The organism is Flavobacterium frigidum, from assembly GCF_048286795.2.
Genome location: NZ_JBLVPT020000009.1, coordinates 1 through 57,671 on the forward strand (window position 1 = coordinate 1; position 57,671 = coordinate 57,671).

The window sequence follows — 57,671 nt, forward strand, 5'->3', positions numbered from 1 at the left end:
AAATTTGCAGCCTAAAAAAGGCGACTTCTTAAAAGACCTTATTTGAATTGTAGAGTCGTGAAATTTGAAGATTATATTAGAAAAAAGAGGTTTTTTCACAGCCTGACGTTCTCGCGCTACAAGCAGTTTGGGATTAAGGAAGCCAAATCTTCGGATAAACACAAATTTATCTGATACAAGACCAACTTTAAATTAGGCCAAATACCCAAATTGCTTGTAGCGTGTGTTAGCCGTTCGGTTTTATTATCCTCTTAATATATGTTTTTTTTCAGCTTCAAACTCCTCTTTTGTTAATGTTCCATCATCGTGTAATTCCTTTAATTCTTTTAGTTTATCAGAAACACTTTTTTTATCGTTATTTACAATAATAGTTTCCTTCTTATCGTTAGAAACTGCCCAAATTATTGCTACAATCCAACCGATAACTGTCCAGCCTAAAAGTAAATTTAAAAGAAATATTGAACCAAAATTTCTATGGCTATAACCAATAATACTTGGTAAAAAATATAATGCTAATATTAAAATAATTCCTATAAATTCCATAATTTAATTTTTGTTTAAAATTTTACTGATTTATTACTAATCTCCTTTTTTATATTCTTGAATATCTTGGGAAGCATCACTAAAAGTTGTAATTATTTTTAGATTTTCGTTATTTTCTTCAAAACTTATTTTTTCATCATATTTTGAATTTCTCCATCTTCTGTCAATACTAGCCCAAAGAATTACATTACCGTCAAATTTAACTTTATATTCAAACTTTTGCTTATCAGATTTTCTAATATAAGAAACGAAATACAAATCTTTATTTTTGGTTGCTTTGACTATTTTTGTTGGTTGTCCCATTACAGAAGCCATTGTATATCTTGCAACATCTTCATAAGTGAAATTTTTTAAAATGTTTTCTTCAACTTTAACAGTTTCCACTTCATTTTTTGTTTCTTGAATTTGTTCTTGTACAATTTCATTATTTTGTTCACTTTGTTTACAATTTGTAAACATAAGTACAATTAAAAAAGTAATAATTACTTTCATTTTTATTTAGTTTTAGTTGTTTTTTTTACGTTCTGCCGTAAACTGACGGCTAACTTGTATATACGTCTGACAAAATCAGACCTATCACCCCAATATTGGGTGGCTTTGTCTGACAAGAGTCAGTTTTATTTATTTTCAAATGTAGTATATTTATTTTATAAATCATCAAACGGACTTTTTATTTGTTGCAAACTTTTCGTACTTACGTGGGTATAAATTTCGGTAGTTTTACTACTATTATGACCTAATAATTCTTTTTATGTAGCTCAAATTAGTTCTGCTTTTTAAGTATGTGCTTTATATTGATGTCCAAACAGCGTTATAGTTTTAATACGTGTTATCTCGAAAAAAATATCCGTCTCAAATAGCCCCGATAGCAGCGGAAATCCTTTGCGCTGGCGGCAGCCAAAAGCAAAGATTGCAGCACATAGCGGGAGTGCATGCCTGCTGAAAAATGGCTGATCTGCTCCAAAAAAAACCTGCAAGTCCCGATACTTCGGGGTCGCTTGCAGGTTTACTCTAATAATCTAACGATCTAAAAATATAATATTTATTTAATCAGCTCGAAACTTCTTTTTACAAATGCGGTTAAAGCTTCGCCTTTTAGCAAGTTTTGAGAAAGTTTAGCCAAGTCAAGTGCTTGTTTTACCAAACTTTCCTGAGCATCTTTATCTTTGTTATTCAGGATGCTTGTTGCCAATTCAGAGTTGGTATTCACCACTAAATTGTACATTTCGGGCATGTTGCCCATTCCGAACATTCCGCCACCGCCGGACTGGCTCATTTCTTTCATACGGCGCATGAATTCTGGTTGCGTGATGATGAATGGCGCCGAGTTGCTGTCTAGTGCTTCTAGTTGTACACTGTAGGTTTGTTTTGGTACAATGGTTTCAAGAACCGTTTTTAAGTTGGTTTGTTCCTCCTCAGATAATTTAGAAATCGTTGTTTCCTCTTTCTTGATCAAATTATCGATATGATCTGAATCGACACGTACAAAAGTCAGGTTGCTGTTATCGCCTTCTATTTTTTGAATTAAGTGCGAAATAATAGGAGAGTCTAGCAATAATACTTCGTACCCTTTTTCTTTTGCGATTTCGATATACGAGTGCTGTGATTCTTTATTTCCAGCGTATAACACGACTAACTTGCCATCTTTATCAGTTTGATTGGCAGCAAGATTTTCTTTTAATTCTTCTAAAGTAAAATATTTATCGTCTACTGTTGGGTATAAAACAAAAGCACCTGCTTTCTCGTAGAATTTATCCTCAGATAGCATTCCGTACTCTAAAACGATTTTGATATCGTTCCATTTTTGCTCAAAATCTTCACGACTTTCAGTGAATAATGATTTTAATTTATCGGCAACTTTACGGGTGATGTAGTTCGATATTTTTTTAACGGCAGCATCTGCTTGCAAGCCTGAACGCGATACGTTTAATGGAATATCTGGAGAATCGACCACGCCTTTCAGCATCATCAAGAACTCAGGAACAATTCCTTCTACGTTATCCGTTACGTACACTTGGTTTTGGTACAACTGAATTTTATCTTTCTGAATTTGTAAATCAGATCCTAATTTTGGGAAGTACAAAATACCAGTTAAGTTGAACGGATAATCTACATTTAGGTGTATGTGAAACAACGGCTCCTCAAATTGCATAGGGTACAACTCATGGTAGAATTTTTTGTAATCTTCTGGAGTTAAATCCGTTGGTTGCTTGGTCCAAGCTGGATTTGGGTTGTTGATGATGTTGTCCACTTCTACTTCTGTAAAGGTTTTTTCTACATCTTCAGCAGCAACTTCTTCGCCCTTTTTTTGTTCAATTTTTTCAGTTTTGGTTCCAAATTTAATTGGAATAGGCATGAACTTGTTGTACTTATTCAGTAAGCCTTTGATTTTTGAATCTTCTAAAAACTCAAGCGAATCTTCGGCAATGTGCAAAATGATCTCCGTACCACGAGTGGTTTTATCGGCTGGTTCTAGCGTGAATTCTGGGCTTCCATCACAAGTCCAGTGTGCTGCTGGTTCGTCTTTATATGATTTAGTAAAGATTTCAACTTTTTCAGCTACCATAAAAGCAGAATAGAAACCAAGACCGAAATGACCAATAATTCCAGAATCTTTAGCAGAATCTTTGTATTTGTCTAAAAATTCCTCAGCTCCAGAAAAAGCCACTTGGTTGATGTATTTTTCAACTTCATCTGCTGTCATACCGAGACCTTGGTCAATGATATGAATTTTTTTACCTTCTTTATCGACTTTAATTTCGATAATTGGATTTCCGTACTCTACTTTGGCTTCGCCAATGCTGGTAAGGTGCTTTAACTTTAAAGTGGCATCAGTACCATTCGAAATCAATTCTCTCAAGAAAATTTCGTGATCACTGTATAAAAATTTCTTGATTAAGGGAAAGATGTTTTCAACCGAAACATTAATTTTACCTGTTGTCATATTTTGTGTTTTAAGTTTATTTTAATGCTATTAAGTCTTCAAATAGAATACCAATTGTAATGGAAGTGACAAATTGTCGTAAGTGTAAATTATGATACAATTTGATAAAATTCTGATACAATTAGATTGGGTTCCTTCGTACATTTGTGTAAGTATTAATTCATTAAAATTTAAGAAAATGAGAAAAATAATTTTACTTTGCACATTAGCAGTATTGGTTTTTGCATGTAAGTCAAAATCAGTTACGGGTACAAATACAAATAATAAAGTTCAAGTAGCAATGAAAGGGAACTGGACGATTAGCTCTGTAACCTATCCGGGATCTCAATACATTAAAGTAAATTCTTTTGACCTTGCAGATTCGCAGTGTTTTGTAGGTAGTAACTGGAAATTAGTTTCAAATAACAACAAAGGGAATATGTCATTGTCAAGCGCAGACTGTACTTCATTTAGTTCACCAATTACGTGGTTTGTAAATAAGCAAGGTCAGTTTGTTTTAAAAGTACTTAATGCTGGTGAAAAAGCAAGAAAAGTTAGAGACGGATATGTCTTAAATGTAGCTAATCAAACAGAGACTTCATTCCAATTACTTGACAAAGGGATAGTGGAAGGAAAAACAATCGATGTGGTATACCAATTTCAAAAAGCAAACTAATTAAATAATATTTAGATATGAAAAAGATTTCAATAGTTGCAATGGCAACAATAATGGTTATAGGATCAATATTCACAAGTTGTGAAGCAGTAAAAAATACAAATAAAACGCAAAGAGGAGCAGGAATAGGTGCTGTTGCAGGAGCTGTATTAGGAGGAGTTCTTGGGAACAATCTTGGTAAAGGTGGTAAAGGGGCAGTTGGTGCTGTTTTAGGTGGTGTTATTGGTGGCGTTGCCGGTGGAGTTATTGGTAATAAAATGGACAAGCAAGCTAGAGAAATTGATGCCGTACTTCCAGGAGCTGAGGTGGTGCGTGTAGGAGAAGGAATTAAATTAGTATTAAATGAAAATGCAGTACGTTTTAATACCAATAAATCTTCTTTGACTGCTGCTGCAAAAGCAAATTTAGATAAATTAGTTCCTGTTTTTAAGGAATATCCAGATACAGATATCACTATTTATGGGTATACAGATAGTACTGGTCCAGCAGATTATAACTTGAAACTTTCAGGAGAAAGAGCGGCTTCAGTAAAAAACTATTTGAACAGTAAAGGAGTTGCTTCTAGCAGATTTCAAGTAACTGGTTTAGGAATTGCTGACCCAATTGCTTCTAATGAAACAGTTGAAGGTAGAACAATGAACCGTCGTGTGGAATTTGCAATTACTGCAAACGAAAAAATGAAAAAAGATGCTGAAGCTGAAGTGAAAAACTAAGCAAAAAGTACTTTAAAAACAAGGGCTGTTTCGTTAAGAAGCAGCCTTTTTTTGTGCCTAAATTTGAATAAACATTGTAAATTTGCAGCTTTAAACACAGATGATGCTAGAGATTAAAGACATAACGTTTGCTTATACTGATAAGCCTGTTATTGAAAATATAAGTTGTACAATAGAGAGCGGTCAAAACATTGCACTAATAGGGGAGAGTGGCTGCGGAAAAAGCACCTTGCTCAAGCTTATTTATGGATTATATGATTTGGATAGTGGTGCCATAACGTACAATGAAAAACCCATTTTAGGACCAAAATACAACCTAATCCCTGGGGTAGATTACATCAAGTACTTAGCTCAAGATTTTGATTTAATGCCGTACACAACTGTAGAGGAAAATGTGGGGAAGTTTTTATCGAATTCATTTTTACCCATCAAGAAACTGAGAATTCAAGAGCTGTTAGAAATGGTTGAAATGACAGAGTATGCTAAGGTTAAAGCAAAAGACCTGAGCGGCGGACAACAGCAAAGAGTAGCTTTGGCTAAAGTTCTTGCGTTGGAGCCAGAAATTTTGTTGTTGGATGAGCCCTTTAGTCACATTGATAATTTTAGAAAAAATGCGTTACGACGCAATTTGTTTGCCTACTTGAAGAAAAAAGGAATTACTTGTATTATCGCCACCCATGACAGTACCGATGCCTTGTCTTTTTCGGATGAAACCATTGTGATTCAAAACGGAAAAATTGTTGCCAAAGGTGATTCGAAAACCATTTATGAAAATCCTTTCAATAAATATGTTGCCTCTCTATTTGGAGAGGTCAATGAGTTGAAATTGTCGCAATTAATAGATTTAGAAGACGATGAAGATGAAGCGCTTTTGTTGCGTCCGCATCAATTGCGAGTGGTAGATAACGCCATTATGAAAGCAGTAGTAAAGCAATGTTATTTTAAAGGAAGTCATTATTTAGTCAAAGCCGCTTTTGAAAGAAGAGCCATTTTCTTTGACCATGACACGGAATTAGAACTCAACCAAGAAGTGTTTTTGATGTTATCCTGAGAAGAAGTGTTCAGTTAATAGTATTTAGTCATTACTAGTTCTATTAGCTTTAAAAGAAAAAATCTTTTTTCTTTACAGCAGTTTTAAATAATAGAAAAACCCCAAAATCAGTATGATTTTGGGGTTTTGTGCTACGTTATCCACTGAACACTGAACACTTATTCCTAAGTTAATTCTTCAAATATTTTTCTAAGAACTGATCTTGTTCCCAAAGCAAGTGTAAAATATTTTCTTTGGTTACATAACCGTGCGCTTCTTTTGGCAGAATTACCATTCGTGCAGGAGCACCTAAACCTTTTAGTGCTTGAAAATAACGTTCTGTTTGCAAGGTAAAAGTGCCAGGATTATTATCAGCTTCACCGTGCACTAAAAGCATTGGCGTTTTCATTTTGTCCGCATTCATAAATGGCGACATGGTATTGTACACTTCAGGAGTTTCCCAGTAATTACGTTGTTCGCTTTGAAAACCAAAAGGAGTCAACGTTCTATTGTAGGCACCACTTCGAGCGATTCCGCATGCAAAAAGGTTAGAATGTGTCAATAAATTAGCCGTCATAAACGCACCATACGAGTGACCACCAACCGCTACTTTATTTCTGTTGATGTATCCCAGAGCATCTACTGCATTTATTGCCGCTTCTGCATTATCAACTAATTGCGTTATAAAATTATCGTTTGGTTCTGTTGTTCCTTCGCCAATAATAGGAAAAGCAGCGTCATCCAGTACAACATAGCCTTTGGTTACCCAATACACAAAAGAACCATAATTAGGAAACGTGAATTCATTTGGGTTTTGCGTACTCTGTCCTGCAGAATTCTTGTCTTTGTATTCTGCTGGGTAAGCCCATATCAACAAAGGCATTTTTTCTTTTTTGGCCTTATCGTATCCAACAGGTAAATATAAAGTTCCAGATAATTCTACACCATCTTTACGTTTGTATTTAATGACTTCTTTGTTCACATTTTTGATGCTTTCAAACGGATTTTTGAATGTGGTTATCGGAGTTAATTTGTTTTTTTGGAAAATGTTTCTCAAGTAATAATTCGGATATTCGTTCTTAGATTGAATTTGTACCAAAACAGTTCCTTTCTTGAAGTCCTCAATCTCTATTACATCTTCTTTTTTATCAGTATATGTCGAAGTGTATAAGCGTTTTGCTTGTGCTGTTTTTAAATTGAATTCGCTTATAAAGGGGAATTGTCCATTTTTTGTAAATCCTTGTCCAATTAAATAGGCGTTGTTATTTTCGATCGCTAAAACATAGCGGTTGTATTGGTTTTTTCTAGTTTCAAAATTTCCAGGATCGGAATACACATCTTGGGAGTTTCTGTCGAAAATAACTTTTGGAGCTTGACTCGGATTTGATGGGTTTATCAAATACGTTTTTGTATTTCGAGTGTCATACCATTCATCTGATACGATAGCAGTATTGTCATTTCCCCAAATGATGCCCGAGTAGCGTTGTGGTGTTTTTACCAATGTAGTTGCTGCGGCATCAAACGGTGCGTTCCAAAGAAAAACTTCGTCTCTAAAATTTACTTTAGTTGCAGGATCTCCGCCGTCTAAAGCTTCGGCATAGACTAAAGTCGCTGGTTTATCTGCTCTCCAGCTCATGTTTCTTTTGCCTTTTCGAACTGCCATAAAACCTTTTGGGATAATTTCAGTTAGTGGTACTTCATTGACTACTTTGATTTCCTGTCCGTTTTTATCACAAATCACCGATTTTGAAGGAAATCGACTCAAAGGAACGATATAGGAGAATGGTTTTTTAATGGTGGTCAACATAATGTAATTGCCATCAGGCGAGAAGCTTTCTCCTGCATACATATCTGCTTTTTTGAATAAAGTTGCAGAACCATCTAGCGTTACTTTATACAATTCAGAGCTCATGATATTCTCAAAGTTAACCTCGTCGTTCTTGTTTTTCAACATGTCAGGGTAGGTTCTGTTTTGAGATTTGGCACCATCAGCATTCGAGATAATCGGTCCAGTTGGTAAATCTTTTTTTGCATCCAATAAAGCCGCTCTGTTTTTAGGAAGCATTTTTACTAAAATAGTGGCATTGTCGTTCAACCAACTAAACGGATTTCCGATATTGGCATTGACCATAGCTTCTGTCAATTTTTTGGCTTTCGCCGAAGCCACTTCAATCACCCAAAGTTCAACACCAGTTGCAGTCGTGTGCGAAAAGGATATTTTAGTATCATCTGGCGACCAAGCAATGTTGCTGATGCGAGGGTTTTCTGGCAATCCAGCTACTTGCATCTCGTTACTATCTTTTATTTTGCGGAGCTTTAAGTTGTTCACGTAGGTTACAGCGCTAGAAATATTGGTGATTGGGTTGATACGCAATCCACCCAAACGCAATTCATCTTGATTCAAATCGTCGAGTGACTTATAGGTATTTCTGTAGGTCAACAACATATATTCTTTTTTGGTATCCATCGATACCGAAGGCGCTCTTTCATAATCTGCCAGTTCTAGTATAGACGCAGAAGGTTTTTGGTAAGAAAGGTTTTCTTGCGCAAAACTGGTTAGGCTCAGTCCAAGAAGGAAAAACAATGAGATCTTCAATTTCATAATTTGAATGATTTTAAATTAGCATTAAGGTTTGGTATAAGGTTACTAAAATAGAGCAACTTAGTTACATTTGAAAACATTTACTTCTTTTTAACTTTTAAGTGGTTTTCTAGTTGTTAGAACAGAATTGTTTTTTAACGGACAAGTAGTTTATTCTTTCATTTCTAACAAGTTTAAAATATTGCAAAACCTTAAAAAATTGTAAATTGCTAAAAAAGTGGTAATTTAGCGCCTCTTATTTTGGAGTATGTTTTAAATTTGCAATCTGATTTTAATAAAATAACAATAGTATGTACCATTCAAAAATAGCGGGATTGGGTTATTATGTTCCCGAAAACGTAGTGACAAATGAGGATTTGTCAAAAATTATAGATACCAATGATGAATGGATTCAAGAGCGTACCGGGATTCAAGAACGACGTCACATTATAAAAGGGGAAGATACCACTACCTCCATGGGAGTGAAAGCTGCTGAAATTGCTATTGAGCGCGCTGGAATTGCAAAAGACGATATTGATTTTGTTGTTTTTGCTACCCTTAGCCCTGATTATTATTTTCCAGGTCCAGGAGTTTTAGTACAACGCGATTTAGGATTAAAAACAGTTGGTGCGTTAGATGTAAGAAATCAATGTTCTGGATTTATCTACGCAATCTCGGTGGCTGATCAATATATTAAAACGGGTATGTATAAAAACATATTGGTTATTGGATCTGAAGTACACTCCACAGGATTAGACATGACTACCCGCGGACGTGGTGTTTCAGTGATTTTTGGTGATGGTGCAGGAGCTGCTATTTTGAGTAGAGAAGAAGATCTGACCAAAGGAATTTTATCGACACATTTACATTCTGAAGGACAACATGCCGAGGAATTAATTGTAAAAGCACCGGGAATGGGAGGCCGTTGGATTACAGATATTTTGGCAGACAATGATCCAGATGATGAAAGTTATTTCCCGTACATGAACGGACAGTTCGTATTCAAAAACGCAGTCGTTCGTTTTAGTGAAGTAATCAATGAAGGTTTGCAAGCTAATAATTTACAGGTATCTGATATTGATATGTTGATTCCGCATCAAGCGAACTTACGTATTTCACAGTTTATCCAAAAGAAATTCAATTTGACAGACGATCAAGTATACAATAACATTCAAAAATACGGAAATACTACTGCAGCTTCTATTCCAATTGCATTGACAGAAGCATGGGAGCAAGGAAAAATAAAATCAGGAGATACGGTTGTTTTGGCTGCATTTGGTAGTGGTTTTACTTGGGGAAGTGCCATAATAAAATGGTAAGTACTCTATATTAAAAAAATAGTTTAAAATCGAAAAACCCCGAAGTTGGCAAACTCCGGGGTTTTCTTTTGGTAATTAACTACTATAACAAATTCAATAATTTATTTTTAAAACAATCCGCCACCACCTTTATTGGTGTCGTTATCTCTTTGTTTGCGTTGCAGACTTTTGCTTTTCCCCGCTCCAAACATATAATTAAAACCTAAGTAAACAGATTGACTTTCCCATGTAAATTGTCCTCGAAGCGGATACGGATTTGCACCATCAAAACCAGCTTTCATGGTGTTAAATACATCGTTGAAACGAAGACTTACTGTAGCTTTATCATTTAAAAATGAATAACGTCCTCCAGCATCTATTTTATACATTTCTTTTCCGTTAAATTGTATGCCGTCAACACCAGATCTGTAAAAACCAAATAATAAGAAACGCAGGTTTTTTGTTGCTTTAAAATTACTATTTAAACGGGCGTTGAAGGCTTCTGCATTTACCTCTTTACGCACTAAATCAAAAGAGTTGGTACTAGTATTTTGTACAGAAATTAATCCTTTTTGTTTGATACTAGAAAAATCTATTGCAGGTTGAATGTCCCACCATTTTGTAATTTTATAATTAGAAGATATTTCAAAACCAAATGAAGTATTGGTATCAAAATTGTCAAAACTCAAAATTTGGTTTTCTGTATTTTGAGGATCAGGATAAATGATTCTGTTGATTTCATTGTTTATTGATCGTACAAAAACGCCTGTGGTAATGGTACCTTTTTTGATGGTTTTAGTATAATTTAATTCTAATGAATTCGTAAATTGAGGCTCCAATTCGGGATTTCCAACAGAAGTTACCCTTGGAGTACTAAACTCACGTATCGGTTTAGTTTGTTCCAGTCCTGGCCTGTCAACACGACGACTGTAGCTCATTTGAAATTGATTTTTTTCATTTGGAGAAAAAGTCATAGAGGCAGATGGATATACAGTAATGTAATCATCCTTGAAAGCAGTTGCACCATTCAGTTTGGCGCGTACATTGTAGCTTTCAAAACGACCGCCAAGCTGATATCCTATTTTTTCAAATTTTTGTCCAAAAGTAACATAAGCAGAATGAATGTCTAAGTCATACGTATAAAGAGAGTTGGATAAAGAGCTATTGTCACTTTTGTAATCGTTATCCGTACGAATGATTCTGCTTTCTGCGCCAAGCTCTAATTTTGATTTTTCATTCAATGGATTTACATAATCTAAATTAATGGTTGAGTTTTGTCTTTTGTCAATAAGATCATCTGTATAGCTACTGTTTGTCAAGTTAGAATCATTAAAGAGTGTTTGGAAGTAACCCTTTTGTTTTTCAGAATAAATACTGTGATTCAATTCTAAATCTAGCGTTTCGCCTTCTTTTTAGTCAAATGTTTGAATGCTAAATTGTACGTTCCGTCATTGTTGTCGGATATGTAATTAGATTTTTGAACGATATTGTCATTAGCATCTGGATTCATAATGTTCACATCTACATGGTTATCACCGTTCACTTTGTTTTGATTGGTATAAACAGAGAGCGTATTTTTATCATTGATATAATAATCTATTCCAAATTTTAACAAGTGTGATTTGTCGTTATTTCGGATGTCAAATAGTTGTTTAGAATCGTCATCTAATCTTGTAATAAGGCCTTCATTGAACTTTTTTCCAAAATTATTACCATAGGTAGAAAAAAAGTTGACTTTCCCAGTACGGTAGTTCATATTGGTTGAATTACTAATTTTAGGAGTTCTTGCAAATGTTAAACCAGTATTGATACTTGCATTAAATCCATCGGTAGCGTTTTTATGTAAGACAATATTAATAATTCCTGACATTCCTTCTGGATTGTATTTGGCACTTGGATTGGTAATTAATTCTATTTTTTTGATAGATGCCGATGGAATTTGCTTTAACAATTGCGAAGCCTCAATGTTGCTAGGACGGCCATCAATTAGAACTCGTACATTCTCATTACCACGCAACGATAATTTTCCGTCTTGATCGACGTTTACAGAGGGGATATTGTTCATGATTTCTGAGGCAGTTGCGCCAGCAGAAATTAGATCTTTTCCAACATTGATCACTTTACGATCAATTTTTTGTTCGATGGAAGATTTTTCGCTTACAATTTCAACTCCTTTAAGTTGAATGGCATCCTCTTCGAGTGCAATAGTATTCAAGTTGAGGTTGCTGTTTTCGGTTAGTTTAGCGTTCTGTAAAATTGTTTTGTATCCAATAAATTGAATTTCAATAGTATAATCTTTTACGGCTAAATTTTTTATTTGAAAAGTACCTTTGTCAGATGTGATGCCACCAGTTACCACTTTGCTGTTTTCCTTTATTACAATATTGACATATGGTAAGGGCTCATTTGTTTTTTTGTCGATTATTTTTCCAGATATCATTCCAGAATTCTCGAGGATTACCGGTTTGACCGAAGTTTGTGCCTGCATCGAAAACAACGTTCCGATAAAGCAGATTAAAATTAATTTTAATTTCATGATTGATTTGATTTAAATGATTGATGGTGCAAATATATTGTTTTATATGATACTATGCTAAACATAATACCTTTTTTAATACTGTTTAACATATTTTAACAAATACCCAGTGATGAATTGGTACGTAATAGACTGTTGAGGCAGGAAATTGTTACAGCAATTATTAAATAATTTGTAAAAACCTTTCTTGGTGTGGTATAATTACTTCATTTACAGGTGTAAATTATCTCAATTTCCAATTTTCCAAATTCCTGCAATATGACTATCTTTGCAATCTTAAAATAAAAACACAAAATGACATTACAACAAATGCTGAAACCCGCAATTGAAAAAGCAATACACGTTTTATTTGACGTAACTATTGATAAAATAGAGTTTCAAACTACGCGTAAAGAATTTGAAGGCGATATCACAATGGTTATTTTTCCGTTGTTGAAAGTTGTAAAAAGCAACCCAGTAGAATTAGGAACTAAAATAGGGAACTATCTAGTTGAAAACGTTGCGACGGTAAGTCGTTTTAATGTAGTTTCTGGCTTTTTGAATATTGTTATTTCTGATGTATATTATTTGGATTACTTTAAAACGATAAAAGACGATACTGCTTTTGGTTTTGTGACGCCTTCGGTAAATGACAAAGCAGTTATGGTCGAATATTCTTCTCCAAATACTAATAAACCGTTGCATCTTGGGCACGTTCGTAATAATCTTTTAGGATATTCTGTGGCTGAAATCATCAAAGCTTCAGGAAAAAAGGTATATAAAACGCAAATCATTAACGATCGAGGAATTCATATTTGCAAATCGATGTTGGCTTGGCAGAAGTTTGGAAAAGAGCAAACTCCCGAATCTTCAGGATTAAAAGGAGATAAACTGGTTGGGAATTATTACGTAGTTTTTGATAAAGCTTATAAAGAAGAAATAGCGCAATTAATGAGCGCGGGTAAAACCGAAGAAGAAGCTAAAAAACAAGCTCCGATTATTCTGGAAGCCCAAGATATGCTACTAAAATGGGAATCTGGTGATGAATCGGTACTATCGCTTTGGAAAACCATGAATCAATGGGTGTATGATGGTTTTGCTACCACGTATAAAAATTTAGGTGTCGATTTTGATGCATTCTATTATGAAAGTAATACGTATTTGCTCGGAAAAGATGTGGTGAAAATAGGTTTGGATAAAGGCGTTTTCGAGAAAGACCCAGACGGATCGGTTTGGATTGATTTGACTGATGAAGGTTTGGATCGTAAAATTGTATTGCGCTCCGATGGTACTGCAGTGTATATGACGCAGGATATTGGAACGGCCATACAACGTGTAAAGGATTATCCGGATGTGGGCGGAATGGTGTATACGGTTGGGAATGAACAGGATTACCATTTTAAAGTCTTGTTTTTAATCTTGAAAAAATTAGGGTTTGATTGGTCTAAAAACTTATTTCACTTATCCTACGGTATGGTAGATTTGCCATCAGGTAAAATGAAAAGTCGTGAGGGAACCGTTGTTGATGCCGACGATTTGATGCAAGAAATGACAGATACTGCACAAAAAATTTCCGAAGATTTAGGAAAATTAGACTCTTATTCTCCAGAGGAAAAATCAAAATTATACAGTACAATTGGTCTAGGAGCTTTAAAATACTACATTCTGAAAGTAGACCCAAAAAAACGAATCCTATTTAATCCCGAAGAGTCAGTTGATTTTGCCGGAAATACGGGACCGTTTATACAATATACATACGCCAGAATTCAATCTATTATCCGTAAAGCAAATTTTGATTATTCAAATGCAGTAGATGTAAAAGTGCTTCATGAAAAGGAAAAAGAATTGGTCAAGCAATTGGAATTATTTCCTGAGGTAATTCAGAATGCAGCGCAACATTACAGTCCGGCTTTATTGGCTAATTTCACCTATGAATTAGTTCGAGAATACAATTCTTTCTACCAAGCAGTTCCAATTTTAGGCGAAGAGGATTTAGAGAAAAAGATTTTCAGAGTTCAATTGTCTAAAAAAGTGGCAGATACGATTGCGGCATCATTTAAGTTACTAGGTATTGAAGTACCAGAAAGAATGTAAAAAGAGATATAAAACGACTTCAAAATGAGGTCGTTTTTTTGTTAAAATAAAACTGAAAATGCACTTTCAATATTCGAATTATCTAATTGCCTAATTTCTTAATTAGTTTATCTTTGCATTTCAAAATAAATCAATACTATGTTCGATAATTTAAGCGATAAACTAGATAAAGCCTTTCATATACTTAAAGGTCACGGAAAAATTACTGAGGTAAATGTAGCAGAAACCTTGAAGGAAGTACGTCGTGCTTTGCTTGACGCCGATGTTAATTTTAAAATTGCCAAAGATTTTACCACCAAAGTAAAAGAAAAAGCGATCGGTCAGGATGTATTGACTACGCTTCAACCAGGACAATTATTGGTAAAGTTAGTAAAAGATGAATTGACAGAATTGATGGGTGGTGATGTAGCCGGAATTAATCTTTCTGGAAATCCATCGGTTATCTTAATGTCTGGTTTGCAAGGTTCAGGAAAAACGACTTTTTCTGGAAAATTGGCTAATTATCTTTTGACAAAAAAGAACAAAAAACCACTATTAGTAGCGTGTGATATATACCGTCCTGCTGCTATTCAGCAATTATATGTAGTAGGAGATTCTATAGGTGTTGAGGTGTATTCAGAGCCAGAAAATAAAAACCCAGTTGAAATTGCTCAAAACGCAATCAAACATGCCAAGGCAAATGGATTTAATGTTGTCATCGTGGATACTGCAGGTCGTTTGGCCGTAGATGAGGAAATGATGAACGAGATTGAACGCGTTCATAAAGCGATTCAGCCAAATGAAACCTTGTTTGTTGTAGATGCAATGACAGGTCAAGATGCGGTAAATACAGCAAAAGCTTTTAATGATAGACTAAATTTTGATGGGGTAATCTTAACAAAATTAGATGGTGATACTCGTGGTGGAGCTGCACTTTCGATAAAAACCATTGTCAATAAGCCGATCAAGTTTGTAGGTACTGGCGAAAAAATGGATGCAATTGATGTGTTCTATCCTATTCGTATGGCCGAAAGAATACTAGGAATGGGAGATGTTGTGTCTTTAGTAGAAAGGGCACAAGAACAATTTGATGAAGAAGAAGCCAGAAAAATCCAAAAGAAAATTGCTAAAAATGAGTTTGGCTTTGATGATTTTCTTTCTCAAATTCAGCAAGTAAAGAAAATGGGTAACATGAAAGACTTGGTAGGAATGATACCTGGTGCTTCAAAGGCAATGAAAGATGTCGAGATTGAAGACGATGCCTTCAAACACATTGAAGCTATTATCCATTCCATGACGCCAATAGAAAGAAGTAAGCCCGCTTTGATTGATGTCAAAAGAAAGGCAAGAATTGCAAAAGGTTCTGGAACCAAAATTGAGCAAGTAAATCAGTTGATGAAACAGTTTGATCAGATGAGCAAGATGATGAAAATGATGCAAGGGCCAGGAGGAAAAAACCTCATGAAAATGATGGGCGGAATGAAAGGCGGAATGCCAAACGGAATGCCAGGAATGAAATAAATAAGAGTCAAAAACCGAAAGTCTTAAAGTCGTAATGATTTTAAGACTTTCGGCTTTAATATATTAAACAAACAACAATGCAACTACTAGACGGAAAAAAAACAGCAGAAGACATCAAGAGCGAAATTGCTGTTGAGGTCCAAAAAATGAAAGACAAAGGCGAGAAAGTTCCCCATTTAGCAGCGCTTATAGTAGGGAATGATGGTGCCAGTTTAACTTATGTGGGAAGTAAAGTGAAAGCCTGCGAAAGAGTAGGTTTTGAATCTACACTAGTCAAAATGCCAAGTACTACGACTGAAATCGAATTGCTAAAAAAGATTAAGGAACTGAATGAAAATGATGAAATTGACGGTTTTATTGTACAATTGCCACTTCCAGAACAAATTGATGAGCAAAAAGTATTGATGGCCGTTGATCCTAGTAAAGATGTCGATGGATTTCACCCGGAGAACTTCGGAAAAATGGCATTAGACATGACTACCTTTATTCCTGCGACACCTTTCGGAATTTTAGAATTACTAGAGCGTTATGGCGTGGAAACCAAAGGAAAGCATACCGTAGTTATTGGACGCAGCCATATTGTGGGTCGTCCAATGAGCATTTTGATGGGTAGAAAAGGCTTTCCAGGGAATTCGACTGTTACCCTTACACACAGCTACACTAAAAATATTGAAGAAATTACGGTTCAGGCAGATATTATTATTACCGCTTTGGGTGTTCCTAACTATTTAAAGGCAAATATGGTAAAAGAGGGCGTTGTAGTGATTGACGTTGGTATTACACGGGTTCCCGATGAAACGAATGCAAAAGGGTATGTGATTACGGGTGATGTCGATTTTGATCAGGTTAGTGAAAAAGCATCCTTTATAACGCCAGTTCCAGGTGGAGTAGGGCCTATGACGATTGCGATGTTGTTGAAAAATACCTTACTAGCAAGAGAGATGAAAAGAAATAAATAAAATAAATTGTTTGAAAAGTAAGCCTTAAATTATATTTGAGGCTTTTTTTTGTCTTAAGAAGAACTTAAATAAAAGAATTAATGCTTTGTATCTTATTTTAAAGAATACTTTTGCAACACTTAAAGAAATTGATAATGGACGATTATTATTCGGAAATGTTAAACTAATATAGCACTTGAACAGTTTTCAAGAGGCTATACCTAAACCTATAGAATTTTGAAATGAGGGCTTTTTACAAAAACAATAACGGATTATTTGCCATTCCTGAATGGACTGCAAACTGCTGGATTAATATAGAATGTCCTACCGAAGCAGAAAAAAAATATTTACTAGAAGAATTACAAATTCCAGAAGCATTTTATAACGATATCGAAGACATTGACGAAAGACCAAGGATAGAAATTGAAAATGGTTGGACGTTGATTATTATGCGAATTCCGGTGAAAAGCAACGATGTAAAATTGCCCTTTCATACCATTCCTGTTGGGGTTGTGTTTAAAGGTGAAGTTTGCATTACCATCAGTTTTCATCAAACAGAAATGCTTACAGATTTTGTGATTTATACCAATCGGAAAAACATAAATATCAAAGATAATTTTGATTTAGTATTAAAACTACTATTGTCATCGAGTGTTTGGTTTTTGAAATACCTAAAGCAAGTCAATCAAAAAATAAAATTGGCCGAGGATAATCTTGAAAAATCGATCAAGAACGAGGAACTACAAGCGTTGCTTCAAATTGAGAAATGCTTGGTATTTTTTATGACTTCATTGAAAGGGAATGATATTTTATTGCACCGAATCAAGAATATAAAATCCCAAAAAGAACATTTTGATTTGGATTTGCTGGAAGATGTAGAAATTGAATTGCGTCAAGCGCAGGAAACAACTAATATCTACAGCGACATACTAACGGGAACAATGGATGCGTATGCTTCTGTGATTTCGAATAATATGAATACGATTATGAAGCAAATGACTTCGATTTCGATTATTCTGATGATTCCAACCTTGATTGCTAGTTTATACGGAATGAATGTACCTAATGCTTTAGAGAACAATAGATACGGGATCTGGATTGTAATTGCCGTTTCTATTATGCTCTCGTGCTTTGGAGTATTTTTGTTCAAAAAGAAAAAATGGTTTTGAGAAATATTGTTTAAATAATTTTATTTTTCTTCTTCCTTTTCTTGGATTATTCATTTAAATTATTAGCTTTGTAATTCAAAGTACTTTTATTATGATCCAAAATAGTCACGAAGATTTAGTTCACATTCGTTCCATGATGGAGCGTTCATCAAGGTTTATTTCCCTTAGCGGATTGTCAGGTGTTTTCGCAGGAATCTTTGCACTACTTGGTGCGGGTTATGCTGCTTTTTTGTTTGAGTCAAATGAGATGTCGTATTTTGATGGATTGGAGAAAGTGTACAGTGATGATTTGATTGACAAACTAATTGTAGTTGGGATTGTAATTTTAGTTCTTGCGCTTCTTTCTGGATTTCTATTCACTTTTAAAAAGAGTAAAAAAAATAATTTACCAATCTGGACATCCACCACAAAAGTGATGCTTTTGCACTTAGCAATTCCTTTAGTAGTTGGTGGCGTCTTTTGCTTTGCCTTACTATTTCATGGTCTTTTTGTCTTATTAGCGCCATCTACTTTACTTTTTTACGGATTAGCGTTGGTCAATGCAGGTAAGTATACCTACTCAGATATTCAGTATTTAGGCTACTTTCAATTATTTCTTGGCAGTGTTTCTTTATTTTTTCTAGGATATGGATTGGTTTTTTGGACCCTTGGTTTTGGAATTCTACACATAGTTTACGGAACGATTATGTTTAAAAAATACAGATAATCATGGGTATTATCGATAAATTAAATAAAGATTTCGAAAGTCGAATCCGATTAGGATTAATGTCTGTATTGATGGTGAACGATTGGATAGACTTTACAGAAATGAAAGCGTTATTAAATACTACTGATGGAAACCTCGCAAGCCACTCTTCTTCATTAGAAAAGTCTGGATACATAGAAGTAAAAAAGGAATTCGTAGGTAAAAAACCAAAAACCTCATATCGAGTTACCAATATGGGTAGAGCTGCTTTTGTTTCACACTTAAATAGTCTTGAAAAATTATTCAAATCAAAATAATCCTTTTTTTTTAACTTTTTACTTTGAAATACAAAGTACTTTAAATATATAAACAAAAAAAACAATGAAAATTAAAACTAAAATTAATGATTTTACCAAAAAAATTGGTGTGAAAGCGAGTATAGTAGTTACTTTGTTGAGTCTTATACTGCTCATAAGTTCACTGGTAGGAAGCGAATTTGATTATGAAAAACTCGAAGTCTTATGTTTTTTTAACATTATAATTGAATTCCTTTTTGGTGTACTAGTTACATTTAATGCCCTAAAAAACAAAGAAAAATACCAACATCTTATACCTTTTTTATTTCTAAATTGGTTTATTGGTTGCTTCTCCACTAATGTTTTTATTAATATTTTTGAAAACTTACCAATTTGGGTTTTTGTAGTTACTTTCTTGTTTTGCTTATCAAATTTTGCAATTTACAGCAATTTCAAACATAAGTATTTAAATACAGCGCTTTATTTTACAAACGGAATTTCATATTTACTGATTTTATATTATGCCATTTATCTTATTCCTTTTGCGCCAATTTCTTGTGTTGGTATTTTGGCTTTGGGACTTGGTTTTTATGGACTTGTACCTATGATTGTACTTATTATTCATACAGTAATTTTGATTCAGAACTTTATAGAAAACAGAAAAAATGGATTTGCTTTTGGAATCGGAATCGGAATAGTTTGTATTGGTTTTGCAATTTTTACAGTAGAATTAAATAGGGAAAGTCAAAAGATTTCAAAAAATACCATTACCAATTCTTTTGAGAAAGTAAATACAGATTTACCTCAATACATTACCATTTCACAGAATCTAAAACCTAATTTTTTTAACGAAATTCTCCTCAAAAAGGATATAGTTTATATTGCTTCTGATAATTTCTTTCAGTTTAGAGGTTTTGATTCTTTTGGAAATAACAAACAATATAATGAGAGAAAAACACATGATCCGATTATAAATCTTGCCTTTTTATTTACGTCAAGACTAGATTTAACTGCAGATGACAGAATAAATATTTTAAAATCTAATTTTAATAAACGATTGGAGACCGAAGAACAACTGTGGGATGGCAAAGATTTGTTTACAAAAAACATTAAAGAAGACGTGAAAATTTATGCAAATGATCGTTTGGCATATACCGAAATTACTATGAATATCGCCTGTGCAGAAAAAAGTTGGGGTGATAAAGAGGCTATATATTCGTTTCAACTTCCCGAAGGGGCAGTAGCCACTTCCTTGTCATTATGGGTAAATGGAATCGAAAGAAAAGGAGTTTTGACTACCAAGGAAAAAGCAAAAAAAGCTTATAATCAAATTGTAGGAGTTGAATATCGAGACCCTTCATTGATGCAATGGAGAGAAGGGAATAAAGTAGTGGTTCGTGTTTTTCCAATACGACATGATTTGCCCCGAACTTTTAAATGTGGCTTTACAACACCGTTAAAAGTAGAGAACAACACTTTAAAGTACATAAGTTTGGACATTAAAGGACCTAATACAAATGGGGCCAAAACCATTTCAAGAATTCAGATGGCAGGTAACGAAAAGTTTGTAACTAGTAAAAGGTTTGAATAGGAAAAAGGTTTTTATACAAACGAATCAACAGGTTTAGATGCATGGGAAGCCGAATTACCAATGACTAATAAAGTATTTTCAACTGCTTTTGTTTGGAAAAATAAAGCCTATAAAATCAAAGAAATTCAAAAACAAAAGATAGCTTTCAATCCAAGTGAAATTATTTTGGATTTGAACAGCAGCTGGACAACAAGTGAAATCAAAAAAATAGTAAATCATTCTAATAGCAACTATTTTGTGTGGAATAACAATCAAAAACAAGCGATAAATAGTGCCAATTATGAAACAGTTTTTGCCCAATTCGAAGAGTTGACTTATTCGTTATTACCATTTTATGATCTAAATAAAAATAGTTTAGTTATCACTAAATGTGGCACTATTTCTGCCAATTTTGAGGAATTAGAAACCTCTGATTATTTGAAAAAATTAAAAGCAAATACTTACCTAAAAAAAATAAAAGTAATTAATATATCAGAAAACTTGAATCCATTTTGGCAAACCGTAAAAGAGCAAAAAATAGTTTCTTATTTAAAAATTGATTTGAATAATTGTTTGAAATTAATAAAAGAAAATCAATTTATAGAATTCAAAACAATAAAAAATACCATTAATGTTGAACCTGCAAATATTTCTATTCAGGAAACGGAAATAGATTCAAAAATTCAAAATAATGGATCTAATCATATTTATAGAATGTATGCTTTTGGCAAAGTTTTACAAGAACAAGTAACTATACAAAACGACTCTTTGAAGGAAAACCAATTTGTAGATTTAGTGAAAGAGGCCAATATAGTTACTCCAATTTCATCCTTGATTGTTCTAGAAACTGATGAAGATTACAAGAAAAATGGTATCGAAAAAAATGTAAATACGCTTGGAAATGCTTCAATAAATAATGATGGAGCAGTTCCAGAACCACACGAATGGTTATTGATTATTATTGGGCTAACCACACTTTTCTTTTATTACAGAAAACAAAAAATGTTGAACTAATGTATAATTTGTTAACTGAATATAAAATAGGAATATGGATTTTTGCAATTTGCTCTCTCTTTGTAATAAATTATAATGTTCTCTTTTTTGGTTTGGACAATGATTTTTTTGGAATCGTTTTTTCTGCTTTGTTATTTGTTTTTGGAAGCAGAAAAACGAATTTCAAAATTAATTATTTGTTAATGGCATTGATTTTTGTTTTAGAGTTTGTAAGTTACAGATTGCATACAAAATCATTACATTTCTTATCCTTGATTCTCTTTTTATGTTTGATTTTTTACAGTTTTACGGGTAAATTTTCCTTTGTGGCTTTTATTTGTCTTTTATTATTTTCAACAATTTTCAATAAATTTTTCGAACATCTTACTTCTGAAATTAAACAAGGATTGTGTTATGTAGTTTTTGTAACTTTAAAAAACTTTATGACTGTGGATAGGATAGAAGGAGTTAATTTTTATATCAACAATGCCAAAATTACAATTGATACCGCTTGTATGGGATTGTCAATGTTTAAAACGGGTTTATTAACTGGAGCAATTTTATTAACATTAGAAGAAAAAAAGCAAAAAAAATATTTTGGAATTATTCCGATTGTTACTTTTTGTTTTGTTGTGATTGTATTGAATGTGTTTTCTAATTATTTCAGAATTGTGACTTTGATTATTTTAGATTGTACACAAGAAAATACATTACATCATTTGGTTGGGTTACTGTGTTTTGGGATATATCAAGTGGTTCCAATGGTGTTGATTATCAATTATTTTAAACCTAAAATAAATGAAATTGAAGTCGCCAATTTTCAATCTAAAAGAATCCCAATTATACTGACTTCTGTAATGCTATTTATAACTAGTCTGGAAGTTAAAAACCCAAAAAATGATAATTTAGTGACGAACCTGAATCCAGAATACAATATTAAAAATGGTATTTGGGTAAATGATGAAGTATTTAAAATAGCTACACCAAATAAACTCATTTATATCAAAACACCATCCCATAAACCGCTGATTTGCTGGACTGGAAATGGCTACACAATTATGGAATCCAAAGAGATTTTAGTAAAAAATGAAAAAATATGGTTCAATAAAATGGAAAAAAATGATATTCAATACCAATCCTTATGGTGGTATGAATGCGGTGGGAAAAAATACACCTCATTTCTAGAAGTAATGTGTATGAAATTGATCTATAACCAGCCGATTCGATTGATAAATGAAACGAGTAGATTGTTATAATTTTTTTGGAGTAAAAATAGAAGTTGTCTCAAATATATTTTTTAAGACAGTAGCTTTGCCTTTTAATAATCTCCCTTTTTCTTAAAACGAGGATCGTCTCTTTTTATAAATTCAGTTCTTTTTCTAGTAACTTCAATTTTTTCAGGCTTTGGTAAACTGGCTTCCTCGGTTTTGCTTGATGGTTCAATGAGTTCATTTAGTTCTTTGATCTCGGAATCAGTCAAATCACGGAATCTGCCAGCAGGAATATCTAGCGATATATTGATAATTCGGATGCGCTTCAAAGCAATAACGTCATAACCCAAATACTCACACATTCTGCGAATTTGACGGTTTAAACCTTGTGTTAAAATGATTTTGAATGTGGTCGAGCTTATTTTTTCTACCTTACATTTTCGAGTGACCGTGTCTAAAATAGGAACGCCATTACTCATTTTTTCGATAAAACGATCGGTAATCAATTTGTTGACCGTTACCGTATATTCTTTTTCGTGATTGTTTCTAGCACGAAGAATTTTGTTGACAATATCGCCGTCATTTGTCATAAAAATCAACCCTTCAGATGCTTTGTCTAAACGACCAATAGGGAAAATTCGGGTTGGATAGTTAATATAATCTACAATATTACCACGAACCTCTAAGTTGGTAGTACATTCAATTCCCACAGGTTTATTGAAAGCTAAATAAATAGATTGCTCTCTTTTTTCTCGAATCAGTTTTCCGTCAATACGCACTTCGTCATGTGGAGAAACTTTCGTGCCTAATTCTGGAACAACACCATTGATGGTAACTCGACCTTCTTCAATGATTTTATCAGCTTCGCGTCGAGAGCAATATCCCGTTTCTCCTATGAATTTATTGAGGCGTTTTAGATTATCTTCCATGATGCAAAAGTAATCATTTTGATAATTAGATACTATTTAAAGTTGATTTGAAAAGTATTGTTTCAAAGAAGCTCAAAAATTTAACGCAGCTAAAGTGATTTTTTTTTGAAAGTAATCATAAAAAACTTCGTGCTGCTTTGTGTTTCCTTTGTGAATTTTTGCGAAATAGTTTTTTTAAAATTAGTCAAATAAAAATCGGTATACTTTTTTATATAATTCATCATCGTGCATGCTGTGCCCTAAACCTTTAGTTTCAATAAAAATTGCATTTCTCCAAGCGGCCGCTATTTTTTTTCCTTCTTCAAATAATACTACAGCATCGTCAACATCATGAGCGATTAGTCCTTTTATATTTATTTCGGATGCAAATAGTTTACCTGAAAAATGTTCTAGCTGGAAGTTGAAATGGTGCAAGTAATGTGCCTCTAAGGATTTTGTAATTTTAGCATTCAAGCTTAATAAGGCAATATAATTGTTCAATATAATTTTGAAATCGCTAGGTGAACCTAAAATCACCATTTTTTTCAGGGCATCACTTTGATAAACCGATTGGTAATACAAACACGTTTTTCCACCAAGTGAATGGCCTATTAAATACTGAGGTTTGAATTTTTCGACAGCAATATGAATGAATTCTGCATATTTAGGAATGCTAAATTCTTTTCCGCTAGACAATCCATGTGCAGGACCGTCAATGGCAATTATAGTACTTCCAGATTTTTTTAAATATGGTAGTAAATTTTCCCAGCGAGATGCATTACTTTCCCAACCATGAACCAAAAGAATTACGGTATCATTTCCTTGCCATGAATAAGTTTGAAAGGAATGTTCTTTGTGTTGAAAGGTCTCGGATTTTGCTTCTTGTAGAATTTTAGGAAGCCCGGTTTGAGATAATTTACCTTCTCGAGGTTCACTAAAAAAAGCGTACGCTAATTGCGAAGCTTTTTTAGGAAATACAAAACTCAAGATGTTAATGTATAATCCAATGGATTTAGTGAGTATGAAATATATTATTTTTTTCATAAAAAAAAGTCCCGATGTGTATCGGGACTCAAATGAATTTAGAATTTTGAAAACAATTGTTCCATTTTCTCTTTTTCTTCTTCAGCCAATACGCTGTCTACTAATATTCTTCCGGAATGTTCATCCGTAATAATTTTTTTTCTAGAAGCAATTTCAACTTGTGTCTGTGGAGGAATCGTAAAGAACGATCCTGCAGATGCACCTCTCTCAATAGAAACTACAGCTAAACCATTGCGAACACTTGTTCTAATTCTCGTGTAAGCAGCTAATAATCTTGCTTCGATTAAGTTTTGGTATTCAATTGATTTCTCAGATAGGAAAGCCTCTTCTTTAGCAGTTTCTGCCATGATTGCATCCAATTCTGATTTTTTATGCTTTAAGTGATTTGATTTTGCTTCTAATCTTTCTTTAGAATTTGCAATTACTTCTTTCTTATGTTCGATAGAAGCTTTCATTTCTTTAATTTGCTTCTCAGATAATTGAATTTCTAATTCTTGAAATTCAACCTCTTTTGTCAACGAATTAAATTCTCTGTTGTTACGAACTGTTTCTTGTTGTTTCGTATATTTTTTGATAGCCTCTTTGTGCTCATCAATTGCATTCTTTTTTACTTTGATAAGATCTTCAACAACTTCAAGTTCACTTTTCAATTTTTCTGAACGTGTGCTTAAACCCGCCACTTCATCTTCTAAATCTTCTACTTCTAAAGGAAGTTCTCCTCTTACGTTTCTGATTTCGTCAATTCTAGAGTCAATTAGCTGTAAATCATAAATTGCTCTTAACTTGTCTTCAACACTTAATTCTTTCGTATTCGCCATATTCTATAAGTACTTAACTGGATTTGAATTTTCTTCTGATAAAATAACTGCAAAATTAAGGATTTTTTTCCGAAGATACTCAACAATATAATTTTTTGTATAGCGTTCACTTTCAAAATGTCCAATATCGGCTAATAGCAGTTGGTTTTCGGCTTCATAAAACTGATGATACTTCAAATCGGCAGTCAAATAAGCATCAGCTCCGGCTTGAATGGCGTTTTTTATGGCAAAACTTCCTGCTCCACCTAAAACAGCCACTTTTTTGATTTCCTTTCCTGTAAAGTTCGAATGACGAATGCCGTCACTTTGCATTTTTTCTTTTACGTAAAGTAGAAAATCTTTTTCCTTCATGGGGTTTTGTAATTCCCCGATCATTCCCAAACCAATATTCTGGTGTTTGTTTTCTAAATTATAGATTTCATAAGCCACTTCCTCATATAAATGACTTTTAAATAAAGCTTTTAGGATTTTATTTTCGAGATGCTTCTCAAAAGTGACCTCGATTTTAATCTCGTTAGCTTGCACAAACTCAAATCGTTCTCCTATTTCTGGATTACTCTGCTCGTTTCCACTGTAAGTTCCTGTTCCATATGAATTGAAACTGCAATTTTCATAATTCCCGATAGTTCCCGCTCCAGCATCAAACAAGGCATTGCGCACTGTTTCGGCATTTTCAGGAATCGTAAAGGTTACTAATTTTCGAATAAAATGTTCTTTCGGAATAAGGATTCGGGTGTTTATTAATCCAAGTGCGTCACTAAATATTTTATTTACACCTTCTTGATGATTGTCTAAAGCGGTGTGAACGGCATAAATGACAATATCATTTTTTATGGCTTTGATAATGGCGCGTTCGACATAGTTTTTCCCTGTTATTTTTTTTAAACCTGAAAATAATATGGGATGAAAGCAAACCACCAGATTACAATTTTTTGCAATCGCTTCGTCAATTATATTCTCTAATGCATCGTGACAAACTAAAATACCTGTCGCCTCTGATTCTTGATCTCCAACCAATAAACCCACATTGTCAAAGTCCTCAGCATAGGCGAGAGGTGCCATTTCTTCCAGTACAGTAATTATTTCTTTGATTTTCATTAGGCGGTTTATTGATGGTTTAAAGCGGCTTTTTCTACCAAACAAATTAACGAATAAACAAATCAACTTTAAAATAAAATATTCTACTTTCGTGAAATGAATTTACTGCGAAAATTACTGTTTCCAGTTGCCATTTTATATGGTTTGATCACGAGTATGCGGAATTTTTTTTTCGATACAGGGATTTTAAAATCGTACTCTTTTGATTTGCCTGTTATTGCTGTTGGGAATCTTAGCGTTGGTGGAACCGGAAAAACACCGCAAATCGAATATTTGATTCGGTTGCTATCAGATCAATATAAAGTAGCCACATTAAGCCGAGGTTATAAAAGACAATCTAAAGGTTTTATTTTGGCTCAAGCCAATACCAATGCAGAAATTCTGGGAGACGAACCTTTTCAGTTTTTTGAAAAATTCAAACAAATTCAGATAGCTGTTGATGCAGATAGAAAAAATGGAATAGAACAACTACTTTTGCAACCCGAAAAGCCAGAAGTGATATTACTCGATGATGCTTTTCAGCACCGAAAGGTTAAGGCAGGATTTTATATTTTACTGACTTCCTATGATGATTTGTATTCAGATGATTGGATACTACCCACTGGAAATTTACGTGAAAGTAGAAGTGGAGCTAAAAGGGCGAATGTAATTATTGTAACGAAGTGTCCTGCAGATCTTTCGATCGAGGAACAAAAAGAAATTAAAAGTCGATTAAAAATTGCATCAGATCAAGAAGTATACTTTACCTATATAACCTACGATACTTTTGTGTACAACGGAAAAAGTAAAAAGCAGGTATTTGAAATACAATCAGTTGCTAAAGTGCTGATTGCAGGAATTGCAAAACCAGAACCGTTTTTTGCCAATTTAAAAGATACAAATGATGTCTGTTTGTCTTTTCCAGACCATCATAATTTTAACGAAAAAGATATTTTAGAAATTAAAAATTTAGCTCAAAACAAAATTATTATAACTACTGAAAAAGATTATGTACGATTAAAAGGAAGATTGCCAAGTGAGCAACTTTTCTATTTACCGATACAAAGTGACTTTCTTTCAAGTCAAGATTTTGATGCAGTTGAAGAAACAAAAAAATTTAATAAAACAATTATAGAATATGTGGGAACAAGTACAAGAAACCGTTAACCAGATTAAGGAGAAAATCGATTTTACACCAGAATACGGTGTAATTTTAGGTTCAGGATTAGGGAATTTTACAGATGAAATGGAAGTGGCGTATACGTTACCGTATAATGAAATTATAAATTTTCCAGTTTCAACAGTTCAGGGACATAAAGGAGCATTGGTTTTTGGGACCATTGGAGATAAAAAAATAGTAGCAATGCAAGGCCGTTTTCATTTTTATGAAGGCTATTCGATGACTGAGGTGACTTTTCCGGTACGAGTAATGAAATTTTTAGGAATTGAAAAATTAGTGGTTTCTAATGCTTCTGGTGGTGTAAATCCTAATTATAAAGTGGGATCTATTGTTATGATTACAGACCACATCAATATGACTCCAGAACATCCTTTGCGTGGAAAAAATGATGAACGTTTTGGACCTCGATTTGTGAATATGAGTGAACCCTATTCGAGGAAAATGATTGCAAAAGCGACTGAAATTGCAAAAGACTTGAATATTGAAGTCCAAGAGGGAATATATTTAGGGTTGCAAGGACCTACTTTTGAAACTCTTGCAGAATACAAAATGGTTAAAATCCTAGGTGCAGATTGCGTGGGAATGTCAACTGTACCAGAAGTAATTGTAGCGCGTCACATGGACTTAGAAACCTTTGGGATTTCAGTAATTACTGATATGGGTGATGCAGAAAGTATAGGTACGATTTCACATGATGAAGTTCTTGAAGCTGCAAAAAATGCAGAACCTAAAGTAAGAAGCTTGATAAAGGAATTGATTTTAAACTACTAGGTTATATGTGCTCAGCAATAATCCTATAAAACTCATCGGGTATGAACGGTTTTGTAATCACATCGTTCATGCCAAATGACAATAATAAGTCACGATTTTCAAGCAATGAAATCGCAGTTAGTGCAATAATTGGTGTCTTACTATTAAAGCTCCGTATGGTTTCAGTTGCGATGGTGCCATTTATGCCAGGCAAGTGTACATCCATAAGTACTAGGTCAAATATTTTATTTTTTAATACATCAATTGCTTCCTCGCCATTGTCAATGATTTCACAAGTGATGCCTTTACTTAAGAGCATTTTCTTAGTAATCATCTGATTGATTTTATTATCCTCAACCACAAGAATCTTTTTATTCATTAATTTAGAAGCGTCATATTTTACAAGAGGTTTGTCTTCTAATTGTGATTCCTGCAGTGTACCTATTGGGAAATCTAACGAAAAGTAAAAGGAAGAACCTTCGCCTACAATACTCTTAAGTTGGATATTGCCTCCAAGAATTTTAATTAATTTTTTCACAATAGTTAAACCCAATCCTGTACCACCATATTTTCGATTTACTTCTATCGAGCCTTGAGAAAAGCTATCAAAAACTGTAGCTAATTTATCTTCAGGTATTCCAATACCAGTATCTGTTATTTCAAAATACAATGTGGCTTTTGAATTTTTTAATTGCTGTAGATTTGCGAAAACAGTAACCGATCCGTTTTTGGTAAATTTTAAAGCATTATTAATTAAATTCAGAATAATTTGAGATAATTTTGTGGGGTCGCCTATTAAATAATCAGGGATTTCGGGGTCGACTTCTAGACAAAAAGTATTGTTGTTAACAACTGCCAGCTCTTTTAAAGAATGTTTAATATCCTCTAATAATTTTTTGAGATTAAAAGTAGTGTATTCAATTTCGATAGTATCGGACTCAATTTTATTTATTTCCAAAATTTCGTTGATGAATTTCGTTAAATAATCCCCTGAAAACTTTAGGGAGGACAGATAATCCAATTGTGTTTCCTTTGGGTTTTCTTCTAATAATAAGTGAGTTATTCCGTTGATAGCGTTTAAAGGTGTCCTAAGCTCATGACTTACAGTTGATAAAAATTCAGACCTCGCTTTCGAGGCCTTTTCGGCTTTATCTTTGGCAATTTCTAGTTCTTGATTTTTGTCTTGTAATAACAAGTTAGATTTATTTCGAATGATGTTATTTCGGTATAAAGACAAGCTTAATAGGGATAATATTGATATCAAGGCTATTGCAAAAATACTTATTAACTTAGTGAATTTAGTGATCTTTTCTTGTTCTTTGTTCTGATAATTGATTTGTGCAATTTCTTTCAATTTCTCAGATTCCTTAAACTTTTGATAATCGTCGATACCCAATCTTTCATTATCTAAAATAGAAATACTTTCTTTTAAATTTAAATGTTGTTTTAAATAGAAGTAGGCATTGGTTTTGTCTAATGTTTTCTCATATACTTCGCTTAAGGCCAGTAAAATCTTTGATTTTTGTTCTGAGTTTTTTGTTTTATTGTTTAACTGTAATGCTTTATTGAGGTAGTTTATCGCTAGATTATTTCTGTTCCGGCTAGCTTCAATTATCCCAATTTGGTAGGAGGCTTCGCTTTTAGTGTTAATTGCAGCAGCCTTATTCGATTTGGCAAGTATCGTTTTAAAGGAAGCTAATGCTAAATCTATATTATTACTGGCCATGTATACTAACCCATTTTGAAGTTGTAATAATTCATCAGAATCAGTAATTCCTAATTTGGTATTTACAGATTTTGCTTTTTCAAAGTATGCCGCAGCTTGGTGGTATTTTTCTTTTTGCATGTAGCAAAGACCAAGATGATAATAATTGGCCGATTGCTGTGGACTTAGATCGAAATTAGAGGATAACATAACACTTTTTAAAAAAGCTTCTATGGCATCATCGTATTTTTTTAAATCTAAATAAATTTTTCCAAGGGTAAAAGTTTGCTGTGCTTGGACTTTAATATTTTTGTTTTTTGCAGCAAACCGGATAGCTTTTTGGCTATTAAATAAGGCCTCTTTGTAATTGTTCGATTGGATTTCGGTCTTACTTAAATTGCTATAGTATGTTGTGCTGTCAACTCTCTCATTGGGCTGAGCTTGTAATGATATATAAAAAACAACAATAAAAGTAAAAATATACTTCATGTTTAGCAACGTTTTTTATTAATATTATTTACGTTTTGGTAAGTAAAATTAAATCAATAATTCGTGAGGAATATCCAATTTCATTATCATACCATCCTACTACTTTTACCATTTTATCAATAACTGAAGTAAGCTGTGCATCAAATATACAAGAATTTTTGTTCCCAATTACATCAACAGATACAATAGGATCTTCTGTATAGTCTAAAATACCTTTAAGATTTGTCTGTGCAGCTGTTTTGAAAGCCGCATTAATCTCTTCTATTGATACTGTGCGTTTTACATTAAAAGTAATATCGGTCAGTGAGCCATCAGGAACAGGTACTCGTATCCCGCATCCACCAATTTTGCCTTCAAACTCAGGAAATATTTTTGTTAATGCTTTGGCAGCTCCTGTAGTTGTAGGAACGATCGATTGACTTGCTCCACGAGCGCGACGTAAATCTTTGTGCGGTTGATCGTGTAAACTTTGGTCTGTTGTGTAGGAGTGAATAGTTGTTATATAAGCCTGTTCAATTCCGCACAGATCGTTGATGACTTTAATCATTGGTGCAGCGTTATTGGTTGTACAACTTGCATTTGAAATAATGGTTTCACTTCCGTCTAAAATGCCTTCGTTTACTCCAAGGACAACAGTTTTTATACTGTCAACTTCAGATGGTGCTGAAAGAATTACTTTCTTGGCTCCAGCTGTAATGTGAGAATTCAATTCGTCAAAGGTTTTGTACTTGCCGGTTGATTCCACTACATAATCAATGTTTAAACTTTTCCAGTCTAAATTCGATATTTTTTTTTCATGAAAAAATAAAAAGTGTTTTCCGTCTACTATAATTCCTTTTTCGTCGTGGCTTGCCGTAAATGGTAAAACTCCATGTATACTGTCGTACTTAATTAAGTGCGCCATTGTTTTTTTATCTGCAATATCGTTTATGGCAACAACTTCGATGGTGGGGTGGTTTATTAGCAATCGGAATAAATTTCTACCGATTCTTCCAAAACCGTTTATGGCAATTCTTGTTTTCAAATGGATATGATTATTCGTTTATTCGTTTATTTGGTTAACCGATTAAACAAATAAACGAACAAACTATTTATAAAATGTGTTTTTGTGCTTTGTATGAAGAACGAACTAATGGGCCGCTTTCAACATGTCGGAAACCCAATTCTAAACCAAATTGCTCATATTTTGCAAATTGTTCAGGCGTAATAAATTCCTTCACGGGCAAGTGTTTTTTACTGGGTTGCAAATATTGACCGATAGTTACAATATCAACATTGGCGTCACGTAAATCTCTCATGGTTTGGTAGACTTCTGCCTCTAGTTCGCCAAGTCCAAGCATGATTCCTGACTTTGTTCTGTTGATTCCCTTTTCTTTCAAGTACCGCAACACTTCTAAGCTTCGATCGTATTTTGCTTGAATTCGTACTTCACGCGTTAATCGACGAACCGTTTCCATATTATGCGAAACTACTTCAGGGTTGGCCTCTACGATGCGATCTATATTTCTTTCGATGCCTTGAAAATCACCTATCAACGTTTCTAGGGTGGTGTTTGGGTTCATTCTACGAATGGCTTTCACGGTTTCTATCCAAATAATAGACCCGCCATCTTTCAAATCATCTCTGTCAACGCTTGTTACTACTGCATGTTTAATGTTCATGATTTTGATAGAACGCGCCACTTTTTCTGGTTCGTCCCAGTCAACAGTTTCGGGTCTTCCGGTTTTTACACCGCAAAATCCGCAAGAACGTGTACACACATTTCCTAATATCATAAAGGTTGCGGTTCCTTCGCCCCAGCATTCTCCCATGTTTGGGCAACTTCCTGAGGTGCAAATGGTATTCAAGTTGTATTTGTCTACTAAGCCACGAAGTTCTGTGTATTTCTGGCCTATTGGAAGTTTTACCTTCAACCATTTTGGTTTAGCTACGTTTAGTTCGCCTTTGCCCAGAGTTCCTTGCGGTAAAATATTTTCTAAAACAGTTTCCATATATCAATTTTCAAAGCACAAAGATAAGTAAAGTTGTTAAGAAATTAGATTTTAGAATTAGGATTTAAGAGCCTAAAGTAGAATTGTTTTAAGCTGTATTTACTAGACCAAGCCCGAAGGATGAGTTTAAATGTATCATTTGCTTTTGCTTTTGTTCCATCTGTAATACAGGGAGGCAGAGATGCTTATTAGGCTCATTAAAATAATATTTAACAACTAATCGTACTAGTAACTTTTGTAGCTTGCATGCTTAGCACGTTTTAATTCTGTTATTTTAGGTAGATTTTTATTTTTTTTGAAATATTAAAAAATGGTACATTTGAAATTTAAAAACAATAACTTATGAAAAATAAATCAATACTTATTGCAGCATTATTGGTGTTACTAGGGTTTTTTAAAGCCAATGCACAAATCAATTTTGGAGAAAGGGCATTGGGAGCCCTGCAAAAAGGAGCAGCAGGATTAATATTTAGTGATGCTGATGCAGCAGCTTTATCTAAAGCAGCTGTAGATAAAATGGACTCGGAACACATTATTGCTGGACTTAAAGATCCCTACACTTTGAGGCTCAATAAAGTTTTTGGTAAATATACTTCTGGAGATGGGTATACTCTAAATTACAAAGTGTATAAGTTAAATGAAGTTAATGCATTTGCGACTGCTGATGGTAGTGTACGTGTTTACAGTGGTTTGATGGATATAATGGATGACAATGAATTGCTTGCCGTCATTGGTCACGAGATTGGTCATGTAGCTAATCATGATTCTCGTGATGCCATTAAAGCTGCTTACAAAAAGGAAGCGCTTGTAGATGCAGTGGCTTCACAATCAAATAAAGTGGCGGCCATTACAGACAGTCAATTAGCTAAAATTGCTAGTGTAGTGATTGATAATAAGCACAGTAGAAAGCAAGAGTCAGAAGCGGATGAGTTCTCTTATAATTTTATGAAAAAAAACGGGTATAACGTGAATGCTGTTTCTTCTGCATTTTCTATTATAGCAAAAATGAGTGAAGGTGCTCAAGCTTCTTTTTTGGATAAAATGATGAGTTCGCATCCTGATCCTAAAGAAAGAGCAGAAATAGCTAGACAAAGAGCGGAAAATGATGGATTGTACAAACCATATGTGCAACAAACAAAAGGTACTGCTAAATCGAAAGCAGTTAAGCCAACAACAGCAAAAAAGAAAAAGTAAACCTTTTTTGAGATGGCAAAAAAAAAGCAGAATTTAAAAATTCTGCTTTTTTTATATCAATTTAACTGAACGGTGATGGGCAAGTTATACGCGGTTCGAACTGCTTTTCCATCAATCATTCCAGGGGCCCATTTTGTTTTTAAGGATTTTAATACTCTCACGGCCTCTTTCCCCAAGCCATAACCTGGATCTCTTTTTACTTGAATATCGGTCATGCTTCCGTCTCTTTCGATGACAAATGAAACATAAACCCGAATTGATCCAGTACCGTCTATTTCTTGTTTCTCAAAATTATTACCTACATAATTGTAGAATTTAGCAATGCCTCCAGGAAATTCTGGAAGTTTGTCGAGTGTTACACTGCTAACGATGGTATTGCCTAAATCAACAGGCGGTGATGTTGCAGTGCCATTGCCAGTGGATGTGGTAGGATTTAGACCCATTATTCCAGTCCCTTCAGAAGGAGTATTGGCTACCGCTGTATTATCTGTATTTTTTGCAATATCCTGATTAGCTTCAGCCGTTTTTACAATTTCTGGATTTACCAGAGCAGCACTTGTTATAGGAAGATCCACATTTTTAGTTTTTATCTCGGGTAGCGATTCTTTTGGTTGCAACTCATTCGGAATAATTTCTGTTAGTTGAATAACGGTATTTGTAAGTTCTGGTATTGTTATACTAGTTCCTTCATTGGGATTCATGTACGTCATGATCACAGGAATACTGAGTAATCCAGATAAAAGCAATACCCCCATAAACAATGCTGTTAATGCTGTTTTGGTACTTTCCATGCGTAGTTGATACGCTCCATATTCTTTGTTTCTGTCTTGAAAAACTAGATTAATCCAGCCGGTTTCATAAATGCTTAGTTTTGACATAGTGTATAGGATTTAGTGGTTAAGTACAATTAAATCATAAGCAAAAAGTGTTTTATTCTATAACGTGAGAAATAAGATTATTAGTGTATGAATTTAATAATTATTTTAGAATAATTATAATTTATACGCAACTAATTAACTATTAGGTTATTTAATTGTATGCAAAATTTATTTTTAACTGAATAATTGAAACAATACGTCTAATAAAGTATTTAAGTGATGGCATTGGGATAGAATCTAAATAATGTATTGAATAAAAATTCAGGTAAAATATCGCAACAAGTGTGGATTTTTGGTAAAAGAGAATCTTAAATGCTTAAGAATTAACTATCTTTTATTCTGAATAATTTCGGCTAGTAGTTTTTTGGCTCGAAGTAATTTAATTTTCACATTACTTAAAGGTTCCTCAATTTTATTGGCAATTTCCTGATAGCTTAATTCTTGGAAATAGCGCAACTGAATCACTTCTTGATAATGTGGTTTTAATTCTTTGATGAATTGGAGTAATCGGGAAAGATTTTGTTCCGTAATTAATTCATCCTCAGCAGATGGTGTAGTATCGGCTATATTGTAGGCTTGCCGATCCTGATCATCGGTTATTTCGATAAAAAGGCTAGATTTCTTTTTTCGCAATAAATCGATGTGAACATTTTTTGCAATAGCTATCAACCAAGTATTAAATTGGAATTCGGAGTTATAAGTTGCTATTTTATCGAAAGCTTTGGAGAAGGTTTCGATAGTTATATCTTCGGCATTAGTCTCGTTTTCAGTGCGTTTGAGCATAAAGCCATAGACTTCATTCCAATAATAATCCAATAGAAAAGTAAAGGCAACTTGGTCGCCTTGTTTTGCTTTCTCTATTTGTTTGTTTATTTCCAATGTACCGGTTTTGAGAATATATTTGCTATAAAGATATTGATTTGAGTTAAGATTAGGGCTATTTCAACTAGCGGGAACCAGAATTTAATATCATTTTCTTTTAGTTTACCTGCTGAAAATCCTACCACAATCCATGCCACTATATAGCGTAACGCAATTAAACTTAAAACTAATATCCATTGAAATTGGAATGCTAATAACACGATAGGCAGCAAAAGGAATAGCAATTGAGAACAATAAAACGTTCCTAATTGTAATTGATCAAGTGGTTTGTAATACTGTGCAGTAGCAACATGCCTTCTTTTTTGTATTAACCAATCAGTGTAGGATGTTTTTGGTTTAGAAAGTGTAAAGCTTTCCGTTGCATAAGCAATGGTAGTATTTTTACCATTTGCAGCTTGGTTTATAAATAAATCATCATCTCCAGAACGAACCTGCATGTGTTCTATAAATCCATTTACATTGAAAAACTCGTCTTTTTTATAGGCTAAATTTCTACCTACACCCATGTACGGATGTCCTATTTTTGCCCATGAAAAATATTGAACTGCCGTTAATAAAGTTTCATAACGAATGATTTTATTCAGAAACGAATTCGGTATTTTTTCATATTTGCCATAACCCAAAACAATTGTTTTTTGCATCGTAAATTGCGAACTCATAGCGGTTATCCAATCCTTTGATGTAGGGTAACAATCGGCGTCAGTAAATAATAAGTACTCTTTTTTGGCCGCTTTTATGCCTAAAGTAAGTGCGTATTTTTTATTTCCCCAAAAGGCTTCATTGTTCTGTACTTTTACCAAACGAATATTGGAATATTGCTTTTCAAAATCTTCAAAAACATCTAAAGTAGCATCACTAGAGGCATCATCAATGAGCACGATTTCATAATCAGGATAGTTTTGCTCCGCAAGTAACGGAATAAAATTAAGTACATTATCTTCTTCATTTTTAGCACAAACAATTACCGAAATCGGGATTTTTTTTGGCGTAATTTGTTGCACTTTCGCAAAAGCAAATTTACAAAAAACCCCCAAGTAATATGAAATTTGAACAACAACAATAAAGATAAAAAAGTATAGAATTAATATAAGCATTTTGCGTTTGGTGAGTTTGTAATCTTCTATTTTAAGACGAGTGCAAAGGTAGGGATAGAATTGTAAATTGTAATTAGAATATGTGAATTTTGAAATAATTTATCTTAGGCATTTTTTCATTTCGTTTGCAACCGTAATAGACTGATTATCAAGCGTTTTTTCTAGTTCCGAAATAATATTCTTGTAATTTTTGTCATCACGGTTTTGAGACATTTTTTTTGTAGCTTGAATTGCAGTTATTTCAATTTCAAATGCTACAATTCCGCGACTTTGCATCATGGTTTTTTTGGATAAATCTTCTACTCGAATAGGATTTTGTGAATTTTTCTCATACTTATCAACTAGCTTTTTTAAGGATTCGATGACGGCTTCTCTTTCAATAATTTTGATTTTTCCATACACATGAACGGCAATATAATTCCATGTTGGTACATTTTCATGATCGTACCACGAGGATGAAATATAACTGTGAGGTCCTGAAAATACTGCTAAAACTTCATCGTTATTTCGTAACCCTTCAGCTTGTGGATTTTCAGCGGAAATATGGCCGTACAAAATATCGTAACCCTCTGTAGTAGTTTCTAGTTCTAACGGTATATGTGTGGCGCACAATTTTCCGTTTGTTTGATTGATTAAAATGCCAAAGCTATTTTCAAGAAGAAATTTTTTGATTTCTTCTTGATTTTCATTTTTGTAGATTTCTGGAGTGTACATCTTTAATTTAAAAATTAGGATTTATAAGTTTTGAAATACTATTTTGGTATCGACAATCTGAAATTAATATATAACTCCGATTTTTTTTAAACTGAAAACTGCGACTGAACACTGCCAGCTGAAATCTAAATCACATTAACCTCGGCCTCAATATGAATACCAAAAGTTTTGAAAACGGTCTCTTGAATATCCCTTGAAACATTCAAAATTTCTTGTCCTGTTGCAGCGCCATAGTTTACTAAAACCAAAGCCTGATTTTTGTGTATTCCGGCGTCACCAAAACGCTTTCCTTTAAAACCAGTTTGTTCTATAAGCCATCCTGCAGGAACTTTTACTTCGGTTTCCGAAATGTCAAAGTATTTCATTTCAGGAAATTGCTGGTGTATTTTTTCGAAATCTGATTTTAATAAAATTGGATTTTTAAAAAAACTACCACTGTTTCCCAATTCTTTAGGATCTGGCAATTTACTTTGACGTATACTAATCACGGCATTACTGACGTCCTTTAATGTTGGATTCGAGATGTTATTTTTCGCTAGTTCTCCCGAAATATCTCCATAAGAAGTGTTGATTTTATGATTGATTTTTGTTAATTTAAAAACAACCGATGTGATGATGTATTGATTTTTTGCTTCGTTTTTAAAAACGCTTTCTCGGTATCCAAAATGGCATTCGTTTTTTGTGAACGTTTTCATATCCAGACTTTCTATTGCCATTGCCTCGCAGGAAACAAAAGTGTCTTTTATTTCGGTTCCGTAAGCACCAATGTTTTGGACTGGCGTAGTTCCCACATTTCCTGGAATGAGTGACATGTTTTCTAAACCGCCAAAATTTTGATCGATAGTCCACAGTACAAATTCATGCCAACTTTCGCCAGCCTGACTTTCGACCCAAACAAAATCTTCGTTTTCTTCAATTATTCTCTTTCCTTTCAAATCGATATGAATCACTAATGCATCAATGTCTTTGGTCAAAAGCATGTTACTTCCACCACCTAAAATAAATTTTTGTTGCGCTTTGTTTTCCTGTAAAATCGTTTTCAAATCGTTTACAGAATGAACAGCAACGAATTGTTTTGCTTTGGCTTCAATGCCAAAAGTATTGTGTTTTTTTAAAGAGAAATTAGGTACTATTTCCATAAAAGAGAGGGCTTTTTTGAATTGTTCTGTGCTGCGCCAAAAGTAAGCATTAAAATTTAGTTGCATAGGTTTTCATCCAGATATGCATCATAAACAGAGGCATAATATAGGGTGTCATCTGTGTGTCACCGTGCTGTAATTTACGTACCAATTTTTGAATGTTGATGTGTTCAAAATAAGGTATTTGAAATAAATCACTTTTCGAGAAAGAATCTAATTCGTCTTTAAAAGCAGGACTTTTTGTGAGGTAATCACCCCAAGGTGCGCTCAATCCTACTTTTCTGAATTTTAAAATTTCATCTGGCAAACGGTCTTGCATGGCGTTTCTTAGGATGAATTTTCCTTTTATTCCTGTAAAAAGTAATTTATCCTCTAATGAACCTAATCCAACAATTAACCTCGGGTCCAAGAATGGTTCTCTACATTCTATCGATGCGCCCATGGTACAACGATCATTCCTGTCTAAAAGGGAGCATAAATAAGTATGTTGGTCAAAGTAAAGTGCTTGTCGCCGAAGATTATTTGGATACAATGATTTTGCTTCTTCGTATATTTTTTTTCGGTATTCGTTTGTGGGTGTTTCTTCTATCCCAAAAGTGGTTGCAATATCCTTAGGGTAAATATTCGAACCATTAAATAAAACGAGATCTGATTTTTTTTGAATTTGAGCAAAACGCAACAGTTTATTGTGCAGTGGTTTTTTTACAAACAAATCGAAATTGCAAAGTAGGGTAATCACATGTAGAAGAGATGGATGTTGTAAGGCTTTGTAGCGCGTATAACCGCCCATCAACTCATCGGCACCTTCACCAGAAAGTAACACTTTTACAGCAGGTTTTGCCATTTGTGAAAGCGCTAAAAGATGCGGCTCACTTAAATGCATGACGGGCTCATCCTGAAAATAAGTAGCATTTATTAATTGGTCATAAAGATTTTTGTCTTCTAATTGCATGGTTTTAAATCCATAATTGAATTTCTCTGCCATCATTTTAGCCAAATGTGCTTCGTTGTGTTCTTTCTCTCTAAAACCAATATTAAAGGTTTGTATATCTTTGTATTTTTGATGGTGCAATGAAGCCAATATCGAGGAGGAGTCCAGTCCGCCGCTGAGCATAACACCTACAGGAACCTCGCTCACCATTCGCATTTTTACAGAATCATCAAACGTTTCTCGAAACCATTCTACCGGATTTTTTATTTTAGGTTGGTTTTGAATTTCTGTTTTAAGATCCCACCATTTTTCTGCGGTGGTTTTTCCATCTTCGTGAATGGTCATGACGTGTCCGGGTAATACTTTTTTTACGTTTTGATATAGCGTGTTTTCTCCAGCAACAAATCGGTTAAAAATATACTCTTCCAGTCCATCTTGCGCCATTTTGAGTGGAACTCCAGCCGTGAAAAGTGCTTTTTGTTCGGAGGCAAAATAAAATGTTTCGTTGTGAAAAGAATAGTACAAAGGCTTGACACCCATTCTATCCCGAACAAGAGTTAGCTTTTTTTCTAATTTATCCCAAATAGCAACCGCAAACATACCGTTGAGGCGGTTGAGCATTTTTACACCATGCAATTGAAATAATTTCATTAAAACTTCGGTATCCGAAGTGGTTTTAATATCAAATCCACTACTTTTTAACTCGGGATAAAATTCTTTAAAATTGTAGATTTCACCATTGTAAGTCATCACATACCGACCGTTTTCGGAGAGAAAAGGTTGGTGTCCTGATGATGAAATATCTAAAATTGAAAGTCGTCTGTGGCCAAATCCAATGTTTTTTTCTATAAAAATCCCTTTGTCGTCTGGTCCGCGATGCTCTAGAGAATCTCGCATTTTTGTTAAAATACGTTCATCAACTTTTTTCTGGGTTTGTAAATGTAAAATTCCATTAATGCCACACATAGTTAATTGGGGCTATTGGTGTTAATTAATTGGTGGTATATGTTGGCAATAACTTTCATATTTATGGAGTAATCAGCATTTTTTTCTAAAAATAATCGATTGTTTGCTACAGCTTGTTTGCGGTATTTTTCGTTTTCAAAGGCCCAAATTAGTTCTTCTGCAAGCATCTCAAAATCGTCAACTGTAACTAATTGTCCGTTTTTGCGGTGTGTAATCCAACTTTGATTTCCCAAAATATCGGTTACAATTGGGTAGCAATTAGTAGCCATTGCTTCAAATAAAGAAGCCGAAACTCCTTCAGTGATGGGCATACTAATGTAAATATTAGATTCTTGTAACAGTTTTGGTAATTCAGTATTTGGAATTCTTCCTGTAAAGTTTACTTTATTTTCGATGTCTAAATCTTTTGCTAAATCTTTTAATTTAGAAAGTTGTGTTCCGTCCCCTATTATGGTAAGTACGAAATCAATTCCTTTTTGGTTTAAAATGGCAAATGATTTTAAGATAATATCATGGCGGTATTCTGATAATAGAGAGCGCGTGATAATGGCACAAATTTTTTCAGGATTGGCGGTGTTTTGATTGTTAAATTTAACCAGATCAATTCCTTTTGGTAAAACCAAAACTTTATTCATATCTACATTGGCATCTGCCATTGAAATGGTCATTACCGGTCCCCAAGCATGAATTAAATCTGCTTTTTTGAACGCATAGTATTGCAGCAATTTTTTTAACGGTAATGAAATCGATTTTTCAGGCCATAAATCAGTTATGCCTTGTTGTGCAATGGCAACTGGTTTTACGCCAGATAATGCTGCAAGAAAACCATAACTGGTTGTTCGTTCTGCAATTACCATATCTGGTCTTTGTGCTTTTATTATTTTCCTGATTTTAAAAATAGCCAATTTAAATTCGAAAATCCTTAAAATTCGGTTATGAATGCAATTACTTGGCGTTTTTAATTCCCAAGTAACAATTTCAAAACCACCAAATTCCTTAAGGCCATCCATCCAAGTGATGGCGTCGGCCCTGTCGTTTTCTCCTAGAAAGAGTATTTTCTTTTTTACCATCAGTGTAAACTATTATTAATCAGACGTTAACGCTCTGTTGATAAAGTCATTTAGCGGTTTTAAAAGGATTAATTTTTTACTTACAGTAGTAACGAAATCTTTTGTTCCAGCTGTTGAAAAATTAATTTTCTGAGAGGACTCAAAGCTTTTTAATTTTAATAAATCGATAGCGGGATGTTCTTTTTCGTAGCCTCTTGGCGGATTTTTTAGCGTATTTTTTTCATCTCGATCAAAGTCATTGAACTCTTTTTTAAACTCTTTCTCGTTTAGAATTGCTTCCAAATCTTCGTGGAAATAAGCAATTTCCTTGCGCATTTTTTTTAAATCATTGGCTTCAGGACAATACAAGCCACCAGCTATAAAGCTGGATCCATTTTCTAAATGAATGTAATACCCCGAGCGATTCAAGCCTTTTGCCCCAGAGGAAAGCCAAATGCCTAAATGCGATTTATATAGAGTCTTGTCCTTAGAAAACCGAATGTCACGATTGATTCTAAAGGTACAATTTTTTACTTCGAGCATTTCCAATGAAGGATCTAGAGGTTTCATGGCATCCAATAAATCAGCTACTAAGAGTTGGTAATCTTTCTTGAAAGCTTCGTAGCGTTTTTTATTATCCAAAAACCAATCGCGATTGTTATTGGCTTTTAAGTCATCTAAAAATTGTAGTGTATCTTTTGAAAGCATAGTTGGCCTATTGTAGTTGTTTTTTTAAATCTGCTTCGCTAATAAATCCAGAATGTTTCCATGTTACTGTTGCATGGTCATATAATAATAAGGTAGGCAGTTCACTGATTTTTAAGGCTGCCATAACGGTTTTGTTTTTGTCGGCATCCAGTCGAATGATTACTATTTCCTCACCTAAATCTTTTTGCATCTGTAAAATGTAAGGTGTCATTATTTTGCATGGTGCGCACCATTCTGCATAAAAATTAATTAAGACTTTTTTATCAGATTGTAACAGCTTATCATATTCTGGAAGGGAAAGCCCTATTTTTTTGTTACTGGGTTTAGAAAGACCTGCAGCCTCCCATTTTAGTATGCCACCTTCTAGCTGATAGATGCTTGTAAAGCCTAATTCATTTAGTTTTTCAGCTGCTTTTTGGCTTCTTCCGCCGCTTTTACAATATACAAAAACGGGTACTGATTTGTCCATTTTTTCTACATCGGAAATAAAAGTACTTCCAAGCCAATTTATATTTTTGGCATTTTCAATATGGTCAGAAGTGAATTCGTCAGGAGTTCGCACATCCAGAATTTGTTGTTTTGGTGTTATTGAAATTTTTTCTGCAAAGGCTTTTGCATCAATTGTTTTGATTGCCTCCGAATTTTGTCCTTGGCAGGAAAAAACCACAAAAAGTAAGATTGCTAAGCATATAGAAGGGAATTTCATTGTAGTGATGTTTAAAATTGAATACGCTAAATTAGGTAATTTTTCAATTTTTTGAATGTAATGAGGTACTAAATAAAAGTTATAAATTAAAAATTTTATACGTCTGATGCGTCGATTTTACAATAGCTTCTGTACGTTCTGGATGGGTATCTGAAATAAAAAGTTGCCCAAAAGTATCGCTGTTGACCATTTCGATAATTTTTGCCACCCGACTTTCATCTAATTTATCAAAGATGTCATCAAAAAGTAAAATGGGTTTTACTCCACTTTGTTTTTTTAGAAACTCAAATTGAGCCAGTTTCAAGGCGATTAGAAACGATTTTTGCTGTCCTTGGGAGCCAAATTTTTTAATTGGATGTTGATCAATTTCAAATGCTAAATCGTCTTTGTGAATTCCTACACTTGTGTAATGTAAAGCTCTGTCTTTATTAATGTTTTCCTGTAATAAAGTCAATAAGTCTTTTTCGTATAAATGACTTTCATATACCAATTGAACCGTTTCTTGTGAACCCGTTATAGCTTGATGATGCGCGTTGAAAATAGGGATAAACTGACCGATAAATTCTTTCCTTTTTTCGAAAATATAGTCTCCAAAACCGTTAAGTTGCTCATTATATATAGAGAGTGTATCGGTATCAAAAACATGATTCAATACAAAATATTTCAATAAAGCATTGCGTTGGCTCATTACTTTTTGATATTGAATGAGTTGCTGTAAATAATGGGAATCCAGTTGGGAAATCACGCTGTCCATGAATTTTCTTCTGGTTTCGCTTCCTTCCACGATTAAATCCCTGTCAGCAGGAGAAATGATAACTAAAGGAATAAAGCCAATGTGATCAGAGAACTTGTCGTAAGCCTTGCCGTTGCGTTTCAAGATTTTTTTTTGCCCCTTTTTTAAACTGCAAAGAATTTGTTCATTTCTTTCGTTTTTTTCGAATTCAGCATCAATTACAAAGAATTCTTCACCGTGTTTAATATTTTGAACCGCTAGCGGATTGAAATAACTTTTCCCGTAAGATAAATGGTATATGGCATCTAGCACATTTGTTTTTCCAATTCCATTTTTGCCCACAAAACAATTTATCTTACTGTCAAAATCAAAATTTGCTTCTGAAAAATTCTTGTAATTGAATAATGAAATTTTTTTTAGATACATGGAAAAAGCTTACTGTTATGGGGAACTTTGATATTATTTGAGGACTTTTTCAAAGCGGGTGCAAATTATTGAAAAATATCCATATAAAGTACTTTTCTATTTTTTCTATGAAAATTATTTTGGCTTGGCCCAGAAAGATTGTTTGGCTATATTTTTTTTTAATATTAAAGCATATTTTTTGCGTGGGTTTGAATAAAAATTTTATTTTTGCGACTCACTAAATTAAAATAAATGGCTACTTATAATAAAAGAGGATATAAAACACCAAAAGAAAAAGAGGTAAACGAAGGAGTTGAAGCAGTAATCATTGACGATAAAGACAGCACGACAGCTGAAGTTTTTTCTAAATTAGATGAAACAGCTTCAAGAACTGAGGATTGGGTTGCTAAAAATCAAAAAGTGATTATTGGTTTAGTTGCTGCTGCTGCAATTTTTACAATTGGATATTTAGGATACCAGAGATTTGTTGCGGCTCCTCAACAAGAGGAAGCAGCTAATGAAATGTTTGTAGCACAACAAAATTTCCAAAAAGCAACTGATGGCGTAGCAAGTGACTCTTTGTATAAGTTATCGCTTAATGGTTCAGAAGGTAAATTTGGATTCTTAAAAATTGCCGATGAATATTCTGGTACAGATGCAGGAAATTTAGCTAATTATTATGCTGGAATTGCTTATTTGAACACAGGGAAATATAATGAAGCAATTGATTATTTAAGTAAATTTAAATCAGATGATATTGTTTTAAGCGCTTTGGCAAAAGGAGCTATAGGAGATGCATATTCTCAAAAAAATCAACCTCAAGAAGCTTTAGAGAATTATGTAAAAGCGGCTGAGTCTAATAAAAATGATTTTACAACACCACGTTTTCTATTAAAAGCTGGAAAAGTAGCTTTAGCTTTAGGGAACAAAGCGGATGCATTAAAATATTTCACAGACATTAAAGACAATTTTGAAGGAACTCCAGAGGCTGCTTCAGTTGATGTTTTGATAGGATTAGCACAATAGTAAACAATGATACAAGATTGGTGATTTAAGATTGGATATTTTTGATTTCAAAATACTATCTTTAAGATCTGAAATCAAAATTCTATAATCAAAATACTAAAAGCAAATGGCTACCGAAAATAAAAACTTATCCGATTACGATAAAAATTCAATCCCAAACGCAAAAAATTTTCGCTTTGGGATTGTTGTTTCAGAATGGAATGATTCCATAACAGAAGGTCTGTTTAAAGGCGCCTTTGAAGCCCTTTTAGAAAACCAAGTTCCTGCTCAGCATATTATTCGTTGGAATGTTCCGGGAAGTTTTGAGTTGATTTACGGTTCCAAGAAAATGTTGCAAACACAAAACGTAGATGCTGTAATCGCTATTGGATGCGTCATTCAAGGGCAAACCAAACATTTTGATTTTGTGTGTGAAGGCGTAGCGCAAGGCATAAAAGACTTGAATGTTCAAACGGATATTCCAGTTATTTTTTGTGTCTTAACAGATAATACCATGCAACAATCTATTGATAGAAGTGGAGGAATTCATGGAAATAAAGGAACTGAGGCCGCAATTGCCGCTATAAAAATGGCTTATATTCGTCAACAAGCTTCTTTGTCTCATCAAGTTGATAATCAACACTTACTGTCTGCTGGTGCACTCCAGTTGGATGAGGGTGGACCTTTAGAATTGAAAGAATAGTTTTAAACATACTACTTAATGAACCTATACTGTTATCTTAAACAGTATAGGTTTTTTGTTTTTTTTAAAATGATTAAGCTATTATTCCAAATAGAAATTCATTAAATTTGTATTTCTTGGTTTTAAAAAACTTTAAACCTTAAACTTTAAACCTAAATTTTTTAATGTCGAGTATAATACAATTACTTCCTGATCATGTTGCCAATCAAATTGCTGCTGGTGAAGTGGTTCAAAGACCTGCTTCAGTGGTCAAAGAGTTGCTTGAAAATGCAGTTGATGCACGAGCGACGGATATTAAATTAATTATTAAAGATGCCGGAAAAGCCTTAGTGCAAGTAATTGATAATGGTTTGGGAATGAATGTTACTGATGCGCGTTTGTGTTTTGAACGCCATGCCACTTCCAAGATTCGTCAAGCCGAAGATTTGTTTTCGTTGCATACCAAAGGGTTTCGTGGAGAAGCTTTAGCCTCTATTGCGGCTATATCTCATGTAGAAATGAAAACCAAGCAAGAACAAGAAGAACTTGGAACCCATATTATTATTGAAGGTAGTAAATTTGTATCTCAGGACGTTGCCGTTTTGCCCAAAGGAACCTCGTTTGCTGTCAAAAATTTATTTTTTAATATTCCAGCGCGGCGTAATTTCTTAAAGTCGGATACGGTGGAATACCGCCATATTATTGATGAATTTCAACGCGTAGCTTTGGCTCACCCACAAATACATTTCACCTTTTACCACAATGGAAGTGAAATGTTCAATTTGCCGGCTTCAACTTTACGCCAACGTATTGTTACTATTTTTACGGGCAAAACCAATGAAAAATTAGTACCGGTTCAGGAAGAAACAGAAATAGTTACCATTCAGGGATTTGTTAGCAAACCAGAATTTGCAAAGAAAAATCGGGGCGAACAGTTTTTCTTTGTCAATGATCGTTTTATTAAAAGTGGTTATTTACATCATGCGGTTATGGCTGCCTATGACGGAATCTTAAAAGACGGTGCACAGCCCAGTTATTTTCTATATTTATCGGTGCCTCCAAACACAATAGATATAAATATTCATCCTACTAAAACGGAGATTAAGTTTGATGATGAACATGCCTTATACGCTATTTTAAGAGCTTCCATAAAACATAGTTTAGGACAGTTTAATGTAGCTCCCGTTTTAGATTTTGACCGCGATGCTAATCTGGACACGCCATATCATTATAAAGATTTAGAAGGTGCTACGCCAACAATTCAGGTAGATGGTAATTTCAATCCTTTTGCTGAGGATAAACCCAGTAAGCAATTTTCCAGTTATAGAAAACCAGAGCCAACATCTAATTGGGAAAGTTTATACGTAGGTTTAAAACAAGATACGGACGAAATAGGACAGATGACTTTTGAAAATGAAGAAGTGACTTCTTCTTTATTTAATGACGAAGAAGTAGAACATTCTGTTCATAAAACGTATCAAATTCATAAAAAATACATTGTTTCTTCAATCAAATCAGGAATGGTAATTGTAGATCAGCAACGGGCGCATCAACGGGTTTTGTATGAGCAGTTTTTAGTAAATATGACGGTGAATCAGGCATCTAGCCAGCAACTGTTATTTCCTTTGAATCTGTTTTTTTCGTCGAGCGAAATGGAACTCATCGGTGAATTACAATTATCATTAATGAATACTGGATTTGTCTTCGAAGAAAACAACACCGATCATGTTGTTATTTCAGGAATTCCAGTGAATGTAACGGAAAGCGAAGTGTCACTGGTTTTAGAACAATTATTAAGCGATTTGCAGGATGGAATTCCAGAGAGTAGCTTTAGTCAAAACGATACAATTGCCAAATCTATGGCCAAAAGTTTAGCGGTAAAAACTGGAACACACTTAACCGAAAAAGAACAGGAGAACTTGGTCAACGGACTTTTTGCTTGCAAAGACCCCAATGTTTCCCCATTTCATAAACCCACTTTCATCACGATGCGTGTGGAAGATTTAGATAAAAAATTTGCATTATGAGAAACGTAACTGAGACAGTAAAACAATTAATAATTATAAATGTACTTTTTTTTGTAGGTACACTGGTAATAGGTGATGTGGCATATAAAATATTAGCCTTATATTTTCCTGAAAATAAAGACTTTCAATTGTGGCAACCTATTACACACATGTTCATGCATGGAGGGTTTATGCATATTTTTTTCAATATGTTTGCGTTGTACTCTTTTGGCTCAGCATTAGAACAAATCTGGGGAAGCAAGAAATTTTTATTTTTCTATATTTCCTGCGGATTAGGCGCTGCTTTGTTGCATACGGGTGTCAATTATTACTATTTTCAAGAGGGCGTGAATACGCTAATCGCTAATGGATTTCCTAAACAAGATATTTTACAATTATTGAACGAGGGTAAAATTGATACTAGATGGCAGCAATTTATAGCAGCTGGAGATTTTCAAAACTTTACTAGTGCTTTTGCGGGTACCGCAGTTGGTGCATCGGGAGCTATTTATGGGATAATTGTAGCATTTGCTTTTATGTTTCCTAATGCAGAATTGGCTTTGATGTTTATTCCTGTACCAATAAAAGCAAAATATTTTGTACCCGGCTTAGTATTAGTTGATTTATATTTAGGTATTTCTGGAAAATCTATTTTTGGAGGTGGAGGAATAGCCCATTTTGCTCACGTTGGTGGTGCTTTGTTTGGATTTATTATTATGTGGTATTGGAAGAAAAATCAGTTCAATCAAAACCGTTGGAATTAAAATAAAATAGTTTTTTTAGACAATTAAAATCGGCTACCAAATATTAAAAATATATGAATATTATTGATGACTTGAAAGTACAATACAAGATAGGAGGGATAGTGACTCGGCTAATCTTTTGGAATGTGGCTTTGTTTGTGATTCCGTGGTTGTTTTTTGAGCTTTTATCTTTGCTGGGCATCAATATTGATTACCTTAATTATGTGAGTTTATCATCTAATGGGGCGCTATTACTCTGGAAACCATGGTCATTGCTTTCGTATTCTTTTTTTCATAGCGGCATCATGCACATCATTTTTAACATGATTGTTCTGAATTTTTCAGGCAGATTGTTTATGACCTATTTTACATCCAAGCAATTGTTTGGGTTGTATGTATTAAGCGCTATTTTTGCAGGGATTAGTTATGTTCTGATCTTTTATTTGCTGAATATAAATGCACCTATTGTGGGAGCATCAGCAGCTATTATGGCTATTTTAGTTGCTACAACAACCTATTATCCGTTGATGGATCTGAGGTTATTGATCATTGGAAATGTCAAGTTATGGCATGTTACAGCTGTTATTCTTGTTATCGATTTGATGCAATTGCGATCTGAAAATATGGGCGGACACATTTCTCATCTAGCTGGAGCTCTGTTTGGATTTATTTTTATTAAATTGCTTCAGAATGGAACTGATTTAAGTACCGCTGTATCTCGCTTTATTGATTTTTTTACTAATTTGTTCCAAAAAAATCCGAGAACACCTTTCAAAAAAGTTCACAAAAATTACAGCCGGCCAGAGGTAAAGTCAGTTTCAAAAATCGTTACAAAAGATAAATCACAGCAACAAATTGATGAGATTTTGGATAAAATTAGCCAATCTGGTTATGATAGCTTGAGCAGTGAGGAAAAAGAATTCTTATTTAAAGTAGGTAAATAATAATACGAAAGTTTTGAATACTTTAATTTAAAAAATAGAGAAAATGAGGAATCTTTCATGGTTAAATAAAGGAATGTTTTTTTTGAATATAGTGCTGACTATAGTGACCTTTATTGCCTATGTTTTGCCTTTTTTGGCTCCCAAATCTTTCCCGCTTTTGTCAGTGTTGACGCTATTTATGCCGCTTTTTTTCATATTTAATGGGTTGTTTTTTGTCTATTGGGCATTTCAATTTAAAAAGCAATTAATTGTCTCGGGTTTGGTATTATTGATTGGGATTACTTTTATAAATAAATTTTATAAATTCTCTTCTCTTGAACTTCCAATAGCCGAAAAAGATTTTACGGTAATGAGTTATAATGTTCGCCTTTTTAATGTGTTTAAATGGATCGAAAGAGACGATGTACCGGCTGATATTCTCACCTTTATTAATGATAAGAATCCTGATATTTTGTGTATTCAGGAGTACTCTTCATCAGCAAATATTGATTTGAAAGTGTATCCGCACCGATATATTTTTACAGAAGGCAACCAAATTAAAACGGGTCAAGCCATTTTTTCTAAATTTCCAATTATTGACCAAGGAAATATCATTTTCCCAAATTCCAGTAACAACGTTGTTTTTGCAGATGTCAAGAAAGGAAAAGACATTATCAGAGTGTACAACATGCACATCCAATCCATTAAAATATCGCCTGATGTGAATGAAATTGACGAAAATATTGATGCTATGAATCAGCAGAAATCGCAAGTTTTATTTAGACGTATAAGCAAAGCATTCAAGCAGCAGCAGCAGCAGGCAGAGATTTTTAAAGAGCATAAAATAAAATGTATCTATCCTATGATTATTTGTGGTGACATGAATAACAGTGCGTATTCGTATGTGTACCGTAGTATCAAAGGGAAGTTGAAAGATAGCTTTGAAGAAGCTGGTAAAGGATTTGGAGAGACCTATAAGTTCCGATATTATCCAGCTAGAATTGATTACATTTTTGCTGATGAAAAAATGAAAGTGAAAAAATTTGAAAACTTCCCACAATTCATAAATTCAGACCATTTTCCTATTATGGCCAGATTGTCTCTGGAGTGATCACAAATCTGATTTTTATTTGATACTAAAGCGTTGGTTTTTTAAATAATCCATCGCGTATTTCCCTTCGTTAAACAGCAAATCTAACACACTTAAATTGTTGATAAAACCATGTTTGTCATCAAAAACCTGCGTGTAACTTTCAAAAGAAGAAGTATCTTTTTTTCCATTTACTAAAGTTCGAAAATCCATAATAATAGTGGGATCAACCTCTGGAATGTATGCTGTTGTCGTTTTGTAATCTAGTTTGATTCTAAAACAGTGGGAAAGAATTTCTAAAACTTCAAAATTCAAGTCTATTAAAAAGGTATGTTTTTTTTCGAAGATAGGTCTGATATCGTCTTCAAAAAATTCAAAAAAAGGAGAACTTCTATAAGCTGCTTCCAGTGATTTGAAGTGTTGTTTTTGCCAATCAAAATCCGTTTCAATTTTAATATCTTTCGTTTTTGGATGACTTTCTTTCGAATGTTTTATAGGAATGTTTAATAACTGAATGCCATTTGGACTATAAATATAAGCTCTGTTGCGGTTGGTTTGTTTCTGAAAATTATCGGCAACTTCAAAGGTGATGCTTTCTGATTGCACCATGGCGGCAAAATGGCTAATTGATGGAAAGTAAGTTGGGTGAAGGAGAATATTCATATTTGTTGTAATGTATTATTATTTTAATGTAAAAAGTCATAAAGCTATATAGGCTATAGACTTTATGACTTCTGACATTCAAACTTTTACTATTGTTTAGCTAATTTTCTTTTTTTCCAAAAATATTCTCCTATGAAAAATGCTGCTAAAGCAAATAGGAAGTATTTTAAATAGGATTGTGGCTGTCCGTCGCCGCTAACTGTTGTGAACACTCGATCCCAACGTATTTTATTCAAGCCTTTCCCATTCGTATCCCAACTTAGCCAAATAAAAATGGGCTTCCCTACAATGTGATTTTCAGGAACAAATCCCCAATAACGACTGTCTTCTGAGTTGTGACGATTGTCACCCATCATCCAGTAATAGTTCTGTTTAAAAGTGTACTCTTTTACTACTTTACCATTAATTTTTATTTCCGTTCCATTTACCTGTACTTCGTTTTTAACGCCATTTTCAGCAGTTTCATAATCAGTAATGATCATTTTGTAAAACGGTAAGGTTTCAACTGTCAAAGCAACGGTTTTCCCTTTTTCTGGAACATAGATCGGTCCGTAATTATCACTGTTCCACTTATTGATATGTGGAAATACCCCTTTTCCATTATTAGCTTGGTCAATATCGGTAGCTATCTGTCTGGTAACTCCTGTGATTCCGGGTATATTTTTTAATCTTTCAGCGCTGGCATCTGTCAAAGCACTAAAAAACAAGGTATCTCTTTTGGTTTGATCCGTAAACATCACTGGATCGGTAACATCCATTTCTTTCAGTAAATATTCAAAATCGATTGGTGTTTTACCGTCCAATGCTACTTTGTAAGAGAATTGGGGTTTAGCTCTTTCTGGTAATTGTAAAATTTTACCATCGATATATACCATTCCGTCTTTAATAGATAGGTTATCTCCTGGAATTCCAACACATCTTTTTACATAGTTTGATTTTTTATCAACTGGTTTAAAAGCACGTCTTTTTGAAGTGTCAAAAAACCTATAAACTGTATCTACGGGCCAGTTAAAAACAACAATGTCCGTACGATCAATATTCTGAATTCCAGGCAGTCTCATATAAGGCAATTGAGGCCAAGTCAAGTAAGATTTGTTTTTTGTCAAAGGAATAGAGTCATGAACCATAGGCAAAGCAACAGTAGTCATAGGAACTCTGGCGCCATAATTCATCTTACTTACAAATAAAAAGTCACCTACTAGTAATGATTTTTCCAAGGAAGAAGTTGGAATGGTAAAGGGTTGTATGAAATAGGTATGAACTATTGTTGCTACTACAATTGCAAAAAGTAACGAACTAACAGTATCAGCAGTTTTGTTGTGAGGTGCCAAACTTCTATCTGCTACGTATTCTAATTTTTGAGCATAATTCAAGTAATAAATATAAAATCCCAAAGTTATTAGTACTAAAAAAGTATCTAATCCTGAACGTTTTCCAAAACTACGTAGTGTTTCTACCCAAATTACAGGAAACATAATGAGATTAATAATAGGGATAAAAAGTAAAATTGTCCACCAGGTTGGTCGACCTATTATTTTCATCAAAACTATTGCATTATATACGGGAATTGCAGCTTCCCAACGTTTTCTTCCGGCACTTTCATATAATTTCCATGTTCCTAAAAAATGAACTATTTGCACCAGCAGAAAGAATACAAACCATTGATATATTGACATAATATGTTTATTTGATTAACGAGTTATTTGTTTTTTCTAAAATTTGAACGGTTTATGATTTCTAAAAATCTATCGATATGAAAGTTTATGCATCTAATTCTAATACATCTTTCATTGTAAAAACACCTTGTTTGCCTACAATCCATTCAGCTGCAATTACGGCACCTAAAGCAAATCCTTCACGATTGTGTGCGGTATGCTTGATTTCAATGGCATCTACTTCAGAATTATAAGTTACCGTGTGGGTTCCTGGAACTGTACCTATTCTTTTCGCTTCGATTTGAATTTGTTTACCTTGTTCGCTGTCGTTCGGGTCGGTTGCCTTTGGTTTTTCTAATGTCCAATTGGTGTATGAACTATTTTGGATAACACCTTCGGCTAATGAAATTGCGGTACCACTTGGAGCATCAAGTTTTTGAGTATGATGAATTTCCTCCATTGTCACAGAGTAATTTTTGAATTTAGACATCATTTTTGCCAAATACGCATTAAGCTCAAAGAAAATATTCACTCCTAAACTAAAGTTAGAACTAGAAATAAAACCGCCATTCTTTTCCTTGCATAGTGCTACCATTTCATCGTAATGATCTAACCAGCCTGTAGTTCCTGAAATCACTGGAACATTGGCATGAAAACAACTAGAAATATTAGTTACTGCAGCCGTTGGAACACTAAAATCAATGGCTACATCAGCGGTAGAAAGGCCTTCAAACGTATTGTTCTCGTCTTTTTTCAAAACGATTTCATGGCCTCTTTCCAGTGCAATTCGTTCAATTACCTGACCCATTTTACCGTATCCTAAAAGCGCAATTTTCATTTGATTGTATATTATGGTTTCAATTTTAGACAACGAAGCATCGAATTGCTTTCGCTCTAAAAATTATAATTAAATGTTAGTCCCACATTAGTCTTTAATGTTACATCATTGGGATAAAGAACAGGTCGTATCGATAAGTTTTCATCTACATTGAATTGTATTAATGCAGCATCGACATTCGCATCAATGATATTCAGAGCATAAAATGCTAAGGTGACTAAGGCTGATAAATCGCGATTTCTTTGGTAAAATTTTTGTCCAGCAATCAATCGATTGTTATCTAAAAAAGCTAAGTCATCAGTGGTGTATCCTTCAAGTCTACTTTTGTAAGCGTCTCGGTATTGATGGTATTTTTTATTATTGTCAATATAAAAATAAATACTAGTACCTAAAGCACCGTAAACAAGAGGAATTTTCCAATATTTTTTATTGTAAGCTTGACCCAATCCAGGTAAAACGGCAGAGTAAAATGCTGCCTTTGCAGGAGTTAAAGGATCAATATCATTAGATTTCAAAGTGTCTTTAACTACAAGTTTTGCTGGCTCTGTTTGGGCACAAACAACAGTATTACCAATGAATAAAAGGAATAGACCTATGAAAATTATTTTATGCACTATTCGTTTATTAATTTAATAATTCTGTTGAAATCCTCTTCAGAATGAAATGGTATAGTGATTTTTCCTTTGCCATTCCCAGCTACTTTCACATCGACTTTGGTTCCAAAGTAGTTTGTAAAAGTACTTTTATGTTCATCTGCAATTTCAAATGAAGCTGCTTTTGGTTTGCCTGCAGGCTTAGGTTTTAAACTTTCTTGGTAGTTTTTTACTAGTGTTTCGGTATCGCGAACAGATAGATTTTGACTAACAATTTTTTGATAAATATCAGTTTGTACCTCTTGGTCTTCAATATTAATGATGGCGCGTCCATGACCCATACTAATGAATTCGTCACGGATACCTGTTTGTATAATTGGATCTAGTTTCAAAAGTCTTAAGTAATTCGCAATTGTAGAACGCTTTTTTCCAACACGCTCACTCATTTGCTCTTGAGTCAATTGAATTTCGTCAATCAAGCGTTGGTAGGAAAGCGCAATTTCAATGGGATCTAAATCATGACGTTGAATATTTTCAACCAAGGCCATGACAAGTGATTCGTTATCATTTGCAATACGAATATAAGCAGGAACAGTCGTCAAGCCAACCAAAGTAGAAGCACGAAGACGGCGTTCTCCAGAGATCAATTGGTATTTATTAAACTCTAATTTCCGAACCGTAATGGGTTGAATAACTCCTAATTCCTTAATCGATGTGGCTAATTCTCGTAGCGATTCTTCATTGAAATTGCTTCTTGGTTGAAACGGATTTATCTCAATTGCAGTAATTTCAAGCTCAATAATATTCCCTACAACTTTATCAGCATTTTTGTCGTCTACGGATTTGATATCGTTTTCTGGATCTTTCAATAATGCAGATAATCCTCTTCCTAAGGCTTGTTTTTTAATTGCTTGTGCCATAAAACTATTTGCTATTTTTCTTAATTATTTCTTGGGCAAGATGCAAGTAGTTAATTGCTCCTTTGCTAGTCGCATCGTAGTTTATTATACTTTCTCCAAAACTTGGAGCCTCGCTCAGTTTCACATTTCTTTGAATAATTGTGTCAAAAACCATATCGTTGAAGTGTTTTTGAACTTCCTCAACTACTTGATTAGACAAACGCAATCTAGAATCAAACATGGTTAACAAAAGTCCTTCAATATCTAAATCTGGATTGTGAATTTTCTGGATACTTTTTATCGTATTCAATAATTTCCCTAAACCTTCCAGAGCGAAATACTCACATTGAATAGGAATTACCACTGAGTCAGCTGCAGTCAGCGCATTCAGGGTAAGCAATCCAAGTGACGGAGCGCAATCAATAATGATGTAATCATACTCATCTTTAATACTTTCCAATGCTTTTTTTAGCATGTATTCTCTATTTTCTTTATCGACTAATTCGATTTCAATAGCGACAAGATCAATATGTGATGGAATAACATCCACATTTGGTGCAGAACATTTTACAATGGCCTCTTTCGGAGTGTGACTGTGTTCTAAAATTTGATACGTACCTATTTCAACAGATTCAACATCAATCCCCAATCCTGAAGAAGCATTTGCCTGTGGATCAGCATCAATAAGTAATACTTTTTTTTCTAAAACCCCTAATGAAGCAGCAAGATTAACTGATGTTGTAGTCTTTCCTACTCCTCCTTTTTGATTAGCAATCGCGATGATTTTGCCCATTTATTTTCTAAATTTTGAACCGTAAAAATACAATTATTTATGGTTTCTAAAAATCTATTTTGTTAACATTCGTTAAAGCTTGATTAGTCGGATATTGTGTAGTGTCATTTTCAAATTAAATTTTGCTTTCTAGGAGCTTATCCACCTGTACGCTACAAGTTTTTGCATCACTGCATAATTTTCTAAAGCCCTAAAAGGAGCTTCTTTCAGTCGCTCTTTTAGTTCTAGAAAATAAAGCAGTGATGCTGCAAAGCTTTTCGCTCCCATCTGGGCTAAAAAGAGTTCGCTGTACAATGGTTTTTGGTGCTATTCTAAAAGTTGCAACAATTGCAATTTAATTACTGTTCTTATTTTTCAAAATGTTTTGCAGAAGCTAAAAAGAATTGTATATTTGCACCCGCTTTCGGGGTGTAGCGTAGCTCGGTTATCGCGCCTGCTTTGGGAGCAGGAGGCCGCAGGTTCGAATCCTGCCACCCCGACAAAAGCCGAACGATATCGTTCGGCTTTTTTTATTTTTAAAAGCAATGTTTTACGTTTACATCCTATTTTCTAAAACTCAAGAAATTTATAATGTAGGCTATAATTCTATGATAGTAGAGGAAAGACTTCGTCGTTATTTAAGTGCGCATTTTAAAGTAAGAGCCAAAAATTGGGAAGGTTGCAGGTTTGAATTTCCGTTTTCGGAATAAACACTGCCACTCTTACTTTAAATCGGTTCTCCTTGATACAGAAGTGATTTTTCTATTCCAAAATAATTAAAACTGATACAACATTCTCCTTTGTACCGTAATTAAATCTTATTTTTGCACCGTAAAATTATAATTCACTCTTATTATGTCAGATACAATCGAAAAAATTAAATGTCTTATTATAGGTTCTGGTCCAGCAGGATATACTGCGGCAATTTATGCGGCTAGAGCCAACATGAATCCTGTTGTATACCAAGGAATGCAGCCTGGTGGACAATTGACCACTACAAACGAAGTAGAAAACTGGCCAGGAAATCCAGAAGGAATTACAGGACCAGAAATGATGGTGGGTTTACAAGCACAAGCACAACGTTTTGGTACTGATGTGCGTGATGGTTGGGCTACAAAAGTAGATTTCTCTGGCGATATTCATAAAGTTTGGATTAATGAGACCAAAGAGTTGCATTGTGAAACGGTTATTATTTCGACTGGAGCTTCAGCTAAATATTTAGGATTACCATCAGAGCAACACTACTTAAAAATGGGTGGTGGAGTTTCTGCATGTGCTGTTTGTGATGGTTTTTTCTATAGAAATCAAGAAGTAGTAATCGTTGGAGCAGGGGATTCTGCTTGTGAAGAAGCGCATTATTTGTCTAAGTTGTGTAAAAAAGTAACTATGTTGGTGCGTAGCGAAAAATTTAGAGCTTCAAAAATTATGGAAGCACGCGTTCGCAAAACCGAAAATATTACGATCTTGATGAATCACGATACTGTAGAAGTGTTAGGGGATGAGCAAGTGGTGACGGGTGTAAAAGCTTTAAATAAATCTAATGGTGAAACTTTTGATATTCCTGCAACCGGTTTCTTCGTGGCTATTGGTCACAAACCCAATACTGATATTTTCAAAGATTTTATCACACTAGACGAAACAGGATATATTGTGAATACTCCCGGAAGTTCAAAAACAAATGTTGAAGGTGTATTTGTATCTGGAGA

Annotated in this window: 50 protein-coding genes, 1 tRNA gene and 1 pseudogene (1 of these 52 running past the window's edge); 23 read left to right on the top strand and 29 right to left on the bottom strand. The window is 34.0% G+C overall.

All coding sequences use genetic code 11. The features are described 5' to 3' along the window. Positions 1-243: 243 nt before the first annotated feature. The 3 genes from ACNQGB_RS10195 to htpG all read right to left on the bottom strand — a co-directional run bounded on the left by ACNQGB_RS10195 (position 244) and on the right by htpG (position 3,487). Entirely contained in the window at positions 244-543 is a 300-nt protein-coding gene (locus ACNQGB_RS10195; RefSeq protein ID WP_417945731.1) for a superinfection immunity protein, read from the bottom strand. A gap of 36 nt (positions 544-579) precedes the next feature. Further along, complete coding sequence (locus ACNQGB_RS10200) at positions 580-1,035, bottom strand: hypothetical protein (protein WP_417945730.1); 456 nt, start codon at positions 1,033-1,035, stop codon at positions 580-582. A gap of 550 nt (positions 1,036-1,585) precedes the next feature. Continuing rightward, on the bottom strand, positions 1,586-3,487 hold the full coding sequence (gene htpG / locus ACNQGB_RS10205; RefSeq protein ID WP_417945728.1) for a molecular chaperone HtpG: 1,902 nt from the start codon (positions 3,485-3,487) through the stop codon (positions 1,586-1,588). 178 nt (positions 3,488-3,665) lie between these two features. Between htpG and ACNQGB_RS10210 the strand changes: the two genes are divergently transcribed. The 3 genes from ACNQGB_RS10210 (at position 3,666) to ACNQGB_RS10220 (ending at position 5,906) form a co-directional block, all read left to right on the top strand. Beyond that, positions 3,666-4,142: a hypothetical protein gene (locus ACNQGB_RS10210; RefSeq protein WP_417945726.1), complete on the top strand. Its 477-nt coding sequence runs from the start codon at positions 3,666-3,668 to the stop codon at positions 4,140-4,142. 17 nt (positions 4,143-4,159) lie between these two features. Continuing rightward, on the top strand, positions 4,160-4,855 hold the full coding sequence (locus ACNQGB_RS10215) for a YiaD family glycine zipper/OmpA-like lipoprotein (protein ID WP_417945724.1): 696 nt from the start codon (positions 4,160-4,162) through the stop codon (positions 4,853-4,855). 103 nt (positions 4,856-4,958) lie between these two features. After that, positions 4,959-5,906: an ABC transporter ATP-binding protein gene (locus ACNQGB_RS10220; protein ID WP_417945733.1), complete on the top strand. Its 948-nt coding sequence runs from the start codon at positions 4,959-4,961 to the stop codon at positions 5,904-5,906. A gap of 169 nt (positions 5,907-6,075) precedes the next feature. Here the strand turns inward: ACNQGB_RS10220 and ACNQGB_RS10225 are convergent, their stop codons facing one another. Further along, positions 6,076-8,487, bottom strand: coding sequence for an alpha/beta hydrolase family protein (locus ACNQGB_RS10225; protein ID WP_417945723.1), 2,412 nt, complete (start codon positions 8,485-8,487; stop codon positions 6,076-6,078). Positions 8,488-8,777: 290 nt separating this feature from the next. Here ACNQGB_RS10225 and ACNQGB_RS10230 point away from each other — a divergent pair, with 290 nt between their 5' ends. Continuing rightward, complete coding sequence (locus ACNQGB_RS10230) at positions 8,778-9,785, top strand: 3-oxoacyl-ACP synthase III family protein (protein ID WP_417945722.1); 1,008 nt, start codon at positions 8,778-8,780, stop codon at positions 9,783-9,785. A gap of 107 nt (positions 9,786-9,892) precedes the next feature. On the opposite strand, the gene ACNQGB_RS10235 is transcribed toward ACNQGB_RS10230, so the two are convergent. Both ACNQGB_RS10235 and ACNQGB_RS10240 read right to left on the bottom strand, forming a co-directional pair. Next, entirely contained in the window at positions 9,893-11,149 is a 1,257-nt protein-coding gene (locus ACNQGB_RS10235) for an outer membrane beta-barrel family protein (protein WP_417945721.1), read from the bottom strand. A gap of 8 nt (positions 11,150-11,157) precedes the next feature. Continuing rightward, positions 11,158-12,300 (bottom strand): TonB-dependent receptor, encoded by a 1,143-nt coding sequence (locus tag ACNQGB_RS10240; protein ID WP_417945720.1) that lies wholly within the window; start codon positions 12,298-12,300, stop codon positions 11,158-11,160. Between the two features lie 294 nt (positions 12,301-12,594). On the opposite strand from ACNQGB_RS10240, the gene argS reads away from it, so the two are divergent. The 8 genes and pseudogenes from argS to xrtN all read left to right on the top strand — a co-directional run bounded on the left by argS (position 12,595) and on the right by xrtN (position 22,780). Continuing rightward, complete coding sequence (gene argS / locus ACNQGB_RS10245; protein ID WP_417945719.1) at positions 12,595-14,373, top strand: arginine--tRNA ligase; 1,779 nt, start codon at positions 12,595-12,597, stop codon at positions 14,371-14,373. A gap of 138 nt (positions 14,374-14,511) precedes the next feature. Further along, positions 14,512-15,873, top strand: coding sequence for a signal recognition particle protein (gene ffh, locus ACNQGB_RS10250; protein ID WP_309756915.1), 1,362 nt, complete (start codon positions 14,512-14,514; stop codon positions 15,871-15,873). 77 nt (positions 15,874-15,950) lie between these two features. Next, the gene (locus ACNQGB_RS10255; protein ID WP_417945716.1) at positions 15,951-16,832 is read left to right on the top strand and encodes a bifunctional 5,10-methylenetetrahydrofolate dehydrogenase/5,10-methenyltetrahydrofolate cyclohydrolase; all 882 of its coding nucleotides are present in this window, start codon (positions 15,951-15,953) and stop codon (positions 16,830-16,832) included. A gap of 221 nt (positions 16,833-17,053) precedes the next feature. Continuing rightward, the gene (locus ACNQGB_RS10260) at positions 17,054-17,980 is read left to right on the top strand and encodes a magnesium transporter CorA family protein (RefSeq protein WP_417945714.1); all 927 of its coding nucleotides are present in this window, start codon (positions 17,054-17,056) and stop codon (positions 17,978-17,980) included. A gap of 91 nt (positions 17,981-18,071) precedes the next feature. Next, positions 18,072-18,686, top strand: coding sequence for a hypothetical protein (locus tag ACNQGB_RS10265; protein WP_417945712.1), 615 nt, complete (start codon positions 18,072-18,074; stop codon positions 18,684-18,686). A gap of 2 nt (positions 18,687-18,688) precedes the next feature. Continuing rightward, a complete protein-coding gene (locus ACNQGB_RS10270; protein ID WP_417945710.1) occupies positions 18,689-18,982 on the top strand; it encodes a winged helix-turn-helix domain-containing protein in 294 nt (97 codons plus the stop codon). A gap of 64 nt (positions 18,983-19,046) precedes the next feature. After that, positions 19,047-21,545, top strand: a pseudogene (locus tag ACNQGB_RS10275) (XrtN system VIT domain-containing protein). Further along, positions 21,545-22,780, top strand: coding sequence for an exosortase N (xrtN, locus tag ACNQGB_RS10280; protein WP_417945708.1), 1,236 nt, complete (start codon positions 21,545-21,547; stop codon positions 22,778-22,780). Before ACNQGB_RS10275 ends, xrtN begins: the two are co-directional and overlap by 1 nt. A gap of 62 nt (positions 22,781-22,842) precedes the next feature. On the opposite strand, the gene rluF is transcribed toward xrtN, so the two are convergent. The 4 genes from rluF to ACNQGB_RS10300 form a co-directional block, all read right to left on the bottom strand. Continuing rightward, complete coding sequence (rluF, locus tag ACNQGB_RS10285; RefSeq protein ID WP_417945706.1) at positions 22,843-23,664, bottom strand: 23S rRNA pseudouridine(2604) synthase RluF; 822 nt, start codon at positions 23,662-23,664, stop codon at positions 22,843-22,845. A 180-nt stretch (positions 23,665-23,844) separates the two neighbouring features. Beyond that, entirely contained in the window at positions 23,845-24,687 is an 843-nt protein-coding gene (locus tag ACNQGB_RS10290) for an alpha/beta fold hydrolase (protein WP_417945704.1), read from the bottom strand. 38 nt (positions 24,688-24,725) lie between these two features. Continuing rightward, a complete protein-coding gene (locus ACNQGB_RS10295) occupies positions 24,726-25,505 on the bottom strand; it encodes a zinc ribbon domain-containing protein (protein WP_309758218.1) in 780 nt (259 codons plus the stop codon). 3 nt (positions 25,506-25,508) lie between these two features. After that, positions 25,509-26,603, bottom strand: a complete 1,095-nt coding sequence (locus ACNQGB_RS10300) for a Nif3-like dinuclear metal center hexameric protein (RefSeq protein WP_417945702.1) — start codon at positions 26,601-26,603, stop codon at positions 25,509-25,511. A gap of 96 nt (positions 26,604-26,699) precedes the next feature. On the opposite strand from ACNQGB_RS10300, the gene lpxK reads away from it, so the two are divergent. Continuing rightward, positions 26,700-27,749 carry a tetraacyldisaccharide 4'-kinase gene (gene lpxK / locus ACNQGB_RS10305; RefSeq protein WP_417945700.1) on the top strand — a complete coding sequence of 350 codons (1,050 nt, stop codon included), beginning with the start codon at positions 26,700-26,702 and terminating at the stop codon, positions 27,747-27,749. After that, positions 27,721-28,533, top strand: a complete 813-nt coding sequence (locus ACNQGB_RS10310) for a purine-nucleoside phosphorylase (protein ID WP_417945698.1) — start codon at positions 27,721-27,723, stop codon at positions 28,531-28,533. The genes lpxK and ACNQGB_RS10310 overlap by 29 nt, the downstream gene beginning before the upstream one ends. A 1-nt stretch (position 28,534) precedes the next feature. Here the strand turns inward: ACNQGB_RS10310 and ACNQGB_RS10315 are convergent, their stop codons facing one another. The 3 genes from ACNQGB_RS10315 to lipA all read right to left on the bottom strand — a co-directional run bounded on the left by ACNQGB_RS10315 (position 28,535) and on the right by lipA (position 32,697). Next, positions 28,535-30,706, bottom strand: a complete 2,172-nt coding sequence (locus ACNQGB_RS10315) for a tetratricopeptide repeat-containing hybrid sensor histidine kinase/response regulator (protein WP_417945696.1) — start codon at positions 30,704-30,706, stop codon at positions 28,535-28,537. Between the two features lie 28 nt (positions 30,707-30,734). Further along, positions 30,735-31,730, bottom strand: coding sequence for a type I glyceraldehyde-3-phosphate dehydrogenase (gene gap / locus ACNQGB_RS10320; protein ID WP_417945694.1), 996 nt, complete (start codon positions 31,728-31,730; stop codon positions 30,735-30,737). A 67-nt stretch (positions 31,731-31,797) separates the two neighbouring features. After that, on the bottom strand, positions 31,798-32,697 hold the full coding sequence (gene lipA, locus ACNQGB_RS10325) for a lipoyl synthase (protein WP_417945692.1): 900 nt from the start codon (positions 32,695-32,697) through the stop codon (positions 31,798-31,800). A 342-nt stretch (positions 32,698-33,039) separates the two neighbouring features. Between lipA and ACNQGB_RS10330 the strand changes: the two genes are divergently transcribed. After that, complete coding sequence (locus ACNQGB_RS10330) at positions 33,040-33,891, top strand: M48 family metalloprotease (protein WP_417945690.1); 852 nt, start codon at positions 33,040-33,042, stop codon at positions 33,889-33,891. Positions 33,892-33,947: 56 nt separating this feature from the next. On the opposite strand, the gene ACNQGB_RS10335 is transcribed toward ACNQGB_RS10330, so the two are convergent. From ACNQGB_RS10335 to recF, 10 genes are all read right to left on the bottom strand, one after another. Next, positions 33,948-34,769: an energy transducer TonB gene (locus ACNQGB_RS10335; protein ID WP_417945688.1), complete on the bottom strand. Its 822-nt coding sequence runs from the start codon at positions 34,767-34,769 to the stop codon at positions 33,948-33,950. Positions 34,770-35,096: 327 nt separating this feature from the next. After that, on the bottom strand, positions 35,097-35,648 hold the full coding sequence (locus ACNQGB_RS10340; RefSeq protein ID WP_309756908.1) for an RNA polymerase sigma factor: 552 nt from the start codon (positions 35,646-35,648) through the stop codon (positions 35,097-35,099). After that, complete coding sequence (locus ACNQGB_RS10345) at positions 35,639-36,745, bottom strand: glycosyltransferase (RefSeq protein WP_417945686.1); 1,107 nt, start codon at positions 36,743-36,745, stop codon at positions 35,639-35,641. The genes ACNQGB_RS10340 and ACNQGB_RS10345 overlap by 10 nt, the downstream gene beginning before the upstream one ends. A gap of 99 nt (positions 36,746-36,844) precedes the next feature. Then, a complete protein-coding gene (locus ACNQGB_RS10350; protein WP_417945684.1) occupies positions 36,845-37,459 on the bottom strand; it encodes an FMN-binding negative transcriptional regulator in 615 nt (204 codons plus the stop codon). A gap of 125 nt (positions 37,460-37,584) precedes the next feature. Beyond that, positions 37,585-38,598 carry a UDP-N-acetylmuramate dehydrogenase gene (murB, locus tag ACNQGB_RS10355; RefSeq protein WP_417945682.1) on the bottom strand — a complete coding sequence of 338 codons (1,014 nt, stop codon included), beginning with the start codon at positions 38,596-38,598 and terminating at the stop codon, positions 37,585-37,587. A gap of 49 nt (positions 38,599-38,647) precedes the next feature. Then, the gene (gene asnB / locus ACNQGB_RS10360; protein WP_472777110.1) at positions 38,648-40,495 is read right to left on the bottom strand and encodes an asparagine synthase (glutamine-hydrolyzing); all 1,848 of its coding nucleotides are present in this window, start codon (positions 40,493-40,495) and stop codon (positions 38,648-38,650) included. A 2-nt stretch (positions 40,496-40,497) separates the two neighbouring features. Beyond that, complete coding sequence (locus tag ACNQGB_RS10365; protein WP_417944074.1) at positions 40,498-41,565, bottom strand: glycosyltransferase; 1,068 nt, start codon at positions 41,563-41,565, stop codon at positions 40,498-40,500. Positions 41,566-41,580: 15 nt separating this feature from the next. Continuing rightward, positions 41,581-42,252, bottom strand: a complete 672-nt coding sequence (locus tag ACNQGB_RS10370; RefSeq protein WP_417944075.1) for a DUF2461 domain-containing protein — start codon at positions 42,250-42,252, stop codon at positions 41,581-41,583. A gap of 7 nt (positions 42,253-42,259) precedes the next feature. Next, the gene (locus ACNQGB_RS10375; RefSeq protein WP_417944076.1) at positions 42,260-42,958 is read right to left on the bottom strand and encodes a thioredoxin domain-containing protein; all 699 of its coding nucleotides are present in this window, start codon (positions 42,956-42,958) and stop codon (positions 42,260-42,262) included. A 79-nt stretch (positions 42,959-43,037) separates the two neighbouring features. After that, positions 43,038-44,117: a DNA replication/repair protein RecF gene (gene recF / locus ACNQGB_RS10380; protein WP_417944077.1), complete on the bottom strand. Its 1,080-nt coding sequence runs from the start codon at positions 44,115-44,117 to the stop codon at positions 43,038-43,040. Between the two features lie 231 nt (positions 44,118-44,348). Between recF and ACNQGB_RS10385 the strand changes: the two genes are divergently transcribed. The 6 genes from ACNQGB_RS10385 (at position 44,349) to ACNQGB_RS10410 (ending at position 50,566) form a co-directional block, all read left to right on the top strand. Beyond that, positions 44,349-45,122 (top strand): tetratricopeptide repeat protein, encoded by a 774-nt coding sequence (locus ACNQGB_RS10385; protein WP_417944078.1) that lies wholly within the window; start codon positions 44,349-44,351, stop codon positions 45,120-45,122. A gap of 106 nt (positions 45,123-45,228) precedes the next feature. Beyond that, entirely contained in the window at positions 45,229-45,804 is a 576-nt protein-coding gene (gene ribH, locus ACNQGB_RS10390) for a 6,7-dimethyl-8-ribityllumazine synthase (protein ID WP_417944079.1), read from the top strand. A gap of 164 nt (positions 45,805-45,968) precedes the next feature. Then, the gene (gene mutL, locus ACNQGB_RS10395) at positions 45,969-47,810 is read left to right on the top strand and encodes a DNA mismatch repair endonuclease MutL (protein WP_417944081.1); all 1,842 of its coding nucleotides are present in this window, start codon (positions 45,969-45,971) and stop codon (positions 47,808-47,810) included. Further along, positions 47,807-48,553, top strand: a complete 747-nt coding sequence (locus tag ACNQGB_RS10400) for a rhomboid family intramembrane serine protease (protein ID WP_417944082.1) — start codon at positions 47,807-47,809, stop codon at positions 48,551-48,553. The genes mutL and ACNQGB_RS10400 overlap by 4 nt, the downstream gene beginning before the upstream one ends. Positions 48,554-48,606: 53 nt before the next feature. Further along, positions 48,607-49,476 (top strand): rhomboid family intramembrane serine protease, encoded by an 870-nt coding sequence (locus tag ACNQGB_RS10405; protein WP_417944083.1) that lies wholly within the window; start codon positions 48,607-48,609, stop codon positions 49,474-49,476. Positions 49,477-49,519: 43 nt separating this feature from the next. Beyond that, positions 49,520-50,566, top strand: coding sequence for an endonuclease/exonuclease/phosphatase family protein (locus tag ACNQGB_RS10410; protein WP_417944084.1), 1,047 nt, complete (start codon positions 49,520-49,522; stop codon positions 50,564-50,566). Between the two features lie 15 nt (positions 50,567-50,581). On the opposite strand, the gene ACNQGB_RS10415 is transcribed toward ACNQGB_RS10410, so the two are convergent. The 6 genes from ACNQGB_RS10415 to ACNQGB_RS10440 all read right to left on the bottom strand — a co-directional run bounded on the left by ACNQGB_RS10415 (position 50,582) and on the right by ACNQGB_RS10440 (position 55,986). After that, positions 50,582-51,208, bottom strand: coding sequence for a WbqC family protein (locus ACNQGB_RS10415; RefSeq protein ID WP_417944085.1), 627 nt, complete (start codon positions 51,206-51,208; stop codon positions 50,582-50,584). An 89-nt stretch (positions 51,209-51,297) separates the two neighbouring features. Then, on the bottom strand, positions 51,298-52,884 hold the full coding sequence (gene lepB, locus ACNQGB_RS10420; protein WP_417944086.1) for a signal peptidase I: 1,587 nt from the start codon (positions 52,882-52,884) through the stop codon (positions 51,298-51,300). 85 nt (positions 52,885-52,969) lie between these two features. Further along, on the bottom strand, positions 52,970-53,701 hold the full coding sequence (gene dapB / locus ACNQGB_RS10425; protein ID WP_417944087.1) for a 4-hydroxy-tetrahydrodipicolinate reductase: 732 nt from the start codon (positions 53,699-53,701) through the stop codon (positions 52,970-52,972). 56 nt (positions 53,702-53,757) lie between these two features. Beyond that, complete coding sequence (locus tag ACNQGB_RS10430) at positions 53,758-54,315, bottom strand: DUF5683 domain-containing protein (RefSeq protein ID WP_417944088.1); 558 nt, start codon at positions 54,313-54,315, stop codon at positions 53,758-53,760. Then, positions 54,315-55,214 carry a ParB/RepB/Spo0J family partition protein gene (locus ACNQGB_RS10435; protein WP_417944089.1) on the bottom strand — a complete coding sequence of 300 codons (900 nt, stop codon included), beginning with the start codon at positions 55,212-55,214 and terminating at the stop codon, positions 54,315-54,317. Before ACNQGB_RS10435 ends, ACNQGB_RS10430 begins: the two co-directional genes overlap by 1 nt. Positions 55,215-55,218: 4 nt before the next feature. Beyond that, positions 55,219-55,986, bottom strand: coding sequence for a ParA family protein (locus tag ACNQGB_RS10440; RefSeq protein WP_309759200.1), 768 nt, complete (start codon positions 55,984-55,986; stop codon positions 55,219-55,221). A 404-nt stretch (positions 55,987-56,390) separates the two neighbouring features. Between ACNQGB_RS10440 and ACNQGB_RS10445 the strand changes: the two genes are divergently transcribed. Continuing rightward, positions 56,391-56,465: transfer RNA gene (locus ACNQGB_RS10445), tRNA-Pro, on the top strand. Between the two features lie 355 nt (positions 56,466-56,820). Further along, positions 56,821-57,671, top strand: partial view of a thioredoxin-disulfide reductase gene (gene trxB / locus ACNQGB_RS10450; RefSeq protein WP_417944090.1) — the 5' portion only. The gene runs 97 nt beyond the window's last position; 851 of the gene's 948 nt are visible here — the first part of the coding sequence; its start codon is at positions 56,821-56,823; the stop codon falls past the right edge of the window.

Coding starts and splice junctions, on each gene's coding strand:
- ACNQGB_RS10195 (WP_417945731.1), bottom strand. CDS start 543: ATGGAATTTATAGGAATTATTTTAATATTAGCATTATATTTTTTACCA.
- ACNQGB_RS10200 (WP_417945730.1), bottom strand. CDS start 1,035: ATGAAAGTAATTATTACTTTTTTAATTGTACTTATGTTTACAAATTGT.
- htpG (WP_417945728.1), bottom strand. CDS start 3,487: ATGACAACAGGTAAAATTAATGTTTCGGTTGAAAACATCTTTCCCTTA.
- ACNQGB_RS10210 (WP_417945726.1), top strand. CDS start 3,666: ATGAGAAAAATAATTTTACTTTGCACATTAGCAGTATTGGTTTTTGCA.
- ACNQGB_RS10215 (WP_417945724.1), top strand. CDS start 4,160: ATGAAAAAGATTTCAATAGTTGCAATGGCAACAATAATGGTTATAGGA.
- ACNQGB_RS10220 (WP_417945733.1), top strand. CDS start 4,959: ATGCTAGAGATTAAAGACATAACGTTTGCTTATACTGATAAGCCTGTT.
- ACNQGB_RS10225 (WP_417945723.1), bottom strand. CDS start 8,487: ATGAAATTGAAGATCTCATTGTTTTTCCTTCTTGGACTGAGCCTAACC.
- ACNQGB_RS10230 (WP_417945722.1), top strand. CDS start 8,778: ATGTACCATTCAAAAATAGCGGGATTGGGTTATTATGTTCCCGAAAAC.
- ACNQGB_RS10240 (WP_417945720.1), bottom strand. CDS start 12,300: ATGAAATTAAAATTAATTTTAATCTGCTTTATCGGAACGTTGTTTTCG.
- argS (WP_417945719.1), top strand. CDS start 12,595: ATGACATTACAACAAATGCTGAAACCCGCAATTGAAAAAGCAATACAC.
- ffh (WP_309756915.1), top strand. CDS start 14,512: ATGTTCGATAATTTAAGCGATAAACTAGATAAAGCCTTTCATATACTT.
- ACNQGB_RS10255 (WP_417945716.1), top strand. CDS start 15,951: ATGCAACTACTAGACGGAAAAAAAACAGCAGAAGACATCAAGAGCGAA.
- ACNQGB_RS10260 (WP_417945714.1), top strand. CDS start 17,054: ATGAGGGCTTTTTACAAAAACAATAACGGATTATTTGCCATTCCTGAA.
- ACNQGB_RS10265 (WP_417945712.1), top strand. CDS start 18,072: ATGATCCAAAATAGTCACGAAGATTTAGTTCACATTCGTTCCATGATG.
- ACNQGB_RS10270 (WP_417945710.1), top strand. CDS start 18,689: ATGGGTATTATCGATAAATTAAATAAAGATTTCGAAAGTCGAATCCGA.
- xrtN (WP_417945708.1), top strand. CDS start 21,545: ATGTATAATTTGTTAACTGAATATAAAATAGGAATATGGATTTTTGCA.
- rluF (WP_417945706.1), bottom strand. CDS start 23,664: ATGGAAGATAATCTAAAACGCCTCAATAAATTCATAGGAGAAACGGGA.
- ACNQGB_RS10290 (WP_417945704.1), bottom strand. CDS start 24,687: ATGAAAAAAATAATATATTTCATACTCACTAAATCCATTGGATTATAC.
- ACNQGB_RS10295 (WP_309758218.1), bottom strand. CDS start 25,505: ATGGCGAATACGAAAGAATTAAGTGTTGAAGACAAGTTAAGAGCAATT.
- ACNQGB_RS10300 (WP_417945702.1), bottom strand. CDS start 26,603: ATGAAAATCAAAGAAATAATTACTGTACTGGAAGAAATGGCACCTCTC.
- lpxK (WP_417945700.1), top strand. CDS start 26,700: ATGAATTTACTGCGAAAATTACTGTTTCCAGTTGCCATTTTATATGGT.
- ACNQGB_RS10310 (WP_417945698.1), top strand. CDS start 27,721: ATGTGGGAACAAGTACAAGAAACCGTTAACCAGATTAAGGAGAAAATC.
- ACNQGB_RS10315 (WP_417945696.1), bottom strand. CDS start 30,706: ATGAAGTATATTTTTACTTTTATTGTTGTTTTTTATATATCATTACAA.
- lipA (WP_417945692.1), bottom strand. CDS start 32,697: ATGGAAACTGTTTTAGAAAATATTTTACCGCAAGGAACTCTGGGCAAA.
- ACNQGB_RS10330 (WP_417945690.1), top strand. CDS start 33,040: ATGAAAAATAAATCAATACTTATTGCAGCATTATTGGTGTTACTAGGG.
- ACNQGB_RS10335 (WP_417945688.1), bottom strand. CDS start 34,769: ATGTCAAAACTAAGCATTTATGAAACCGGCTGGATTAATCTAGTTTTT.
- ACNQGB_RS10345 (WP_417945686.1), bottom strand. CDS start 36,745: ATGCTTATATTAATTCTATACTTTTTTATCTTTATTGTTGTTGTTCAA.
- ACNQGB_RS10350 (WP_417945684.1), bottom strand. CDS start 37,459: ATGTACACTCCAGAAATCTACAAAAATGAAAATCAAGAAGAAATCAAA.
- murB (WP_417945682.1), bottom strand. CDS start 38,598: ATGGAAATAGTACCTAATTTCTCTTTAAAAAAACACAATACTTTTGGC.
- asnB (WP_472777110.1), bottom strand. CDS start 40,495: ATGTGTGGCATTAATGGAATTTTACATTTACAAACCCAGAAAAAAGTT.
- ACNQGB_RS10365 (WP_417944074.1), bottom strand. CDS start 41,565: ATGGTAAAAAAGAAAATACTCTTTCTAGGAGAAAACGACAGGGCCGAC.
- ACNQGB_RS10370 (WP_417944075.1), bottom strand. CDS start 42,252: ATGCTTTCAAAAGATACACTACAATTTTTAGATGACTTAAAAGCCAAT.
- ACNQGB_RS10375 (WP_417944076.1), bottom strand. CDS start 42,958: ATGAAATTCCCTTCTATATGCTTAGCAATCTTACTTTTTGTGGTTTTT.
- recF (WP_417944077.1), bottom strand. CDS start 44,117: ATGTATCTAAAAAAAATTTCATTATTCAATTACAAGAATTTTTCAGAA.
- ACNQGB_RS10385 (WP_417944078.1), top strand. CDS start 44,349: ATGGCTACTTATAATAAAAGAGGATATAAAACACCAAAAGAAAAAGAG.
- ribH (WP_417944079.1), top strand. CDS start 45,229: ATGGCTACCGAAAATAAAAACTTATCCGATTACGATAAAAATTCAATC.
- mutL (WP_417944081.1), top strand. CDS start 45,969: ATGTCGAGTATAATACAATTACTTCCTGATCATGTTGCCAATCAAATT.
- ACNQGB_RS10400 (WP_417944082.1), top strand. CDS start 47,807: ATGAGAAACGTAACTGAGACAGTAAAACAATTAATAATTATAAATGTA.
- ACNQGB_RS10405 (WP_417944083.1), top strand. CDS start 48,607: ATGAATATTATTGATGACTTGAAAGTACAATACAAGATAGGAGGGATA.
- ACNQGB_RS10410 (WP_417944084.1), top strand. CDS start 49,520: ATGAGGAATCTTTCATGGTTAAATAAAGGAATGTTTTTTTTGAATATA.
- ACNQGB_RS10415 (WP_417944085.1), bottom strand. CDS start 51,208: ATGAATATTCTCCTTCACCCAACTTACTTTCCATCAATTAGCCATTTT.
- lepB (WP_417944086.1), bottom strand. CDS start 52,884: ATGTCAATATATCAATGGTTTGTATTCTTTCTGCTGGTGCAAATAGTT.
- dapB (WP_417944087.1), bottom strand. CDS start 53,701: ATGAAAATTGCGCTTTTAGGATACGGTAAAATGGGTCAGGTAATTGAA.
- ACNQGB_RS10435 (WP_417944089.1), bottom strand. CDS start 55,214: ATGGCACAAGCAATTAAAAAACAAGCCTTAGGAAGAGGATTATCTGCA.
- ACNQGB_RS10440 (WP_309759200.1), bottom strand. CDS start 55,986: ATGGGCAAAATCATCGCGATTGCTAATCAAAAAGGAGGAGTAGGAAAG.